The 57514-nt window shown below is 72.2% G+C and carries 49 protein-coding genes, 1 rRNA gene and 1 pseudogene (1 of these 51 cut by a window edge); 14 read left to right on the top strand and 37 right to left on the bottom strand.

Annotation, left to right across the window (positions count from 1 at the left end; translation table 11 throughout):
- Together AOQ53_RS11225 and AOQ53_RS11220 are read right to left on the bottom strand one after the other, a co-directional pair.
- Positions 1-268, bottom strand: the start of a protein-coding gene (locus tag AOQ53_RS11225) for a S1 family peptidase (protein WP_059416863.1). The gene continues 638 nt to the left of window position 1, outside the view; the window shows 268 of its 906 coding nt (coding positions 1-268); it begins with the start codon at positions 266-268; its stop codon lies beyond the left edge, outside the window.
- Positions 269-528: 260 nt separating this feature from the next.
- Entirely contained in the window at positions 529-1749 is a 1221-nt protein-coding gene (locus tag AOQ53_RS11220) for a DUF5685 family protein (protein WP_174523267.1), read from the bottom strand.
- Positions 1750-2039: 290 nt separating this feature from the next.
- Here AOQ53_RS11220 and AOQ53_RS11215 point away from each other — a divergent pair, with 290 nt between their 5' ends.
- Entirely contained in the window at positions 2040-2477 is a 438-nt protein-coding gene (locus tag AOQ53_RS11215) for a cell division protein SepF (RefSeq protein ID WP_059416861.1), read from the top strand.
- Between the two features lie 37 nt (positions 2478-2514).
- On the opposite strand, the gene AOQ53_RS11210 is transcribed toward AOQ53_RS11215, so the two are convergent.
- Together AOQ53_RS11210 and AOQ53_RS11205 are read right to left on the bottom strand one after the other, a co-directional pair.
- The gene (locus AOQ53_RS11210; protein ID WP_059416860.1) at positions 2515-3705 is read right to left on the bottom strand and encodes an acyl-CoA dehydrogenase family protein; all 1191 of its coding nucleotides are present in this window, start codon (positions 3703-3705) and stop codon (positions 2515-2517) included.
- 613 nt (positions 3706-4318) lie between these two features.
- Positions 4319-5920, bottom strand: a complete 1602-nt coding sequence (locus tag AOQ53_RS11205) for an MFS transporter (protein ID WP_059416859.1) — start codon at positions 5918-5920, stop codon at positions 4319-4321.
- A gap of 296 nt (positions 5921-6216) precedes the next feature.
- On the opposite strand from AOQ53_RS11205, the gene AOQ53_RS11200 reads away from it, so the two are divergent.
- A complete protein-coding gene (locus AOQ53_RS11200) occupies positions 6217-7386 on the top strand; it encodes a glycosyltransferase family protein (protein WP_059416858.1) in 1170 nt (389 codons plus the stop codon).
- 227 nt (positions 7387-7613) lie between these two features.
- Positions 7614-8618: a phosphatase PAP2 family protein gene (locus AOQ53_RS11195; protein WP_059416857.1), complete on the top strand. Its 1005-nt coding sequence runs from the start codon at positions 7614-7616 to the stop codon at positions 8616-8618.
- 88 nt (positions 8619-8706) lie between these two features.
- Here the strand turns inward: AOQ53_RS11195 and AOQ53_RS11190 are convergent, their stop codons facing one another.
- Complete coding sequence (locus tag AOQ53_RS11190; protein WP_059416856.1) at positions 8707-8922, bottom strand: I78 family peptidase inhibitor; 216 nt, start codon at positions 8920-8922, stop codon at positions 8707-8709.
- A gap of 426 nt (positions 8923-9348) precedes the next feature.
- On the opposite strand from AOQ53_RS11190, the pseudogene ctaD reads away from it, so the two are divergent.
- A pseudogene (gene ctaD, locus AOQ53_RS11185) lies at positions 9349-10920 on the top strand (aa3-type cytochrome oxidase subunit I); the annotation flags it as partial.
- Here the strand turns inward: ctaD and AOQ53_RS40770 are convergent.
- The 3 genes from AOQ53_RS40770 to AOQ53_RS11175 are packed head-to-tail and all read right to left on the bottom strand — an operon-like array spanning position 10919 to position 13859.
- A complete protein-coding gene (locus tag AOQ53_RS40770; RefSeq protein WP_107084014.1) occupies positions 10919-11995 on the bottom strand; it encodes a helix-turn-helix transcriptional regulator in 1077 nt (358 codons plus the stop codon). The pseudogene ctaD and the gene AOQ53_RS40770 sit on opposite strands and share 2 nt — an antisense overlap.
- 39 nt (positions 11996-12034) lie before the next feature.
- Complete coding sequence (locus tag AOQ53_RS11180) at positions 12035-13321, bottom strand: ABC transporter substrate-binding protein (protein WP_059416854.1); 1287 nt, start codon at positions 13319-13321, stop codon at positions 12035-12037.
- Entirely contained in the window at positions 13296-13859 is a 564-nt protein-coding gene (locus tag AOQ53_RS11175; protein WP_059416876.1) for a hypothetical protein, read from the bottom strand. Before AOQ53_RS11175 ends, AOQ53_RS11180 begins: the two co-directional genes overlap by 26 nt.
- A 143-nt stretch (positions 13860-14002) precedes the next feature.
- Here AOQ53_RS11175 and AOQ53_RS11170 point away from each other — a divergent pair, with 143 nt between their 5' ends.
- Genes AOQ53_RS11170 through AOQ53_RS11160 form a run of 3 tightly spaced genes read left to right on the top strand, consistent with a single transcriptional unit; the run spans position 14003 to position 18042 of the window.
- Entirely contained in the window at positions 14003-14479 is a 477-nt protein-coding gene (locus tag AOQ53_RS11170) for a hypothetical protein (RefSeq protein ID WP_059416853.1), read from the top strand.
- Between the two features lie 9 nt (positions 14480-14488).
- Positions 14489-17404: an ABC transporter permease subunit gene (locus AOQ53_RS11165; protein ID WP_059416852.1), complete on the top strand. Its 2916-nt coding sequence runs from the start codon at positions 14489-14491 to the stop codon at positions 17402-17404.
- Positions 17401-18042, top strand: coding sequence for an ATP-binding cassette domain-containing protein (locus AOQ53_RS11160; protein WP_059416851.1), 642 nt, complete (start codon positions 17401-17403; stop codon positions 18040-18042). Before AOQ53_RS11165 ends, AOQ53_RS11160 begins: the two co-directional genes overlap by 4 nt.
- Before the next feature lie 70 nt (positions 18043-18112).
- On the opposite strand, the gene AOQ53_RS11155 is transcribed toward AOQ53_RS11160, so the two are convergent.
- Positions 18113-18754, bottom strand: coding sequence for a LysM peptidoglycan-binding domain-containing protein (locus tag AOQ53_RS11155; RefSeq protein ID WP_059416850.1), 642 nt, complete (start codon positions 18752-18754; stop codon positions 18113-18115).
- A 545-nt stretch (positions 18755-19299) separates the two neighbouring features.
- Between AOQ53_RS11155 and AOQ53_RS11150 the strand changes: the two genes are divergently transcribed.
- The gene (locus AOQ53_RS11150; protein ID WP_059416849.1) at positions 19300-20082 is read left to right on the top strand and encodes a hypothetical protein; all 783 of its coding nucleotides are present in this window, start codon (positions 19300-19302) and stop codon (positions 20080-20082) included.
- Positions 20083-20167: 85 nt separating this feature from the next.
- Positions 20168-20557, top strand: coding sequence for a hypothetical protein (locus AOQ53_RS11145; protein ID WP_059416848.1), 390 nt, complete (start codon positions 20168-20170; stop codon positions 20555-20557).
- A gap of 61 nt (positions 20558-20618) precedes the next feature.
- Here AOQ53_RS11145 and der read toward each other — a convergent pair whose 3' ends face one another.
- The 5 genes from der to aroH form a co-directional block, all read right to left on the bottom strand.
- Positions 20619-22115, bottom strand: a complete 1497-nt coding sequence (der, locus tag AOQ53_RS11140) for a ribosome biogenesis GTPase Der (protein WP_059416847.1) — start codon at positions 22113-22115, stop codon at positions 20619-20621.
- 80 nt (positions 22116-22195) lie between these two features.
- On the bottom strand, positions 22196-22846 hold the full coding sequence (locus AOQ53_RS11135) for a lysophospholipid acyltransferase family protein (protein WP_059416846.1): 651 nt from the start codon (positions 22844-22846) through the stop codon (positions 22196-22198).
- A complete protein-coding gene (cmk, locus tag AOQ53_RS11130) occupies positions 22843-23523 on the bottom strand; it encodes a (d)CMP kinase (protein ID WP_059416845.1) in 681 nt (226 codons plus the stop codon). Before cmk ends, AOQ53_RS11135 begins: the two co-directional genes overlap by 4 nt.
- A gap of 116 nt (positions 23524-23639) precedes the next feature.
- Complete coding sequence (locus AOQ53_RS11125; RefSeq protein WP_059416844.1) at positions 23640-24725, bottom strand: prephenate dehydrogenase; 1086 nt, start codon at positions 24723-24725, stop codon at positions 23640-23642.
- Positions 24722-25084, bottom strand: coding sequence for a chorismate mutase (gene aroH, locus AOQ53_RS11120; RefSeq protein WP_059416843.1), 363 nt, complete (start codon positions 25082-25084; stop codon positions 24722-24724). The genes AOQ53_RS11125 and aroH overlap by 4 nt, the downstream gene beginning before the upstream one ends.
- Before the next feature lie 188 nt (positions 25085-25272).
- On the opposite strand from aroH, the gene AOQ53_RS11115 reads away from it, so the two are divergent.
- The gene (locus AOQ53_RS11115) at positions 25273-25716 is read left to right on the top strand and encodes a Rieske (2Fe-2S) protein (protein ID WP_059416842.1); all 444 of its coding nucleotides are present in this window, start codon (positions 25273-25275) and stop codon (positions 25714-25716) included.
- Between the two features lie 71 nt (positions 25717-25787).
- Here the strand turns inward: AOQ53_RS11115 and AOQ53_RS11110 are convergent, their stop codons facing one another.
- The 10 genes from AOQ53_RS11110 to AOQ53_RS11065 form a co-directional block, all read right to left on the bottom strand.
- Entirely contained in the window at positions 25788-26807 is a 1020-nt protein-coding gene (locus AOQ53_RS11110) for an ADP-ribosylglycohydrolase family protein (RefSeq protein ID WP_059416841.1), read from the bottom strand.
- Positions 26808-26879: 72 nt separating this feature from the next.
- On the bottom strand, positions 26880-27941 hold the full coding sequence (locus tag AOQ53_RS11105) for a pseudouridine synthase (protein ID WP_059416840.1): 1062 nt from the start codon (positions 27939-27941) through the stop codon (positions 26880-26882).
- Positions 27941-28630, bottom strand: a complete 690-nt coding sequence (scpB, locus tag AOQ53_RS11100; protein ID WP_059416839.1) for an SMC-Scp complex subunit ScpB — start codon at positions 28628-28630, stop codon at positions 27941-27943. Before scpB ends, AOQ53_RS11105 begins: the two co-directional genes overlap by 1 nt.
- Positions 28627-29676, bottom strand: coding sequence for a segregation and condensation protein A (locus AOQ53_RS11095; protein ID WP_059416838.1), 1050 nt, complete (start codon positions 29674-29676; stop codon positions 28627-28629). The genes scpB and AOQ53_RS11095 overlap by 4 nt, the downstream gene beginning before the upstream one ends.
- A 651-nt stretch (positions 29677-30327) precedes the next feature.
- Positions 30328-30909 carry a hypothetical protein gene (locus tag AOQ53_RS11090; RefSeq protein WP_078945260.1) on the bottom strand — a complete coding sequence of 194 codons (582 nt, stop codon included), beginning with the start codon at positions 30907-30909 and terminating at the stop codon, positions 30328-30330.
- Positions 30894-32021 (bottom strand): ParA family protein, encoded by a 1128-nt coding sequence (locus AOQ53_RS11085; protein WP_063888884.1) that lies wholly within the window; start codon positions 32019-32021, stop codon positions 30894-30896. Before AOQ53_RS11085 ends, AOQ53_RS11090 begins: the two co-directional genes overlap by 16 nt.
- Before the next feature lie 413 nt (positions 32022-32434).
- Positions 32435-33550, bottom strand: a complete 1116-nt coding sequence (ald, locus tag AOQ53_RS11080) for an alanine dehydrogenase (RefSeq protein WP_167745708.1) — start codon at positions 33548-33550, stop codon at positions 32435-32437.
- Positions 33551-33696: 146 nt separating this feature from the next.
- The gene (locus tag AOQ53_RS11075) at positions 33697-35781 is read right to left on the bottom strand and encodes a tetratricopeptide repeat protein (RefSeq protein WP_059416834.1); all 2085 of its coding nucleotides are present in this window, start codon (positions 35779-35781) and stop codon (positions 33697-33699) included.
- A 737-nt stretch (positions 35782-36518) separates the two neighbouring features.
- Positions 36519-37145 (bottom strand): NUDIX domain-containing protein, encoded by a 627-nt coding sequence (locus AOQ53_RS11070; protein WP_020275045.1) that lies wholly within the window; start codon positions 37143-37145, stop codon positions 36519-36521.
- A gap of 115 nt (positions 37146-37260) precedes the next feature.
- A complete protein-coding gene (locus tag AOQ53_RS11065) occupies positions 37261-38919 on the bottom strand; it encodes a CTP synthase (RefSeq protein ID WP_059416833.1) in 1659 nt (552 codons plus the stop codon).
- 519 nt (positions 38920-39438) lie between these two features.
- On the opposite strand from AOQ53_RS11065, the gene AOQ53_RS11060 reads away from it, so the two are divergent.
- Positions 39439-41241, top strand: coding sequence for a glycoside hydrolase family 15 protein (locus AOQ53_RS11060; RefSeq protein ID WP_059416832.1), 1803 nt, complete (start codon positions 39439-39441; stop codon positions 41239-41241).
- 20 nt (positions 41242-41261) lie between these two features.
- On the opposite strand, the gene AOQ53_RS11055 is transcribed toward AOQ53_RS11060, so the two are convergent.
- Positions 41262-42218: an LLM class F420-dependent oxidoreductase gene (locus AOQ53_RS11055; protein ID WP_059416831.1), complete on the bottom strand. Its 957-nt coding sequence runs from the start codon at positions 42216-42218 to the stop codon at positions 41262-41264.
- 147 nt (positions 42219-42365) lie between these two features.
- On the opposite strand from AOQ53_RS11055, the gene AOQ53_RS11050 reads away from it, so the two are divergent.
- Complete coding sequence (locus AOQ53_RS11050; RefSeq protein WP_059416830.1) at positions 42366-44009, top strand: PucR family transcriptional regulator; 1644 nt, start codon at positions 42366-42368, stop codon at positions 44007-44009.
- Positions 44010-44125: 116 nt separating this feature from the next.
- Here the strand turns inward: AOQ53_RS11050 and AOQ53_RS11045 are convergent, their stop codons facing one another.
- From AOQ53_RS11045 to AOQ53_RS11025, 5 genes are all read right to left on the bottom strand, one after another.
- Complete coding sequence (locus AOQ53_RS11045; protein ID WP_059416829.1) at positions 44126-45271, bottom strand: glycosyltransferase family 4 protein; 1146 nt, start codon at positions 45269-45271, stop codon at positions 44126-44128.
- 209 nt (positions 45272-45480) lie between these two features.
- A complete protein-coding gene (recN, locus tag AOQ53_RS11040) occupies positions 45481-47199 on the bottom strand; it encodes a DNA repair protein RecN (RefSeq protein ID WP_059416828.1) in 1719 nt (572 codons plus the stop codon).
- 166 nt (positions 47200-47365) lie between these two features.
- A complete protein-coding gene (locus AOQ53_RS11035) occupies positions 47366-48271 on the bottom strand; it encodes an NAD kinase (RefSeq protein WP_059416827.1) in 906 nt (301 codons plus the stop codon).
- The gene (locus tag AOQ53_RS11030) at positions 48268-49083 is read right to left on the bottom strand and encodes a TlyA family RNA methyltransferase (protein ID WP_059416826.1); all 816 of its coding nucleotides are present in this window, start codon (positions 49081-49083) and stop codon (positions 48268-48270) included. Before AOQ53_RS11030 ends, AOQ53_RS11035 begins: the two co-directional genes overlap by 4 nt.
- A gap of 7 nt (positions 49084-49090) precedes the next feature.
- Entirely contained in the window at positions 49091-49378 is a 288-nt protein-coding gene (locus tag AOQ53_RS11025; RefSeq protein ID WP_059416825.1) for a hypothetical protein, read from the bottom strand.
- A gap of 42 nt (positions 49379-49420) precedes the next feature.
- On the opposite strand from AOQ53_RS11025, the gene AOQ53_RS11020 reads away from it, so the two are divergent.
- Positions 49421-49768: an SCP2 sterol-binding domain-containing protein gene (locus AOQ53_RS11020; protein WP_059416824.1), complete on the top strand. Its 348-nt coding sequence runs from the start codon at positions 49421-49423 to the stop codon at positions 49766-49768.
- On the opposite strand, the gene AOQ53_RS11015 is transcribed toward AOQ53_RS11020, so the two are convergent.
- The 4 genes from AOQ53_RS11015 to AOQ53_RS11000 all read right to left on the bottom strand — a co-directional run bounded on the left by AOQ53_RS11015 (position 49752) and on the right by AOQ53_RS11000 (position 53828).
- Complete coding sequence (locus AOQ53_RS11015; RefSeq protein WP_099054575.1) at positions 49752-50612, bottom strand: ABC transporter ATP-binding protein; 861 nt, start codon at positions 50610-50612, stop codon at positions 49752-49754. The genes AOQ53_RS11020 and AOQ53_RS11015 overlap by 17 nt on opposite strands.
- Positions 50609-51649, bottom strand: coding sequence for a FecCD family ABC transporter permease (locus AOQ53_RS11010; protein ID WP_059416822.1), 1041 nt, complete (start codon positions 51647-51649; stop codon positions 50609-50611). Before AOQ53_RS11010 ends, AOQ53_RS11015 begins: the two co-directional genes overlap by 4 nt.
- Entirely contained in the window at positions 51646-52689 is a 1044-nt protein-coding gene (locus AOQ53_RS11005) for a FecCD family ABC transporter permease (protein WP_059416821.1), read from the bottom strand. Before AOQ53_RS11005 ends, AOQ53_RS11010 begins: the two co-directional genes overlap by 4 nt.
- Before the next feature lie 107 nt (positions 52690-52796).
- On the bottom strand, positions 52797-53828 hold the full coding sequence (locus tag AOQ53_RS11000) for an HAD hydrolase-like protein (RefSeq protein WP_059416820.1): 1032 nt from the start codon (positions 53826-53828) through the stop codon (positions 52797-52799).
- Between the two features lie 72 nt (positions 53829-53900).
- On the opposite strand from AOQ53_RS11000, the gene AOQ53_RS10995 reads away from it, so the two are divergent.
- Complete coding sequence (locus tag AOQ53_RS10995; RefSeq protein WP_059416819.1) at positions 53901-55193, top strand: DUF1015 family protein; 1293 nt, start codon at positions 53901-53903, stop codon at positions 55191-55193.
- 71 nt (positions 55194-55264) lie between these two features.
- On the opposite strand, the gene AOQ53_RS45465 is transcribed toward AOQ53_RS10995, so the two are convergent.
- The 3 genes from AOQ53_RS45465 to rrf form a co-directional block, all read right to left on the bottom strand.
- Positions 55265-55990: a tetratricopeptide repeat protein gene (locus tag AOQ53_RS45465; protein ID WP_201785069.1), complete on the bottom strand. Its 726-nt coding sequence runs from the start codon at positions 55988-55990 to the stop codon at positions 55265-55267.
- Entirely contained in the window at positions 55882-56973 is a 1092-nt protein-coding gene (locus AOQ53_RS45460) for a hypothetical protein (protein WP_201785070.1), read from the bottom strand. Before AOQ53_RS45460 ends, AOQ53_RS45465 begins: the two co-directional genes overlap by 109 nt.
- 273 nt (positions 56974-57246) lie before the next feature.
- Positions 57247-57363, bottom strand: a 5S ribosomal RNA gene (gene rrf / locus AOQ53_RS10980).
- Between the last annotated feature and the right edge of the window lie 151 nt (positions 57364-57514).

The following is a 57514-nucleotide window of genomic DNA, read 5'->3' as shown; positions in this document are numbered from 1 at the left end:
CTATCTCGGCCTGGGTGACCGTGCTGTCGACGGTCACGAGCACGCGGTTGGTCTTGCTGTCGACGGCCCAGGCGGTGCCCGGGATGTCGGCCTTCAGGATCGAGCCGCTGGCGCTCTTGAGCTCGGTGGCGCTGAAGGTGGCGGGAGTGTCGGACGCGTTCGCGCTGGGGATCGCGATCGCGGCGGCGGCGACGAGGCCGGTGGAAACGGCGATCAGCCGTGTCCGTCTCGAAATGCCGCTGCGGGGGGTGGTGCGCTTGATCCTCACTTTTCGTTCCTCCACAAAGGAAGTCGGGGGCCCTCGTGGGGTTCGGGCCCGTGAGGCGCAGTCCGGGACCGGCTTGTTCGGATTCCGAACCCGCCGTGCCCCTGACAAGCGCTGGTGGGAGTATTCGGCCGAACGGCCGGTAGGCGCAAGAGGGCCTTTCGGCCGTGGCCTTTTGAAGGGCCGTCACAATGCCGCGAAATGGCGGGCGAACGCACCCCGGCGACGGCAGCGCGCGAGGATGTGGGACGGGGGCAGCCGCCTCAGGGGCAGCAGCAGTCGCACCCGTCGCAGTCGCAATCCCGGCAGCAGCCTTCACGCTTCTTGCGGGACCACGGCCCCTCGTACTCCTTGGCGCAGCACAGCTTGCAGGTGCAGCACAGCAGCCAGAACATCCCGCAGCCGGCCCAGAAGCCGCGCCGGCCCCGGGGCGGCTGGGGCACCGGCGCGCCATCGCCGAAACCACCGCCGCCGTACCCTCCTCCCCCACCGGTGTACGGGTTTCCGCCACCGCCCGCGTACGGGTTCCGCGGAGCACCGTGCGGCCCCTGGGCGTACGGACCCTGAGGCGGCTGCTGCCCGTACGGCCCGCCCTGGTGTGACGCGCACACCGGCACCGTGCCGAACGCCCGGTCCACCGAGCGCCGCAGTTCGTGCACGAGCAGCAGATGCACGAGCTTCGCGTCGGTGAACTCGGCCTCGCGCAGCGCGAGCCGCACCCCGTGCACCGCGTCGTCGGCGAGCCGCCGGGCCTCCGCGAGGGAGGTGCCGGTCGCGGCGATCGGGTTCCAGGCGCCTGACGTGGCGTCAGCACTCAGATCCTCCACGGCGTCCAGCAGGTGGGCCAGCCGCCCGAAGAGCCGTCCGGCCTCGGCGAGGGGCCCGGCGTTGTGCGGCCGGCCGGCGAGGACCGCCGTGTGCGCGAAGGCGGCGGCGGTCGCGGTCTCGGTCGGTTCGGTGACCGTCAGGATCGGCGTGCCGGGCCCGGCGAGCGCCTCGATGCCGCCCTGCCGGTCCACGGCGTCGACCAGGACGGCCGTGTCGAACCCGACGGCGGAGCCGGTGCGCGCCCCGGCGCGGTCCCAGCCCGCGGCGACTCGGCGTGCGGCGCGTGCGACCGGCGCGCGGGCCAGCAGTCCGTCGCCGTCGGCGACGTGGTCGCGCACCTTGGCGGAGGCGAGCACCAGCGACACGGCCGCCGCGAGCCGCGCTCCCTCACCGTGCGCGACGGACGCGGTGCGCATCCCGCGCAGCGGACACGGCCCCGCCGTACGTCGCCCCACACCACTCGACGTGCCGGGGGTCCGCTCCGCCTGAGCCTCCGTCAACACGGAGACGAGAAGCCCGTCATAGTTCGTGACGATGCGCGCGAGCTGCCCGTGGTCCCCACGCAACGCGAGACACAGCCCACACAAATGCGCCATCCACTGGGCCGTGAGGCTCTCACCGAGCCGGTGCCGACAAGGCCTGACCATTCCGAACACGACGTCCCCCCGGTGCTCCGTACGACGTTTGGCGCCGCATGGTATCGGCCATCGCGTTCACCCGTACGCACCGCTCATCACCCGTACGCCGCGAAGAATCATATTTCACTCACAGTCAGCAGCCGTTTACCGCAAGACCCTTGGGAAACACGGACTCTCGACGGATTCGCTGTGCACCAGTACCGTCACAAACCCCCCGTGCGGCGTCTATCCACTTGGCGCGCCATCCGCATCATGGACGACCATAGGGATGCGGAAAGCAAGAAAGACCGCTGTGAGAGGAGGCGTCCATGGGATCGGTACGCAAGGCAAGTGCCTGGCTTGGCCTCGTCGACGACAACGAAGACGAGCGTTACTACGACGACGACTACTCCGACGGGACCGAGCCCGGGGATGCCTGGGTCACCGATCCGCGCGTCAAGGTGGCCTCGGACGTCGCCGAGGAGAAGGGGCGCCGCATCGGCACGGTGACTCCGGACAGCTTCCGGGACGCGCGCGCCATCGGCGAGCTGTTCCGCGAGGGCGTGCCGGTCATCATGAACCTCACGGCCATGGACGCCGCCGACGCCAAGCGCCTGGTCGACTTCGCGGCCGGGCTGATCTTCGGTCTGCGCGGTTCGATCGAGCGCGTGTCGACGCGCGTGTTCCTGCTGACCCCCGCCAACACGGAGATCGTGAACGGCGACCCGGCCGCGCACCGCGCGGACGGCTTCTTCAACCAGAGCTGAGGCAGGGCCGCTCACCGGCCCTGCCCCCGCGCAGGGTTCACCGGAAGGCGTCGAGTCCGGTGAGCGCCTTGCCCAGCACGAGCTGGTGCATCTCGACGGTGCCCTCGTAGGTGAGCACCGACTCGAGGTTGGTCGCGTGCCGCATCACGGGGTACTCGAGCGAGATCCCGTTGGCCCCGAGAATGGTGCGGGCCGTGCGGCAGATCTCGATCGCTTCTCGTACGTTGTTGAGCTTGCCGAAGCTGACCTGCTCGGGACGCAGGCGGCCGGCGTCCATACGCCGCCCCAGATGATGGGCGAGCAGAATTCCCTTGTGCAGTTCGACCGCCATGTCGGCGAGTTTGGCCTGTGTGAGCTGGAAGCCGCCGATGGGCCGCCCGAACTGCTCCCGCGACTTCGCGTAGTCGACCGCGGCCTCGAAACAGCTGCGGGCCGCGCCCATGGCGCCCCAGACGATTCCGTACCGGGCGTGCGACAGACAGCTGAGCGGCCCGCGCAGGCCGGTGACCTCCGGCAGTACGGCGTCGGCGGGCAGCCGTACCTCGTCGAGGACGAGTTCGCTGGTGACGGAGGCCCTGAGGGACCACTTGTGCTTGATCTCGGGGGCGGAGAACCCGGCGCTGTCCGTCGGCACGGCGAACCCGCGGATCCCGTCCTCGGTCTGCGCCCACACGACGGCGACGCCGGCGACCGACCCGTTGGTGATCCACATCTTGCGGCCGTTGAGGACCCAGTCGGTGCCGTCGCGCTTGGCGTACGTCCGCATGGCGGCCGGGTCCGATCCGTGGTCGGGCTCGGTCAGCCCGAAGCACCCGATGACCTCGCCGGAGGCCATCCGGGGCAGCCATTGCCGCTTCTGCGCTTCGCTGCCGAACCGGTGGATGGCGTACATGGCGAGCGAGCCCTGCACGGAGACGAGGGACCGGATCCCGGAGTCGGCGGCCTCCAGCTCCAGACAGGCGAGCCCGTACTGCACGGCGGACGCCCCGGCGCACCCGTACCCCTCCAGGGACATCCCGAGGGCACCGATGCTCCCCAGTTCCCGGGCCAGCTCCCGGATCCCCGGCAGCTCCCCCTGCTCGTACCACTCGGCGACATACGGCAACACCCGGTCCGCGGCCCAGGCCCGCACGGTATCCCTGATCCCGAGGTCCTCCGGCTCCAGGAGGTCGTCGAGGCCGAGGGGATCGGCGGGGGCGAAGGGAGGAAGCTTGGACGACTCGGACATGCGGACACCCTCCGGAACTCTTTAACTAGCACCGCTAACCAAGACGCTACGGCCTTCGCCCACCCGCGCACCACCCGTAGCTCTCAACTGACGGGCCGAGGTCGCCAGTGGCAGCACCGCACCGTCGGCGGCCTCGGGCTTCGCTGCGGTCCTTCCCTGTGGTGTGGGTGGCGGCAGCGCGCTGTGTAGGCGGCAGCGTGCTGTGTAGGGGGTGCCGGATGGGGGAGCGTTTGCGTCGGGTCAGGGTCGTTGCGGCCTTTGCCTGGCTTGTCGACTGCGGCGCCGCGCCGTGTCCGGGATGGTGCCGCGAACCCCGCCCAGGTTGTCGGTGAGGGCCTCGGCCGGATGTGGTTGCTTGCCGTCGGCTAGTGGAGCCGTGGCGGCAGGTTCGCCTGCGGTGGCGCGAGGAAGAGTTCCTTCGTCATGGACGCGCACGTCCTGCGTCGGCGCCGCCGCGTGCCGGGCGGCGAAGCGGCCGGATGGACTGTGGGGGTGGGACGCCGGTGGCGGCTTGCGGGGGTCGGGGGTCTGAAGCCCGGGGGTCCGGGGGGGGTGGGGCGACTTCCACCCCTCAGTCGGCAGATACGGGTGGCGCATGGTGGGCAAAAGCACGTCACACCGAGACGCGCGACTCCGTAGCGTCCCTGGGTGCGGGCAACTCCACCGCACCAGCACCCTCGCACTGCATGGCACGCGGCAACCGCAACGCCATCACCGCCCCGAGCAGCAACAACCCCGCACTCACCAGCAGTGTCACATGCAACCCGTGCACGAACGCGTCCCGCGCGGCATGCCGCAGAGCGACCCCCGCAACCCCGCCCAGCTGCGCAGCGACCTCGTACGCCTCCCCCAGCGAATGCCCCGCAGCAGAGGACGCCGACTCCGGCACACCCGGCACATCCGACAATCCGGGCGCGTACGCCGCGTTCATCACCGTGCCGAGCAGGGCGATCCCGATCCCCGCTCCCAGCTGATACGACGTCTCCCCGATCGCCGCCGCCCCACCGGCCTGCTCCTGCGGCGCCTCGCTCAGCATCGACTCGTACGCCCCGAACAGCGTCGTCTCCAGCCCGAAGCCGAGCAGGACGAATCCGGTCAGCATCAGCGCGCAGTCGTCCGTCCGGCCCAGCGCCGTCAGCAGCACCACCGCGAACGCCGTCAGACAGAACCCGGAGCACACCATCCGCCGCGGCCCGAACCGCCGCAGCATTCGCGCCCCGGCCAGCCCGGCCGCCATCGCGGCGAACGTCAGCGGCAGCAGCCGCAGCCCCGTCTCCAGCGGCGACAGCCCGAGCACGAGCTGGAGGTACTGCGCGGCGATCAGTTCGAGACCGACCAGCGCGAGCATCGCCAGCACGATGCACCCGACGGACGTGCTGAACGCCGGCCGCGCGAACATCTTGAGGTCGACCAGCGGCTGCGCCCGGCGCCGCTGCCGCCGGACGAAGGCGACCAGCAGCGCCGCGCCCACGACCAGCGGCAGCACGGTGAGCAGGCCCCCCACCGACTCCCCGCCGCCGAGCCGCTTGACGCCCAGCACCACCCCGAACAGCCCGATGGCAGCCATCAGCGCGCCGACCACGTCCCAGGGCCCTTCGCCGTCGCCCTTCGACTCGGGCAGCAGCAGCCGCCCGACCGGGAGGCTGACCAGCATCAACGGGATGTTGACGAGGAACACCGAGCCCCACCAGAAGTGCTCCAGCAGGAAGCCGCCGAGCAGTGGCCCGACCGCCGCGCCCACCGCGGCCACGGCGCTCCAGATGCCGATCGCGAGCGCCCGCTCGCGCCGGTCCGGGAAGACCTGCCGGAGGATCGACAGGGTCGCCGGCATGATCATCGCGCCGCCGACGCCGAGCAGCGCCCGCGCCAGGATCAGCACCTGGGCGTTGTCCGCCAGGGCCGCCAGGCCGGAGGCGACGCCGAACAGCGCGTACCCGAGGAGCAGGACCCTTCTGCGGCCGACGCGGTCGCCCAGCGTGCCGAACAGGATGAGCAGCGAGGCGCAGACGAGCGGGTAGATGTCGACGATCCAGAGCAGCTCTATCCCGCCGGGCTTCAGGTCCTCGGTGACGGCGGGGACCGCCACGTGCAGCACGGTGGCGTCGACGGCGACCAGCAGCAGGCTGACGCAGAGGACGACGAGAACCACCCAGCGGTTGGCACCGGCCCCGGCCGCCCGACGGCGCAGTGCGGCGGCCGTGGTCGTCCCGGACATGTACGTACCTCCCAGATGTTCCCTCGCGATCGGCGGGCTCACGGGGTGGGGGACGCCCCCGCGACTCGGCCGGAGAGGAGCGGTGGTCTCCGGCCCGCGCAAACGAAAAGCGAGTGACACGTCAGAGTACGCGAGTCCGCGCCGGAGCCGAGTGGCGGACCTCTCACACGTCCGGCGGAACGATGTGGCGTACGCCACTCCCCCTCCGTCGTCCGCTCCCCCGCCTCGACCGCTCCCCGCCGTCGTCCACGCCCCGGGCGGCCGGCCGGTTCCGGCCCGGGTCGATAATCGGGCCCGTGACCGATCTTGAGACGCGCGCGGCCCCCTCCCGCACCGGGGTGCTGCGCCGGGCGGCCCCGGCGCTCCTCGGGTACGCGGCCGTCCGTGGCCTGGGCCTCATCGCCCTGGCCCTGTGGAGCGCGGCACGCGACAAGAGCGCGTACACGCTGCTGACCGCCCGCTGGGACGCGCTCTGGTACACCAGGGTCGCCGAACTCGGCTACGGCTACGAGGTGCGTCTGGCGAACGGGGACGTGCACTCGAACCTCGCGTTCTTCCCGCTGCTGCCCTGGCTGGAGCGGCTGGTGGCGGCGGTGTCCCCGCTGTCGTACGCGGACGGCGGTTTCCTCGTCAGCCTGGTCGCCTCCCTCGCCGCGGCGTGGGGGATCTTCGCGGTCGCGGACCACGTGTACGGGCGCCGGGCCGGGGTGTGCGCGGTGCTGCTGTGGGCCGTTCTCCCGGTCGGGATCGTGCAGTCGATGGCGTACAGCGAGTCGGTGTTCACGGCGCTCGCCGCGTGGTCTCTGTACGCGGTTCTGACCGGCCGCTGGGCGGCCGCGGGCACGCTGGCCCTGCTGGCGGGGCTGACCCGCCCGGTCGGAGTGGCGGTGGTGGCCGCGGTGTGGGTGGCGGGCATCGCCTCCTTCGCACGGGAGCGGCCCGCGGGCGACGCCGACGGCCCCGGCCCGCGTCCCCGCCGTGTCCTCGGCATGCTGCTGGCCCCCCTCGGCACCGCCGGATACGTGCTGTGGGTCGGCCACCGCACCGGCAAGGGTCCGCTCGGCTATCTCGACGTGCAGGCGGGATGGCGCAACGGGTTCGACGGGGGTTACGCCTTCGCCCGGTTCGTCGCCGAAAAGTTCACGTCGTTTCCCTCGGCCCTGGCCGGTGCCGGGCTGATCGCCGGGGTCGCGTCAGTCGTATGGCTGTATGTGGTCGGCGTACGTCAGCGCCAGCCCCTCCCGCTGCTGGTCTACAGCGGAGTCGTGACCGCGCTCGCCCTGTGCGCGTCGAGCTACTTCGGCTCGAAGCCGCGCCTGCTGATGCCCGCCTTCCCACTGCTGCTGCCCCTCGCACTGGCCCTGGCCCGGCTGCGTCTGCGCAGGTCGGTGCTGGTGCTCGGGCCGGTGGCGGTCGCCTCGGCGGTGTACGGGGCGTTCTGGCTGAACGGCTCGGGTCCGCCCTGACCCGCTGTGAGCGCCGGGAGAATTGCGCACGATGCTCCGGTGAACGAATTCAAAAGCGCAATAAAACCGCCGTCCGGAATGATCAAAGGAATTGAAGGCCGCAGGGGCCGGCGATTACGGATTCGCTGGAAATAAACCTCCTCCTGAGAGGAATCCCACATCACATCGTCATCACAAAGCCGTTGATTCGACAGGGATCCGAGCTCACTCGCTGTAACGTCGATTGGGTGCGTACCGAACCGAAGCTCACCCGTCTGGACCGGGTGTTCGCCCGGCTGGACCGTGAGCCGGAACGACCGGCCCACCTCGATGTGCCGAAGATGAGCAGGCACCGCATCGTGCTCCTCGCGGCGACCCTGGCCTTCTACGGCGCGATCGTGTGGGCCGTGATCATCACGTCCTGGCTTGTCCGGCTCGACTGGCAGGTCATGTTCTTCCGGCCGTACCAGCAGTGGTCGGAGATCCACTGGTTCGTCGACTACTACGTGGTGCTCGGCCAGCGCGGTCCGACCGCGGTGATGGTCGCGGCCTGGCTGGGCTGGCGCTCCTGGCGGCAGCACACCCTGCGTCCGCTGCTCGCCCTCGGCGTCTCGCTGCTGCTGCTGAACATCACGGTCGGCGCCGCCAAGTACGGCATGGGCCGGCTGGGACCGCACTACGCGACCGTGATCGGCTCGAACGAGATGTGGCGCGGCGGCGATATATTTCCGAGCGGTCACACCGCCAACGCCGTGGTGACCTGGGGAATCCTGGCCTACATGGCCTCCACCCCGAGAGCGCGCCGCTGGCTGTCCGCCGTGTCCGCGGTGACCTCGCTCGGCGTCGGGATGGCCACCGTGTACCTCGGTACGCACTGGCTGAGCGATGTGCTGCTGGGCTGGGCCGCGGGGCTGCTGATCCTGCTCGCCCTGCCGTGGTTCGAGCCGCTGATCGCCCGTTCCGAGGCCAGGATCTTCGACCTGCGCGACCGGCTGCGGGCCCGCCGGAGCCGTCGTACGGCGCCGGCCGCCGTGCCGGTCGGCGCACCGCACGTGGTGGTCACGCCGCTGCCCGCCGACCGGGACGACGTCGCGGCCGGCTCCCCCCGGGCCCCCGTCTACCTGGCGCCGGGACCGCACACGGCCCGCTCGGAGCGCACGCCGATCTCCCCCACGGGCAGCCGCCGCCCGCCGCACGCGGAGCGGCACCCCCGCGGCTCGGCCTCCTCGACCCGGCCTCTGACGGGCGGCTGACCAGGACGGACGGCGGGACAGGTGCGCACATCGTCCCGGCACGGCGAAGGCCCCGGTTCCGGAGCGGAACCGGTGCCTTCGCGGTGTCTCAGCCCTTCCAGGCCCGCGCCACCCGGCCGCCCTTCACCTCGAAGTTCAGCCGGCCCACGCGGTACTCCATGGTGATGATCGCTCCCGGCGGCAGCGAGCGCACCGTCGACCAGCCGCGCTCACGCGCGAGGTGTTCGGCCCGGCCGGCCTCCAGGCCGACATAGGTGTCCGGGGTGTCGTCGGGTTCCGCGGAAGGTGTCGGAATCGGTGCCATGCCGCCACGCTATGCCGTGCCCGGCGACCATGGAAGTCCGGGCCGGTAACCCCTGTCCCCGTCCCTCCCCTGTCACGCTTCTGTCACAAGATCACGACAGGTGTTTCGGGCGCTGTCCGTCACACGGACGAGCGGTTTCGTAGGCCTTCCGCAGGCATTCGATCGGAATTTCCGCGTGTCACATGAGCCCATGGAAAAGCCAGGCGGAAAGTTCCGGGAGAAGTGACCTCGGGGCCCCATTCCATTCCGGCGCCACACCGGGCGGCGGAGCCACCGCCGCACAGGAAATGCACGGCTTCGGCACAGCGAGGCCGGTACGCCCCCTGTCGGTGCGCTCGGTGACGCGAGCATCATGGCGTGAGCTCGCGGCGTGCGGCGCGGGCTTCGGCGGGCCCGGCACGCGATGAGCGAAGGGGCGAGCGAGCGATGGGGACGCAGACCGTACAGGCGACGGCGCCGCCCGTGCCGAGGAAGAAGCACGGGCGGGTGGTGGTCGACTGGCTCACCACGACGGACCACAAGAAGATCGGTCACCTGTACCTGATCACGTCCTTCGTGTTCTTCCTGATCGCCGGAGTGATGGCGCTGCTGATGCGCGCCGAGCTGGCCCGTCCCGGACTTCAGATCATCACCAACGAGCAGTTCAACCAAGCCTTCACGCTGCACGGCACGATCATGCTGCTGCTGTTCGCGACACCGACCTTCGCGGGCTTCGCGAACGAGCTGATGCCGTTGCAGATCGGCGCGCCCGACGTCGCCTTCCCGCGGCTGAACATGCTCTCGTACTGGCTGTTCCTGTTCGGCGGGCTGATCGTGCTGGGCTCGCTGCTGGTGCCCTCGGGCCCGGCGGACTTCGGCTGGTTCGCCTACGCCCCGCTGAACAGCGCCGAACGCTCACCGGGCATCGGCGCCGACCTGTGGATCATGGGGCTGGCGCTGTCCGGCTTCGGCACGATCCTCGGAGCGGTCAACTTCATCACCACCATCATCGGGATGCGCGCGCCCGGCATGACGATGTTCCGGATGCCGATCTTCGTCTGGAACACGCTGTTCACGTCGATCCTGATCCTGATGGCGTTCCCGGTGCTCGCGGCGGCGCTGCTGGTGCTGGAGGCGGACCGGCGGTTCGGCTCGCAGGTCTTCGACGCGACCAACGGCGGGGCGATCCTGTGGCAGCACCTGTTCTGGTTCTTCGGCCATCCCGAGGTGTACATCATCGCGCTGCCGTTCTTCGGCATCGTCACGGAGATCATCCCGGTCTTCAGCCGCAAGCCGATGTTCGGCTATCTGACGCTGGTCGGCGCGACGATGGCGATCACCGGCCTGTCGGTAGTGGTGTGGGCGCACCACATGTTCGCCACGGGCGCCGTACTGCTGCCGTTCTTCTCCTTCATGACCTTCCTGATCGCGGTGCCGACCGGTGTGAAGTTCTTCAACTGGATCGGCACCATGATCAAGGGCTCACTGTCCTTCGAGACGCCGATGCTGTGGGCGACGGGCTTCCTGGTGACGTTCCTGCTCGGCGGGCTGACCGGGGTGATCCTCGCGTCGCCGCCGCTGGACTTCCACGTCACGGACACGTACTTCGTGGTGGCGCACTTCCACTACGTCGTCTTCGGCACCGTCGTCTTCGCGATCTTCGCCGGCTTCTTCTTCTGGTGGCCGAAGTTCACCGGGAAGATGCTCGACGAGCGGCTCGGCAAGATCCAGTTCTGGACGCTCTTCGTCGGCTTCCACACCACGTTCCTGGTGCAGCACTGGCTGGGCGCCGAGGGCATGCCGCGCCGGTACGCGGACTACCTCGCCGCGGACGGGTTCACCGTGCTCAACACCGTCTCGACGATCGGCGCTTTCCTGCTCGGCATGTCGACGCTGCCGTTCCTCTACAACGTGTGGAAGACCGCCAAGTACGGCGCGAAGGTCGAGGTCGACGACCCCTGGGGCTACGGCCGGTCCCTGGAGTGGGCGACCTCCTGCCCGCCGCCCCGGCACAACTTCACGGCGCTGCCCCGGATCCGGTCGGAGTCGCCGGCGTTCGACCTGCACCATCCGCAGTACGCGGCGGTGACTGCGCAGCCCGAGCCAGAGCGCCATCAAGCCGGTCCCGAGTCCTCCTGATCGCCTCGATCAGCCCGTCGGGTTCGAGCACCTCGAACTCGAAACCCAGCATCATCACGTGGATCACCATCACGTCGAGGCTGCCGGCGCCGCAGCGCAGCAGGCAGCTGTCCGGGCCCTCCGCCTCCAGCACCCCGGCGCTGGGGGAGATGTGCGCGGCGGCCTCCTCCAGGGGCGCCATGAGCCGCACGACGGCGTGGGTGGCGTACACGCGGGTGGAGACGCCCTGGGAGACGTAGGCGGCGAGGTCGTCTGCGGGCGCCTCGCGCGGCTCGAAGCGCGGGCCGTGCGGGGGCCTGGGCGTGATGCGGTCCGCGCGGAACGTGCGCCAGTCCTCCCGGTCGAGGTCCCAGGCGACGAGGTACCAGCGTCGCTCGGTGCACACCAGGCGGTGCGGTTCGACACTGCGGCGGCTGGTGGTGCCGATGGGGGTCCCCCCGCTCGAGGCTGTTCGAGAGTGGGGGAGGCCGCGGTACTCGAAGCGCAGGCGCTCGGCATCCCGGCAGAGGTGGGCGAGCTCGGTCAGTACGGCCGGGTCGACGGCGTCGGGCACAGGGCCGCGCAGCATCGGCACGGTGAAGGCGTTGAGGGCGCCCACGCGGCGACGCAGCCGGTTCGGCAGCACCTGTTCCAGTTTGGCGAGGGCCCGTACCGAGGTCTCGCCGATGCCCTCGATGCCCTGCCCGGCCGCCGTGCGCAGCCCGATCGCCACGGCGACGGCCTCGTCGTCGTCCAGGAGCAGCGGGGGCAACTCGGCGCCCGCGCCCAGTTGGTAGCCGCCGCCCGTGCCGGGGCTGGCGTTGACCGGGTAGCCGAGTTCGCGCAGCCGGTCCACGTCCCGGCGCAGGGTGCGGGCGCTGACGTCGAGCCGCTGCGCCAGGTCGGGGCCGGACCACTCGCGGTGGGCCTGGAGCAGGGACAGCAGGCGCAGCAGGCGTGCCGAGGTCTCCAACATGGGGGCGAGTCTGCCAGCCCTTGCGGACAGCCGCTGTCCTCAAGGCTCGTAGGCCAGTTGGGGGACGTCGAAGCAGGTGCGGTTCATGTCCCCCTGGGTGACCCAGCCCTTGTCGTCCTGCCAGCGTGCCACCGACAGGCAGGTCCGGCTGGTCCTTGGCGGCTCTGGGCGCCGCTCGAACTCCACGGGCAGGAGCAGTCCGCCCGCGGTGTATGCCTCGCCGCGGTTCATGTAGGCGTCGACGCAGGCGCGCGTGATGCCCGTCCTCGCGCAGGACTCGGCGGCGTCCGTGAACCACCGCGCGGCCGCCCAGCCCTCCAGCTGCCACTGCGAGTGCGTCTTCAGGCCCTTCGTCGCCTCGCGGAACTCCCGTACGGCCGGATGGCCGGTGTCGTCGAAGTTGCGGCTGGAGCCGGTCGCCCAGAGGGCGTTGCGGCAGCGCGGGGCGTCCTTGTAGGCGTCGGCGACGGTGGACGCCCAGTTCTGCACGTTGGTCACCTTGGCGGTGACGTCGGCGCCGGCCTCGTCCATGGCCTGGCACAGCCGGGCGTTGCCGTGGCTGTCGATGGCGTCGAAGACGAGGTCGGCGCCCTGCTCCTTCAGGTCTGCCGCGACGGCGCGGAAGTTGGGCAGGGCGAAGTCGACCTGCTCGGTGACGACCTCGTAGCCCTCGGTGCGCAGGCCCCGTTCGACGAGCCGGGCGTAGGCGGCGGACGCGGACTGGTTGTAGGAGACGACAGCGGCGGTCCGGGCTCCGTGCTCGCGCTTGAAGTAGCGGTAGACCTCGGTGCCGCCGTACAGCTTGCCGTCCCAGCCGGTGGCGCCGTCGCGCGGCGCGAGGCTGCCGTAGATGCCGTAGAGGTGCGGGTAGGTGTCATAGGCGCTGCCGATGGGCTGGCCGCCGATGTCGGGCACGCGCGCGCGTGAGACACGGGAGGCGCCCGCGTAGTCGAAGGCGGTGGTGGCGACCAGGGCGACCACCTCGTCCTCCTCGACCAGCCGGTGCACGCACTCGTTGTTGCCGACGCCGCTGCCGCCGTCGTCGCACAGGCGCACCTCCACGCGGCGGCCGTCGATGCCCCCGCGCGCGTTGAGCCGGTCGAACCACGCCTTGGCGCCGTCGCGCGGGCCTGTGAAGGCGGCGCCGCCGACCGGGCTGGTGGCGCTGGTGATGATGCCGACTCGAAGGGGCGCGGCGTCGCGGGGCGCCGAGGTGTGGTCGTCGTGCTCGAAGTCGCTCTCCGGGAGCCGGCTGCCGCAGGCCGCGCTCAGGGCGAGCAGCAGCACCGCGGCGAGTGCCTCAGCAGCCCGGGACCGGTGACGCATTGCCGCTCAGTTGCACCAGCGCGCAGAGCGTCTTGGCGGACACCTTCCAGGTGCCGTCCTGTTCGACGGCCGTCCCGGAGGCGTCCGGCAGGGCGGTGGCGCCCTTCAGGGTGAGCGTGTACGTCACGTCCGCCTCGGTCGCCGAGGTGAACTCGATCCTGGTGACCTTCGCCTGGACCTGCCCGCCGCGCTCGTCGCCGCTGAAGGCCTTCAGGACGGGGCCCATCCGGTCGCCGTTCTCCAGGACGGCCTGCTTGTCCTCGGTCGAGGTCTTGGGGTCGAAGAACTTCTGCCAGTTCTGCCTGATCTCCGTCTCGGCCGCGGCCCGGTCCGCCGGCGCGCTGGCCGGTGCGCTCGTGGTCCGGTCAACGGTCGGTTGGGGCGGCGTGGCCGCGCTGCCGCCGCCGTCGTCGTCGCCGCATGCCGCGAGGGCCGGGGCGAGGGCCAGGACAAGGGCGGCCGTGATCGCCGTGCCCCGTCCCGCGGCTCGTGGGCCCCGTGTCGCGTTCCCCCGCCTGAGGTCGCTGCCGAGAACCATCTGGCTCACCACCGGGTGTCGGTCCGGGCCATGTGCGCCCGGTGCTTTCAGGGTCAGCTTCCAAGAGGCATAGTGCAAGCGATCGGCGGACTTGAACAGGCGGCCAGGCGCGTGCCCGGACAACCGACGTGTGGGAGCCAGCGATGCGGACAAGCCGACTGCGGACCGTGCATCCCGTCCTGTGGGCCGGCTGGGTGGCGCTGGCCGCCGGTGCGGTGCTCTGCGTCGTCGGCTGGTACGGCGTCTCCGGGGAGCGCTTCGCCGAACGGCAGCTGCCCTACCTCGCCTCCTGCACGATCCCCGGCGCGGCCCTGATCGTCTCCGGGGCGGTGCTGCTGGCCCACGGCCGGAACTCGGTCGCCGCCGCGCGCGTGGAGGAGCTGTACGGCCTGCTGGTGGCGGCCGAGCCGGCCGATGCGGAGGAGACCGGGCAGGCCGCCCTCGCGCCCCTCGCGGTCAGCGGCGAGCTGCTGATGGTGCCGGGCGGCACGCTGTGGCACCGCGCGGACTGCCCGCTGGTCGCGGGGAAGGCGGAGGCGGTTCCGGTGGACTCCAAGCTGGCGGCGAGCGGCGAGCTGGGCCCGTGCCCGATCTGCGAGCCCGCCGAAGAGACCGACTGAGCACGGCCGATGTCCTCGCTGACGTACGACCTCACCCTGGCCGGCCTGGCGGTCGGCAGCGCGGCGGCGCTGACCGGGATCGGCCTGATCGTGACGTACCGCGCGACCGGCGTGCTGAACTTCGCGCACGGCGCGATCGCGATGGTGTGCGCCTACGCGCTGCGGCAGTGCGTGGTCGAGTGGGGCTGGCCGCTGTGGCTCGGGGCGACGGTGACGCTGCTGGTGCTGGCGCCGGGGCTGGGTGTCGTACTGGAGCGGTTCGTATTCCGTTCCCTGGCGGTGCTCGGTGGTGACCCGGCACAGACGCTGGTGGCGTCCATCGGGGTGTTCGTGCTGCTGGTGGGCGGGGCGGCGCTGCTGTGGGGGCAGGGGGCGCGGGACGACGCGCCCGAGCTGGTGCCGGACGAGCCGTGGGGGCAGCTGGCGGTGGTGCTGGTGCTGGCCGCGGGGGTCGCGGCGGTGGTCCGCCGGACGCGGTTCGGGCGGGAGCTGCGGGCCGTGGTCGACGACCGGCAGCTCGCCGTGCTGGGCGGCATCGACGCGGACCGGGTCGCGGCGGCGGGCTGGGCGTTCGGCTCCTTCACGGCGGGCCTGACCGGCGTACTGCTGGCGCCGTTCGTGCGTCTCGACCCGTACGGGCTGCCGCTGCTCGTGATGGAGGTCGTGGCGGTCGCGGTGGCCGCGCGGATGCGGAGCCTGCCGGTCGCGGTGGTGGTGGCGCTGGGCGTCGGGGTGGCGCAGAGCCAGCTCACGCGGCTGCACCCGTCCGGGTGGGGCGCGCCGCTGCTCCAGGCGGCCGGCACGAACCTGTTCGTCGTCGCCCTGCTGGTCGCGGCCCTGGTCCTGCCGGGTGTGGGCACGCGTGACGCGTTGCCGCGCACGGCCACCGCCCGGGTTCCGACACCGCCCGGCGCGTGGATCGTGGCGGCCGTGCTGTTCCTGCTGCCGCTGGGCCTGGCCGGCCGGGACCTGCACACGTCGATCCAGGTGCCGGCGCTGGCCGTCGTCCTGCTGTCCCTGGTGGTGGTCACCGGCCGCGGCGGCCAGATCTCGCTGGGGCAGGCGGCGTACGCGGGTCTGGGCGCCCTGTTCACCGCGCTGCTGGCGGCGGGCCGCTTCCCGGGCCTGCCGGCCGTGCCGGAGCTCGCGGCCCTCGCGGTGGCGGTCGTCCTGGTGGCACCGCTCGGCCTGCTCACGGGCTGGCCGGCGATCGGCCGCCGGGGCCTGGCGCTGGCGCTGGCGACGTTCGCGGTCGGCGTGGGGGTGAGCCGCTTCGTCTTCGCCCAGCCGTACGCCACGTCGGGCCTGTCGCTGGGCCGCCCGGCGGGTTTCGAAGGGGACCGCGCCTACTACGTCCTGGAGCTGCTCCTGCTGGCGGTGGCGCTGCTGGCGGCGCACGCGCTGCGCCGGGGGCGGACGGGCCGGGCCCTCGCGGCCATGCGGGACCACGAGGCGGGGGCGCAGGCGGCGGGCGTCCGGGTGCCGTCCCTGAAGCTGCTCGCCTTCGTCGCGGGCGCCGCGCTCGCCGCGCTGGGCGGCGGCATGCTCGGCATGGGCCTGCGCGCCTTCGACCCCGCCGCCTACGACCCGGTGCGCGGTCTGCTGTGGTTCGCGGCGGTCGTGGTGCTGGGCGCCGACAGCACCCTCGGCGCCCTCGCCGCCGCGGCCCTCCTGGTCGGCCTGGACGCGGGCACGCGCGGCGGCGTGGCCGCGGCCGTGATCGGCGTCCTGGCGGTCCTCGTGGGCCGCTTCCCCGGCGGCCCGTACGAGGCCCTGCGGACAGCGGTGGAACGCCTGCGCCTGAGCCGCGGACCCGCCCTAACCCGGGCGGGAGTCCGGGCCCGCGGGCTGTTGCGCCCGGCGGAGCCGCGGGCGGCCCGGAGGGCGCCCGGCCCGACGGGGGCGACCGGCGTGGTTCGGGGAGCGGAGGGCACGGGGGCGGCCGGACGACGCGAGCCCCGAAGCGGCGAGAGGGGCACGGAGCGCGGCCCCTCGGGCCCGGCCTCCCACCGCCCGCCGGTCGCCTCGGCGGACGGGACGCGCGCGCCCGCCCCGGCGCACCGCCACGGCTCACCCGACGCGGCACGCCCCGGCGGCAGCCGCCCGGCGGCCCCCCAAGCCGCCACGGCAGCGCGCGAGGCCGCCGCCGAGCCCGTCCCGGGCTCCCCGCCACGTGCCGCAGCGCCGCCGGGGGCGCCCCGGCCGCCCGCCGGCCCGACCACCACAGCCTCCCCCGTCCTCACCGCCCGTCATCTCCACGCCCGTTACGGCGGCTTCACCGCCCTCCACGGGGTCGACCTGGACGTCTCCCCCGGGCGGATCACCGCGGTCGTGGGCCCCAACGGGGCCGGAAAGAGCACTCTGTTCCACTGTCTGGCCGGAACGCTACGGCCCGCGCGCGGCGAGGTGAGGTTGGGCGGGCGGGACATCACCGCACTGCCCGCGCATGCCCGCACCCGGCTCGGTGTCGCGCGGACCTTCCAGCAACTGGCCGTCTTCCCGTCGCTGACCGTGGCCGAGAACGTCCGAGTGCGCGCCGAACAGGGCCGGGTGACCGACCCGGGCGCCGTGGAGCGGACGCTGAGGTTGCTCGGTCTGGACGGGCCGGTGCGGGCGCTGCCCGCCGCCGGGCTGCCCACGGGGACGCTGCGCCGCGTCGAACTGGCCCGGGCCCTCGCGGGTGCCCCGCGCGTCCTGCTGCTCGACGAGCCCGCCGCCGGCCTCGACACCGCCGAAGTGGCTGCTCTCGCCCGGGTCCTGAAGGCCCTGGCCGCCGACGGCACGGCCCTGCTCGTCGTCGAGCACGACCTGGACCTGGTCGCCGGCCTCGCCGACGTCGTGCACGTGATGACGGCGGGCCGGATCGTCACCTCCGGCCCGCCCGAGCGCGTCCTGGACGCCATGGGACCGGCGGCCGGGCGATGACCACCGTCTCCCTGCGCCACGCGCGCGTGCGCTACGGCCCGCTGGAGGCCCTGCACGGCGTCACCCTCGCCGCCCCCGGCCCGGGCCTGACCGTGCTGCTGGGCCGCAACGGCTCCGGCCGCAGCACCGCCCTGCGCGCCCTGGCCGGAACGGTGCCCCTGTCGGGTGGCGCCGTGGTGTGGGACGGCGCCGACGTGACCCGCGTACCGGCGTACGAGCGGGCCCGGCGCGGGCTGTGCCTGGTGCCGGAGCGGCAGGCCGTGTTCGGCTCGCTCACCGTGCGCGAGAACCTCGAACTCGCCGCCCCGGACCACGGCCCGGCCCTCGACGCCTACCCGCAGCTGCGGCTCCTGCTGGAGCGGCGCGCCGGCACCCTCTCCGGCGGGGAGCAGCGCATGCTCGCCCTGTCCCGGGCACTGCTGGCACGCGCGCGCGTGGTGCTCGTCGACGAGCCCGCCCAGGGCATGTCACCCTCGGTCGCCGCCCGCACCTACGGGCTGCTGAGCGCGCTCGACGCGTGCGTGGTGGTCGCCGAGCAGCGCCTGCCGCCCGCCCTGCGCGACCGGCCGGTCCTGGTGTACGAACTGCGCCGTGGGGTCGTCGTGTTCGCCGGGGAGGCGAGCGAGCTCGGAACGTGAGCCGGAGACACGCCGAGGCCCTGTCCGGCCGGCCGGACAGGGCCCGCGTCTCCCGGCGGGCGGGAGCGGCTCAGAGTTCGAGGCGCAGGCCGGGCACGATCACATCGGGATCGCCGCCGATGGCGGCCTTGTTGGCGGCGTAGAGGTGCTGCCAGGTGGTCCCGTGCCGGGCGGCGACGCCGCTCAGCGTGTCGCCGTCGCGGACGGTGTAGTCGCCGCGGGAGGAGCCGCGGTCCGGGTGTGCCGTGGAACGCGCCGGCGTCTTCGAGGGCTTCGCCGGAGCGGGCTCGGTGGAGGTGACCGGGTCGGCCGCGGACGCCGCGGGTGCGCTGCCGCTCGCCCCGGCGCGTGCCGAGCAGGTCGGCCAGGCGCCCCATCCCTGGGCGCGCTGGACCTTGGTGGCGACGGCGATCTGCTGGGACTTGCTCGCCTGGTCGGCGGTGGGCGCGTAGGCCGTGCCGCCGTAGGCGCGCCAGGTGGAGGCGGCGAACTGGAGTCCGCCGTAGTAGCCGTTGCCGGTGTTGATGTGCCAGTTGCCGCCGCTCTCGCACTGGGCGATGCGGTCCCACACTCCGCTGTCAGCCGCCGCGGCGTTTCCGGTCGCGGCGAGCAGTCCGAGGGGCGCGAGCAGTGCCGCGCCGGCGAGGACCGCCGTCGTACGAACCTGGTTCTTCCGAGCGTTGTCTCGCGTGGTGACGGCACATTCGGACATGTAGTTCCCTCTCGAAACACCCGGGGTCCCCCAAGGCGGAACGCCACTGCCCGCGCCATGGGGCGCGTGGGTCGCGCTCGCCCCGTCCGCCGGTGTGGTGCTGCGCGTGGTTCCGGAGAATCACGCGGCCGGCGGACGTACCCGAGCGGTGCTCGCTGCACACGGCCGAGGAATCTAAGGAGGTTGACGGGCCGTCATCAACCGATTGCCCGTCGTGGCAGGCCAGTTCCCCGATACCTCGGGTAACGGCTATTTCCGGACACCCATTTCATTCCTGGATTTCCTGATATATCGACCAACCGGCCCGACAGGCTGTGACCCACCTCACCCCCTCAACGTCCTTTGCAGACCGCAGACTTGACGGTGAGTACGCGATTCCGCGCCGAGCGTGACCCTGTGCGCTGGATGGTTCGATTCCGTTCGCTCTGGGGCGTGACTCCCGCCACAGAGCGCCCGTTGTCTTCTTCATGAGCCGGGTCCCACCCGGACCACGGGCCGGGAGCCACCCGGTCCTGCCACGCACCGCATCCCCGAGGGAGTCACCCGTGCCGCGCATGCTCGACGTCAGCGACGAGGTACGCGCCGAGATCGGCGACGAAGAAGCCGACCGCCTGCTCGCCGGGGAGACCGCCCCGGGCAGTTACGACTGCACGTCCTGCCGCACTCCGGGCGACGCCGCACAGGAGCGCACCAGCACCGTCCTGTTCATCGGGGACGAGACCGCCGTCCTCGCCTTCGCCCACGCCGGCTGTCTGCCCTCGCAGGTCGTCCAGGTCACCGAGGAACAGCTCCGGGGCGCCGTGAAGTCCATCACCGGCGACACCGTCGACCTGGAGCCCGACAAGGTGGTGCCCGAGCAGGCGGTGCTCGGGGTGACCAGCGGACTCGTGCTGATCGCCGGGGAGCTGCACCCGGCCCTGGTGGTGGAACCGACCGCGCCCATCGCCAGGCCCGGCACCACGGGCTCCGGCGACGACTTCCTGCCGCTGCTCATCGAGCAGGGCTTCATGCCGCTGGCCGAGCTGTCCGCCGTACCGCCCGTCCTGCACGGCTGGTCGGTGCTGCTCGCCGTGGGCCGGCTGCACGCGGTGCTCCAGCCCGGCAGCAACGGCGGCCAGCCGGTGGCCTGGTGGCAGGCGCACCAGCCGCTCCAGGTCACCGAGGGCTGGCGCGCGGCCGCCAACAAGCACCAGCAGGTACTGATGTTCGCCGCGCCGGTCGGCTCGATCGGCCGCCAGCCGCGCGAGGACCTGCTGCGGGACGCGCTGGACAAGGCGGCGGCGACCGGAAAGCTGGTCGCCGCCGCGCTGCCGCTGGCCGGCACCTGAGCGGCGCGTCACCCGGGCAGCCCGCACCCCTGCGAAAGCCGTACCCGGGCCGCATCCCTTGACCCGCGGGGTCGTTTGGACATACGTGCACGCATACGACGTTCCCCGCCGCCAGTCCTACTCGTCGATCCCCTCCGCACGCTCGGCTCAGGACTCCCAGGGCGGCCCATCGGCCACGCCGATCTACGACGCGCTCTACGCCGAGTACGTCAAGTCCTTCCGCGCACTTCCCGGCGACCGCAGCGGCGAGGAGAAACTCGGCTTCACCGCCTTCGGGAACATCCCGCACAGTACGGGCTCGTACGTCAGTTCGCACAGCAGCTCGTACAGTGCCTACAGCGCGGGTGCCCAGAGCGCCCGCCATGCCGCCGGACAGCAGCCGCAGTGGCAGCGCGTCGGGGCCGTCGGCTCGCACGGCACGGGGATGCACCACGTGCCGGCCGCACTGCCGCCGGGTCGGCGGAGCGGCGTCTGAAGCGAACACCGTACAGCGGAAGGGCGGCCCCGGCTGGGGGCCGCCCTTCCGCTGCTTGCTGCTACTTCCTCTTCGCGCCGCGCTTCTCGCGCACCCGCACCGAGATGTGGATCGGCGTCCCGTCGAAGCCGAACTCCTCGCGCAGGCGGCGCTCGATGAAGCGCCGGTAGCCCGCCTCGATGAAGCCGGAGGCGAACAGCACGAACCGCGGCGGCTTGGTGCCCGCTTGCGTGCCGAACAGGATGCGCGGCTGCTTGCCGCCCCGGACCGGGTGCGGATGGGCGGCGACCAGCTCGCCGAGGAACGCGTTCAGCCTGCCGGTCGGTACCCGTGTCTCCCAGCCCGCCAGGGCCGTCTCGATCGCCGGGACCAGCTTCTCCATGTGGCGGCCGGTGCGCGCCGAGACGTTGACGCGCGGGGCCCACGCCACCTGGCCCAGCTCGGTCTCGATCTCCCGCTCCAGGTAGTAGCGGCGCTCCTCGTCGAGGGTGTCCCACTTGTTGAAGGCGAGGACGATCGCACGGCCCGCCTCGACGGCCATGGTGACGATCCGCTGGTCCTGGACCGAGATGGACTCGGAGGCGTCGATGAGGATGACCGCGACCTCCGCCTTCTCGACGGCGGCGGCGGTGCGCAGCGAGGCGTAGTAGTCGGCGCCCTGCTGGAGGTGGACGCGCTTGCGGATGCCCGCCGTGTCGACGAACTTCCAGGTGACGCCGCCGAGTTCGATCAGCTCGTCGACCGGGTCACGAGTGGTACCCGCCTGCTCGTTGACGACGACGCGCTCCTCGCCCGCCACCTTGTTCAGCAGCGAGGACTTGCCCACGTTCGGGCGGCCGATCAGGGCGATGCGGCGCGGGCCGCCGATGCCGCCCCCGCCGAACGTCTCGCGCGGCGCCTCCGGCAGCACCTCCAGGACCTGGTCGAGCATGTCGCCGGTGCCCCGGCCGTGCAGCGCCGAGACCGGGTAGGGCTCTCCCAGGCCCAGCGACCACAGGTAGGCCGCGTCGGCCTCGCCGCTCGGGCCGTCCACCTTGTTGGCGCACAGCACGACCGGCTTGCCGGCCTTGCGCAGCAGCCGGACGACGGCCTCGTCGGTGTCGGTGGCGCCGACCTTGGCGTCGACGACGAAGACCACCGCGTCGGCCGCGTCGATCGCGTACTCGGCCTGGGCGGCCACGGAGGCGTCGATGCCGAGGACGTCCTGCTCCCAGCCGCCGGTGTCCACGACCTTGAAGCGGCGGCCCGCCCACTCGGCCTCGTAGGTCACACGGTCGCGGGTGACACCGGGCTTGTCCTCGACGACGGCCTCGCGGCGGCCGATGATGCGGTTCACCAGGGTCGACTTGCCGACATTGGGGCGGCCGACCACGGCGAGGACGGGCAGCGGGCCGTGCCCGGCCGCCTCGATCGCGCCCTCGACGTCCTCGAGGTCGAAGCCCTCCTCCACGGCGAGCTCCATGAACTCCGCGTACTCGGCGTCGCCGAGCGCCCCGTGGTCGTGCTCGGGCGCGCCTTCGTACGCGTCCGAGCCGTCGGGCTGGGTCTGGTCGTTCATGAAGTCCGTACCTCGTCGTTCATCGTGGTGGTCGGTGGAGTACCCGCTGTCTCACGGGCTGATCCACTACTCAGTGTTGTCTAGCGCCCGGTGAAGCGCCTGGCGTTTTCCAGGTGGGCGGCGAGCTGCTTCTGGATGCGCCCGGTCGCCGCGTCCAGCGCCGTGCGCGTGCGGCGCCCGCTGCCGTCGCCCGCCTCGAAGGGCTCCCCGAAGACGACGTCGACACGGGACCGCAGCGGAGGCAGCTCCTTTATCAACCGTCCCCGCTTGTCGGAACTTCCCAGCACGGCGACCGGCACGATCGGGGCGCCGCTGCGCACCGCGAAGTACGCGAGCCCGGCGCGCAGCGAGGCGAAGTCGCCCTCGCCCCGGGTGCCCTCCGGGAAGATGCCGAGCACGCCGCCGTTCTCCAGCACGCCGAGCGCCCGGGTGATCGCCGTGCGGTCGGTGGTGTCGCGGTCCACCTTCACCTGGCCGATGCCGGTGAGGAACGGGTCGAGCGGTCCGACGAACGCCTCCTTCTTGATCAGGAAGTGCGTCGGCCGGGGCGCCACGCCCATGACCATCGGGCCGTCGATGACGTGGGAGTGGTTGACGGCGAGGATCACCGGTCCGGTCGTGGGCACCCGCCAGGCGCCGAGCACGCGCGGCTTCCACAGCCCGTACATCAGGCCGACGCCGATGCGCCGCCCGACGTCGGCGCCCCGCAGGGAAGGCAGCTGGTCGGTCACTTCCCGGCCCGCTTCTCCTCGACGAGGGTGACGACGCACTCGATGACCTGGGCCAGCGTGAGCTCGGTGGTGTCCACCTCGACCGCGTCGTCGGCCTTGGCGAGCGGCGAGGTCTTGCGGCTGGAGTCGGCCGCGTCCCGCTTGATCAGGGCCTCGCGGGTGGAGTGCACGTCGGCGCCCTTCAGCTCACCGCTGCGGCGGGCGGCACGCGCCTCCGGCGAGGCGGTGAGGAAGATCTTCAGGTGGGCGTCCGGCAGCACGGTCGTGCCGATGTCGCGGCCCTCGACCACGATGCCGTTCGCCGCGGAGGCCGCGATCGAGCGCTGGAGCTCGGTGATCCGGGCGCGTACCTCGGGCACCGCGCTGACGGCGCTGACCTTGGAGGAGACCTCCTGGGTGCGGATCGGGCCGGCCACGTCGACGCCGTCGACGGTGATGGTGGGGCCCTGCGGGTCGGTGCCGGAGACGATCTCCGGCTTGCCGGCCGCTGCGGCGATGGCGGCGGGGTCGTCGATGTCGATGCCGTTGGTCACCATCCACCAGGTGATCGCCCGGTACTGGGCGCCGGTGTCCAGGTAGCTCAGCCCGAGCTGTGCCGCCACGGCCTTCGAGGTGCTCGACTTGCCCGTGCCGGCGGGGCCGTCGATGGCGACAATCACTGGCGTGGCGCTTTCCACTGTGGGGACCTTCCTGAACCGGGCTGGCGGGGGTGAGGGCGCGACTGCCCCGCACAAGGTTACTGGGTGCGGGTCACTCGTCCGGCCGCGCGTCGCTCAGCCACATCCAGCATGCACTACTGCCGGATCGCCCAGCCACGGTCCCGCAGCGCGGCACTCAGCACGGGTGCCGCCTTCGGCTCCACCATCAGCTGCACCAGACCGGCCTGCTGCCCGGTCGCGTGCTCGATGCGCACGTCCTCGATGTTGACGCCGGCCCTGCCCGCGTCCGCGAAGATCCGGGCGAGCTGTCCCGGCTGGTCGTCGATGAGCACGGCCACGACCTCGTAGGCCCGCGGGGCGGACCCGTGCTTGCCGGGGACGCGGATCTGCCCGGCGTTGCCGCGCCGCAGGATGTCCTCGATGCCGGTGGTGCCGTCACGGCGCTTGTCGTCGTCGGCGGACTGGAGGGCGCGCAGGGCCCGCACGGTCTCCTCCAGGTCGGCGGCGACGTCCGTGAGCAGGTCGGCGACCGGCCCGGGGTTCGCGGAGAGGATGTCGATCCACATCCCGGGATCGGAGGCGGCGATCCGGGTCACGTCCCGGATGCCCTGCCCGCACAGCCGTACGGCGGCCTCCTCGGCGTGCTCCAGGCGCGCGGCGACCAGGCTGGAGACCAGGTGGGGCATGTGGGAGACGAGGGCGACGGCACGGTCGTGGGCGTCGGCGTCCATCACGACCGGCACGGCACGGCAGTGCGAGACCAGCTCCAGGGCGAGGTTCAGCACCTCGGTGTCGGTGTCCCGGGTCGGGGTCAGCACCCAGGGGCGGCCCTCGAAGAGGTCGCCGGTGGCGGCGAGCGGGCCGGACTTCTCCCGGCCGGACATGGGGTGCGTGCCGAGGTACGCCGTCAGGTCGAGGCCGCGTGCCTCCAGCTCCCGGCGCGGCCCGCCCTTGACGCTGGCGACGTCGAGGTAGCCGCGCGCCGCACCGCGGCGCATGGCGTCGGCGAGTACGTCGGCCACGTGTGCGGGCGGGGCCGCGACGATCGCGAGGTCGACGGGCCCGCCCGGCGCCTCGTCCGTGCCGGCGCCGAGCGCGGCCGCCGTACGGGCCTGCTCGGGGTCGTGGTCGGCGAGGTGCACGGTGACGCCCCGCTGGGACAGTGCCAGGGCGGCGGACGTGCCGATCAGCCCGGTTCCGATGACGAGTGCGGTCCTCACTGGGCGATGTCCTTGCGCAGGGCGCCCGCGGCGCCGAGGTAGACGTGGGCGATCTCGGCGCGGGGCCGGTCCGACTCGATGTGTGCGAGGACACGGACGACGCGCGGCATGGCGCCCTCGATGTCCAGTTCCTGGGCGCAGATCAGCGGGACGTCGACGATGCCGAGCTTGCGGGCGGCGGCCGCCGGGAAGTCGCTGTGCAGGTCGGGCGTGGCCGTGAACCAGATGCTGATCAGGTCCTCGGCGGTGAGGTCGTTGCGCTCCAGGATGGCCGTGAGCAGGGCTCCGACCTGCTCGTCCATGTGCCCGGCCTCGTCCCGTTCGAGTTGGACGGCGCCCCGGACCGCTCGTACCGCCACGGCGTTGCTCCTTGCTGACGTGCGTATCGCTGCGTGTCGCTCTGCGTGTCAAGCCTAGTCAGCCCGCGCGGCCGGGGTGCGCGGCGCCCATCCGATGAGACACCGGCATTGCGGCCCCTTGGGTATTTTCGGTGCCAAGATGCAGAGACTTCCGATTTATCCCTCTTTGGCATCTTCGGAGTGACGACATGACCTACGAGACCACACGCCGCGCGGTTCTCCTCGCGACGGGCGCGGCGGGCGCGGTGGCGTTCGTCGCGGCCTGCGGCGGGGGCGGCGACGACAACGGCTCCGCGCCGACGAGCTCACCCACCGGCGAGGAGACGGCCGGTCGGAGGACGGCCGGTCAGGAGCTGGCCTCCACGGACGAGATCCCCGTCGGCGGCGGAAAGATCTTCAAGGACGAAGAAGTCGTGGTGACCCAGCCGGAGCAGGGCCGGTTCAAGGCCTTCTCGGCGATCTGCACCCACCAGCGCTGCACGGTGGCGTCCGTCGCCGACGGCACCATCAACTGCGTCTGTCACGGCAGCAGGTTCCGCATCGCCGACGGCTCGGTGGCCCACGGCCCGGCGACGCGGCCGTTGCCCGCCGAGAAGATCACCGTGGAGGGAAACTCGGTTCGCCTGACGTGAGCGACACCGAATGGCGCTTCGACAAGCCGCCGGCGCACGTCGAGGGCCCGGCCCTCGGTCCGAGTGCCTGGTCAGGCGTCCCAGAGCGCCCCGAGGGTCAGCAGGTCGCTGCGGTACTCGATGCGGTCGGCCCACTCGCCCGGCCAGACCTCGGCGCCCAGGTACGCACCGGCGAAGGCGCCGGCCAGGCAGGCGATGGAGTCCGAGTCGCCGACGGTGCAGGCGGCGCGGCGCAGGGCCGTGAGCGGCTCCTCGGCGAAGAGCAGGAAGCACAGCAGCCCGGTCGCCAGGGCCTCCTCGGCGATCCAGCCCTGGCCGGTGGCCAGGCACGGGTCGTCCTCGGGCGAGACGGTGCCCACGGCGTGCTGGAGCCGGTCGAGGATCGCCAGGCACTCGTCCCAGCCGCGCGCGATGAACTGCTCGGGCGTCGGGTCCTGGGCCCGGCGCCACAGGTCGCCGAGCCAGCGCTCGTGGTAGTGGCCGCGGTTCTCCAACGCGTACGAGCGGAGCAGACCGACCAGCCCGGCCGGCTCGGCGCCCTGCGCGAGCAGCCGTACGGCGTGCGCGGTGAGGTCGGACGCGGCGAGCGCGGTGGGGTGTCCGTGGGTGAGGGCGGACTGCAACTGGGCGGCACCCGCGCGCTGTTCGTCGCTCAGGCCGGGGACCAACCCCAGGGGCGCGACCCGCATGTTGGCGCCACAGCCCTTGGAGTGGATCTGACTGGCGTCCTGCCAGGGATGGTCCGCGTGCTCCAGCAGGGCACAGGCCCGCAGACACGTGTTGCCGGGAGCGCGGTTGTTCTCCGGAGAGCGGTTCCAGGCGATGAACTCCCGCCGTACGGCGGCGGCCATCCCCTCGGGCTCGAGTACGCCCCGGTCCATCGCCGTCCGGATGCCCCGCCCGAGCGCCAGCGTCATCTGGGTGTCGTCGGTGACGAGCGCCGGTGTCGGCAGGTCCAGCCCCCGCCACGGGCCGAACCTGGCGACGATCGTCGGCACGTCGCTGAACTCGGTCCGATACCCCAGCGCGTCCCCCAGGGCGAGGCCGGTCAGTGCTCCGGTGGCGGCTTGCTTGTCGACGAGCGTGGTCATGTCAGAAGTCCTTCCGTCCCCGCGCCCGGAAGGACACGGGGAACTCACGGCATCCGGGCTGTCCGCTCAAGCCTAGAGATCGACTTCCTGCATCAGCATGCCGACCTCCGTGTTGGACAGCCGCCGCAGCCAGCCGGACTTCTGGTCGCCGAGGTTGATCGGGCCGAAGGCGGTGCGCACCAGCTTGTCGACCGGGTAACCGGCCTCCGCGAGCATCCGGCGCACGATGTGCTTGCGGCCCTCGTGCAGGGTGACCTCGACGAGGTAGTTCTTGCCGGTCTGCTGGACGACCCGGAAGTGGTCCGCGCGGGCGTAGCCGTCCTCCAGCTGGATGCCGTCCTTGAGCTGCTTGCCCAAGTCGCGCGGGATCGGGCCGACGATGTGCGCGAGGTAGGTCTTCTTCACGCCGTACCGGGGGTGGGTCAGCCGGTGGGCCAGCTCGCCGTGGTTGGTGAGCAGGATGACACCCTCGGTCTCGGTGTCGAGCCGGCCGACGTGGAAGAGCCGGGTCTCGCGGTTGGTGACGTAGTCACCGAGGCACTGCCGCCCCTCCGGGTCCTCCATGGTGGAGACGACCCCGGCGGGCTTGTTCAGCGCGAAGAACTGGTAGCTCTGCGTGGCGACGGTCAGGCCGTCGACCTTGATCTCGTCCTTCTCCGGGTCGACCCGCCGCCCCTGCTCCAGCACGATCTCGCCGTTGACCTCGACGCGGGCCTCGTCGATCAGCTCCTCGCAGGCGCGCCGGGAGCCGAAGCCCGCGCGGGCGAGCACCTTCTGGATGCGCTCGCCCTCCTGCTCAGCGCCCGGGAAGGTCTTCGGGAGCTTGACGTCCTTCTTCTCGGCGTACCGGTCGCGGTTGCGCTCCTCGATCTTCGCCTCGTACTCACGGGGGCGTGCCGGGGCCGTACGACCGCCCTTCTGGGGCTGCTTGGGCCCGCCCTTGGCTCCGCCGCGCGCGGCGCCGCCGCGCCCGGCCTTGGGGCCGTCCTTGGTCGCTCCGGGGCCCACGTCGTAGCGGCGCTCCTCCGGGCGGGGCTTGCGGGGGCGGCCCTGCCCCTGCTTCTGGTCCCTGTCGTTGCCGGCGCCGCGGTGGTTACCGCGCCCGCCGCTCTTGCCGCTGCCGCTGCTTCGCATCAAAGTTCCGTCTGGTCGTCTTCGTCGTCGGTACCCGGGGTGACCGGGCGGCGACCCGGCACGTCGTCATCAGGCGCGTCCGGGTCGAACGACGGTACGCCTTCCTGGGTCTCGGCCTCGATCGCCTCCGCCTCCGGGAGGAAGGGCGCGAGTTCCGGGAGCTCGTCCAGACCGCGCAGGCCCATCCGCTCCAGAAAGTAGTTCGTCGTCGTGTACAGGATCGCACCTGTTTCGGGTTCCGTGCCCGCCTCCTCGATCAGACCGCGCTGGAGGAGGGTGCGCATGACGCCGTCGCAGTTGACTCCGCGTACGGCGGAGACCCGGCTGCGGCTGACCGGCTGCCGGTAGGCGACGACGGCCAGGGTCTCCAGGGCGGCCTGGGTGAGGCGGGCCTGCTGGCCGTCCAGCACGAAACGCTCGACGGCGGGCGCGTACGCGGCGCGGGTGTAGAAGCGCCAGCCGTTCGCCACGAACCGCAGTTCGAAGCCGCGGCCCTGGACGGTGTACTCGTCGGCCAGCTCGCGCAGCGCGTCCGCGATCTGTCGCTTCGGCCGCTCCAGTATCTTCGCGAGGTGCTCCTCGGTCGCGGGCTCGTCCACGACCATGAGGACGGCCTCCAGGGCGGGCTTGAGATCGAGGCCGGCGACGGCACGCAGCCCGGACGGGACCTCGGTGGCTTGATGGCTCATGCCTTCTTCTCCTCCTTCGGCGGCTCGGGCGGCCGGTCGAACTCGTCGGTGACGGTCGGTGTCTCGTCCCCGTCCCCGCCGGTCCACCGCACGAGCAGTTCACCGAGCGCGGTCTCCTGCTCCAGCGCGACGGCCTTCTCGCGGTACAGCTCCAGCAGCGCCAGGAACCGGGCCACGACGGTCAGTGTGTCGTCGGTGTCCGCCACGAGCTCCCGGAAGCCGGCCTCGCCGAGTTCCCGGAGCCGCGCGACGACGATCCCGGCCTGCTCCTGCACGCTGACCAGCGGGGCGTGGATGTGGTCGACGTACACCTGCGGCTTGGGCTTGGGCTGCATCGCCTTCACGGCGAGCTTGGCGAACCCTTCCGCCCCGATGCTGATGACCACCTCGGGCAGCAGCTCGGCATGGTGGGGTTCGAGCCCGACGGTACGCGGATAGCGCCGGGCCTCGTCGTCGAGCCGCCCGCTGAAGATGTCGGCGATCTGCTTGTACGCGCGGTACTGGAGCAGCCGGGCGAACAGCAGGTCCCGGGCTTCGAGCAGCGCGAGGTCGGCCTCGTCCTCCACCTCGGCGGCGGGCAGCAGCCGTGCCGCCTTCAGATCGAGCAGCGTGGCCGCGACGACGAGGAACTCGGTCGTCTCGTCCAGGTCCCAGTCCGGCCCCATCGCCCGGATGTACGCCATGAACTCGTCGGTCACCTTCGACAGCGCGACCTCGGTGACGTCCAGCTTGTGCCGGGAGATCAGCTGGAGCAGCAGATCGAAGGGCCCCTCGAAGTTGGCGAGCCGGACCTTGAAGACCCCGTCGTCGCCGCCGGCACCTCCGGCCGAGGCGGTGCCCCCCGACTCGCTCCGGCCCTGCGGGGCCAGCGCTCCGGGGACCGCCCCGGCCTCGGCCAGGGGCTGCGGAGGAACAGCCCCGGCTTCCGGCTCCGGAACGGCGACCTCGGCGTCGGCAGCGGCCCCAGGGGCGGAAGCGAGCGCCTCGCGCCGGGACCCGGTCTCGACGGACTCGGCGGCCGGGGCGGCGGTCTTGGCCGCAACCACCGGCCCGGGGGCGGGATGCTCACGCCCCGCCGCCGGATGACCGGCCTCCGGCCCGGGCCCGGACGCGTCGTCCCCCTCTGGGGAAACGCCCTCACGGCCCGCCCCGGGACCAGCAGGCCCGGCCGCACGCTCCGGTCGGGGCCTTACGCCCGCCGCCCGCGGCTCGACAGGGACCTGTCGCTGACCACCGCCGGGCAGCTCCTCGACAACGACCGCATGCCCGCTGGCTGCCCCGGCAACCCCGGTCTCCCCGGGCCCGACCACGTCCGTCGGCTCAACCGGCGGAGCCACCCGCTCGACAGGGACCTGTCGCTCCACACCGCCGGGCGGCTCCTCGACAACGACCGCATGCCCGCCGACCGCCGCCTCCGCGGACCTGACGCCCGCCCCGGCAGCCCCGGTCTCCTCGGAACAGCCGCCCGACCCGGCAACCTCGGTCTCCCTGGAGGTCACGTCAGACCCAGCAGTCTCGGGCGCGCCCGGCTCGGCGGTATCCGCAGGCGGCTCACCGGGCTCGACCACGTCCGTCGGCTCAACCGGCGGAGCCACCCGCGGAGCCCCCGGCCCACGCCCCAACGCGCGCCGGCGGCCGGACGGGCCGCCGACGGGCGGTGGGGAAGCGTTCGAGGTCATGGCCCCCGCAGGCTACCGCTACCGCCCGCGCAGCCGTCGTACGAGGATGCTGGCGTCCCCGCGGGTCTCCAGGTCGGCGAGGACCACGGCGACCGCCTCGCGGACGATACGGCCGCGGTCGACGGCCAGGCCGTGCTCGCCGCGGAGCACGAGGCGGGCGTGCTCCAGGTCCATGAGCTCCTCGGCCGACACGTACACCGTGATCTTCTCGTCGTGCCGCTCACGGCCGCTGGGACGGCGTGCGGCGGCCCGCCCGCGCTTGCGCGGTGCCGCCGCGGCGGCACCGGCCGCGCCCGCGGCAGAACCTTCCTGCGCCGCCTGCCGCCGGGCGGAGCCGGAGCGGCTGCGGGACTCCCCGGCCTCGGCCGACTCCGAGTCCGCCGCGACATGCTCCGCGCCCTCGCCGTCACCGCCCTGCGCGGGCACCGACTGCGGCACGTCCTCCGTGCCGCCTGCCGCCGCCGCGTCTCCCTCCCCCGCCGGAGCGGGCACCCGGGCTTCGCCGTTGGCCTGGCGCCTGGGTGTGGACGACTGAAGCGCCATCCCCCCTGTCGTACGGAAGAGTTCGTCGGCCCCCGGCAGACTCACTCGGCGTGACACCGGGCGAGCACCTCCCTGGCGAGCTGGCGGTAGGCGGCGGCACCGACGGAGTTGGAGGCGTACGTGGTGATCGGCTCACCGGCGACCGTGGTCTCCGGGAAACGGACCGTGCGCCCGATGACCGTGTGGTAGACGTGGTCGTCGAACGCCTCGACGACACGCGCGAGCACCTCACGGCTGTGCACCGTGCGCGAGTCGTACATCGTGGCGAGGATCCCGTCGAGCTCCAGGTCGGGGTTGAGCCGCTCCTGGACCTTCTCGATGGTCTCGGTCAGCAGGGCCACACCGCGCAGCGCGAAGAACTCGCACTCCAGCGGCACGATCACCTTGTGCGCGGCCGTCAGCGCGTTGACCGTGAGCAGGCCGAGCGAGGGCTGGCAGTCGATGACGATGAAGTCGTAGTCGTCCAGCAGCGGCTTCAGGGCGCGTTGCAGGGTCGACTCGCGGGCGACCTCGGAGACCAGCTGGACCTCGGCCGCCGACAGGTCGATGTTGCTGGGCAGCAGGTCCATGTTGGGGACCGCCGTCTTCAGCAGCACCTCGTCGGCCGCCATCCCCCGCTCCATGAGCAGGTTGTAGACGGTGAGGTCGAGTTCCATCGGGTTGACGCCGAGTCCGACCGACAGCGCGCCCTGCGGGTCGAAGTCCACGAGCAGGACACGGCGTCCGTACTCCGCGAGCGCGGCACCCAGGTTGATGGTCGACGTGGTCTTGCCTACGCCGCCCTTCTGGTTGCACATCGCGATGATCTTCGCGGGTCCGTGGTCGGTCAGCGGGCCCGGGATCGGGAAGTACGGCAGCGGGCGTCCGGTCGGGCCGATGCGCTCCCGGCGCTGTCTGGCCGCGTCGGGCGCGAGAGTGGCCGCGTACTCGGGGTCGGGCTCGTACTCCGCGTCGGGGTCGTAGAAGTGCCCCTCGGGCAGTTCGTCGTAGTCGGCGAAGTGGTTGTGGGGCGCGCCACTTCCGTCGCCGGCCATGGCGTTCACGTGATGGCCATCCATCTTCTGGTGTGCTGTGTGAGTCGCCTGCTGACTCTGGTGGGCTGCGAAGGTGCGCACGGCGACGGAGCCGACAGCCGCGAACCCCGCGGGCTCCTGGTCCCGTGCAGGCATTCCTGGTTGACCACCCCCGGGAGTAAATGTCGACTCATTCACAAGTCGTCTTACCTCCTTGGTGACCAGGAAACTTCTAGACAGGTCAGCGTGGCACCATGCCGACGGTTGGCGACTCTATGGCGTGTCGGGCGTCCGCAGCAACACAATCCGCCGGACCCGGCCCGATGTGTCGGCAATGAAACATCCCGCTGTCAAGGGCGTACGGCCGTCGCACGGCAGGTTTCACCGGTGTGCGAATCGGTTGAAGGGTTACGTTCGAGGCGAGTTGCCCGAGAATCGCGAAGTGACCATACACACATCCGGCCGGACCTTGTCGGGCAAGGTCCGGCCGGGTGCGCGGCATTGACGACCTGTGTTGACGTATCGCCTTTGCCTGTTGGTGACTTAGCCGACTTACCGGCGTCGCGGGCTCAGCCGAGCAGCGAGGACAGCTCCACGTGCTCCACGTCGTGCGCCTCGGCGACCTCCCTGTAAACGACCTTGCCGTCATGGGTGTTGAGACCCTTGGCCAGCGCCGGGTCGCGGCGCAGCGCGTCCGCCCAGCCGTGGTCGGCGAGTTCCACGATGTAGGGCAGCGTGGCGTTGGTCAGCGCGTAGGTGGAGGTGTTCGGCACCGCGCCGGGCATGTTGGCGACGCAGTAGAAGACCGAGTTGTGGACCTGGAAGGTCGGCTCGGCGTGGGTGGTCGGACGGGAGTCCTCGAAGCAGCCGCCCTGGTCGATCGCGATGTCGACAAGGACACTTCCGGGCTTCATCCGCGAGACGAGCTCGTTGGTGACCAGCTTCGGGGCCTTGGCGCCGGGGACCAGGACGGCGCCGATGACGAGGTCGGCCTCCAGGCAGGCCTTCTCCAGCTCCAGGGCGTTGGAGACGACGGTCTGGATCTTCGTGCCGAAGATCTTGTCCGCCTCGCGGAGCTTGTTGACGTCCTTGTCGAGCAGGGTCACGTGGAAGCCCAGGCCGATGGCGATCTGCGCCGCCTGCCAGCCGGATACGCCGCCACCGATGACGACGGCCCGCCCGGCCGGCACGCCGGGGACGCCGCCGGGCAGCACGCCGCGGCCGCCGTTGGCGCGCATCAGGTGGTAGGCGCCGACCTGCGGGGCCAGCCGGCCCGCGACCTCGGACATCGGGGCGAGCAGCGGCAGCGCGCGGCTGGGCAGCTCGACCGTCTCGTAGGCGATCGCCGTGGTGCCGGACTCCAGCAGGGCGTCCGTGCACTCCTTGGAGGCGGCCAGGTGCAGGTAGGTGAAGAGCGTCTGGTCCTTGCGGAGACGGTGGTACTCCTCGGCGATGGGCTCCTTGACCTTCAGCAGCAGGTCGGCGGCGGCCCACACCTCGTCGGCGGTCTCCAGGATCCGCGCACCGGCGGCCACGTACTCCTCGTCCGTGATCGAGGAGCCGACGCCGGCGCCGCGCTCGACGACGACCTGGTGGCCATGACGCACCAGCTCGTGCACGCCGGCGGGGGTGATGGCCACCCGGAACTCGTTGTTCTTGACCTCGCGGGGGATGCCGACCTTCACGTCGATCACGGTCCTTGGCTCAGAGGGTATGGGGGGCATTGTTAGACATACCCGGGCACGCACGGGCACACCGGGAGAGACCGCAGGAGAACGTGCGGCAGAGCCAGTCTAATGAAGGTGTTCCCGCTGTCTAGCCTTTCATTGCATCAATCTTCAGCGGATGCGCTACGGATTTCGCAGGCGTCAGGTTCCGGTTTCAGGTGTGAGTCGCCGCTGGAGGCCGCTACGGGCTCCTCCTGTTCCTCCTGGTCCTCCCCGAGGATCCGCTCGGCGGCGCCCCGGTGCAGCCGGGCCGACGCGGGGTCCCCGAGGTGCTCGAGGGTGTCGGCGACCCGCAGATGCAGCGCGGCCTGCAACCGCGGGTCCTCGGCCCGCCGCGCCCACTCCACGGCCTCCCGGCAGGTGCGCAGCGACTCTTCGGACCGGCCCGCGTACTCCTGGACCCGCGCCAGCTCGCTCAGAGCACGCGCCTGGGCGGCCACGTCGCCGTTCTTGCGATGCCCGGCGATCGCCGCGCGCCAGTTCCGCAGGGCCTCGCCGTAGCGGCCCGCGTAGGTGTGGGCGGCGGCGATCCGCCCGTACAGCCGGGCGGCGTCGGCGCGCTCGTCCCGGGCGAGCCGCTCGACCAGGGCCCGGCCGAACCAGTCGGCGGCCCGGTCGAAGTCTCCGAGCTCCAGATGCGCACCGCCTACGGATTCCATCGCGCGGCCGGTCGCATAGGGATCGTTCACCTCGCGTCCGGCATCCAGCGCGGCCCGGTAGCGGGCCAGCGCGTCGGCCGTGCGGCCGGCCCGGGCGTCGAGGTCGCCGAGGTTGAGCAGGGCGGCGGCCCGCTCGCGGGGCAGGTTCCGGCGCTCGGCCACGTCGAGGACCAGGCTGTGGATGCCGTACAGGTCGGGCGCCGCCGCCTGGGTGCCGACATGCGCCACCATGGCCCGCACCAGCTGGGACATCAGCCGCCGGGCCAGGGTGTCCAGCTGCCCGTCGGCGACCGCGAGCCGGGCCGAGGCCAGCAGGGCGGGCCGGGTCACGCGAAGCCAGTCGGCAGCCGCCCGGGGCGTGGGAAAGCGCAGGGCAAGCGGCAGGTCGAGGAGCTTCTGGCGGGCCTGGGGACTGTCGGTCTCGGTGATCGCACGGCAGGCCTGGAGCAGTCGTACGGTCCGCTCCAGCATGCGGGCGCGGGCCAGCTGGAGCTCGGCCGGGCGCTCGTGGCGCTCGGCGAGGACGCGGAGCTCGGCATGCAGACAACCCGGCACCTCGTACTGCGGCAGCGGCGAGTCCACCGCGTGCAGGAAGCCGAGGGCGACGAATTCGTCCAGGGTGGTGCGGGCGCCGGCGACCGAGCAGCCGGCGAGCGCGGAGGCGGTCTGCGGGTCGACGAGTCCGGCCGGGGCGAGGGCGAGCAGACGCAGCATGCGGGCGGCGGTGGCGGGCAGGGCGGCGTAGGCGAGCCGGAAGACCCGGTTCAGCGCGTTCCCCTCGGCGTCTTCGGCACGCAGTTGCTTGGCGAGGTCGGAGACGGCCGCCTGGGGACGGGCGGCGAGCCAGCCACCCGCCAGCATCAGCGCGGCGGGCTGACCCTGGCACTCCTCGGCGAGGCCCTCGGCGGCCCGGGGGTCGACGGTGACACGGACCGAGCCGGTGTGCCGGGACAGCAGTTCCACCCCGGACTTGGCGTCCAGGCCGCCCAGGGTGCACGGGCGGACGTCCGAGATGCCGGTCAGCGGCCCCTCGGAGACCGCGACGACCAGGCAGTCCGGGGTGTCGGGCAGCAGGGCGTCGACCTGCTCGGCGTCGGCCGCGTCGTCCAGCAGGAGCAGCGCGCGGCGGTCGACCAGGGCGGTGCGCAGGGCATCGGTGAGGTCGTCTTCACAGGCGCCGGCCGGGGCCTCCTCGTCCAGGGCGGCCAGCAGGTCCCGGGCGGTGCGCTCGACCGGTACGGGGGTGCCGTCGGGGTCGCTCAGCCGGGCGCGCAGCACCCCGTCCGGGTAACGGTCCGCGACCTGCCGTGCGAGCTCCTCGGCGAGTGCGGTGCGCCCCGAGCCGGGCCGGCCGGCGATGAGCAGCACGCGCGCGTGTGGGGGCTTGCGGCCGGCGAGGGTGTCGAGCCCGGCGCGCTCGATGTCGGCGCGCAGTTCCTTCAACTCGCGTGTGCGGCCCAGGAATCGGCTCTCCCCGGAAGCGTGTCCGGTCAGCCGCACGTCGCCTGTCTCCACGACCTGATCCGTCACGGGCCACACTCCCGTCCCACACACGCACAAGCCCACCGGGACTCCGGTCCGGGCGTGAACAGAGCCTAGTTCACGCTCTGCAACGCCCCGGCCGAAGCACGACGGGCACGGCGGGCACATCCCCCGATCGGATCAGCCGATCTTCACACCACTGCCGGAGTTGCTCGCAGCAACCGTCGGCGGGCCCTCGGGCCGCTGGGGGAACCGGGCCTGCGCGCTAGCGAGGCGGTCAGCTTGGGGCGGGCGAGCGCAGCGAGGCCCCGTCGCACCGGGCGGCGCAACGCCCCCGCCCGCCGCAGGCGCCAGAGGCGGCGAGTCACGCGGGCAGCGTGTCCGGCGGCCGGGTCCACCGCCCGGTCAGGACCAGCCATCCGGCCATGGACCACCGTCCGGTCCCGGACCACCCCTGATCCTGGATCACCGCCGGCCCAGGAGCACCGTCGGGCCAAGCACCACCACCGGACCCCTCACCACCGCCGGCCCTGGACCATCGTCAGACCCTGGACCACCGTCAGGCCAAGGAGCACCACCGGGCCAAAGACCACCGTGAGGCCGAGAACCACCACTGGCCAAGGCCCCCCGGCCAAGAAGCACCACGGGCCAAAGACCACCGTGAGGCCAAGGACCACCACTGGCCAAGGCCCCCCGGCCAAGGCCCCCGGCCAAGGTTGACCGCCGGGCCCTGGACCACCGTCAGGCCAAGGGCCGCCGCCCGGATCCGGCCCGCCCCAGAGGGTTCACGCCTCGAACGGACGCGCCGGCCACGGCGCCTGGGCCGGGCGCAGTGCGTCCAGGCCGTCGCCGGCGCGCGCGGCGACCAGGGAGAGGACGCCCACGACGAGGCAGTTGTTGTGCAGTTCCCCGGCCAGCACGCCCCGGACGAGGTCCTCGACGGGCACCCGGTCGAGCTCCATGTCGGCCTCTTCCTCCTCGACCGCGAAGCGCTCGCCCTCGGCCTCGGACAGACCGCGGGCGAGGAAGATCCGGACGGCCTCGTCGCAGCCGCCGGGGGTCGTGTAGACGTCGGTCAGCACCCGCCAGTCCTCGGCCTTGACGTGCGCCTCCTCGTACAGCTCGCGCTGCGCGGCGTGCAGCGGGTTCTCGCCGGGGACGTCGAGCAGACCGGCCGGGATCTCCCACAGCTTGTGGCGCACGGGGTGGCGGTACTGGCGCAGGACCAGGACGCGGTCTGCCTCGTCGAGGGCGAGGACGGCCACGGAACCGGGGTGGACCTGGTAGTCGCGGCCGACCACGGTGCCGTCGGGCATGACCACGTCGTCGGTGCGGACGGAGGTCTTGTTCCCCACGAAGGGGGTGTCCGTCGCCCGGATCTCCCATTCCTCCGGGGTGTCCTTGATCGTCATGCCTGTCCTCCCACGTGCCCGGCGCGACTCCGCGTGCCGGGCCCGACGTGCCGAAAAGAAACCGGGGTGCACACCCTTTGAAGGGATGCACCCCGGCCACCGTACAACTGGTGTGTTACTTCGAAGTCTTCCGCTCGACCGCGGCCTTGACGAGCCCGGCGAACAGCGGGTGCGGGCGCGTCGGGCGCGAGCGCAGCTCCGGGTGTGCCTGGGTGGCGACCAGGTACGGGTGGACCTCGCGCGGGTACTCGACGTACTCGACGAGCTTGCCGTCCGGGGACGTGCCGGAGAACAGGATGCCCGCCCGCTTCTCCAGCTCGGCGCGGTAGGCGTTGTTCACCTCGTAGCGGTGCCGGTGGCGCTCCTCGACGTACTCCTTGCCGTCGTACACCTCGCGCACGATCGAGCCCTCGGCCAGCTTCGCCGGGTACATGCCGAGCCGCATGGTGCCGCCCATGTCGCCCTCACCGGCGACGATGTCCAGCTGCTCGGCCATCGTGGAGATGACCGGGTGCGCCGTGGCCGGGTCGAACTCGGTGGAGTTGGCGTCGCCGATGTCGGCCAGGCTCCGCGCGGCCTCGATCACGATGCACTGGAGGCCGAGGCAGAGGCCGAGCAGCGGGATCTTGTTCTCGCGGGCGTACTTGATCGCACCGACCTTGCCGAGCACACCACGGTCCCCGAAGCCGCCTGGGATGCAGATGCCGTCGACGTCGCCGAGCTGCTGGGCCGCCCCCGCCGGGGTCTTGCAGTCGTCGGAGGTGACCCACTTGATCTTGACGCGGGCGCGGTTGGCGAAGCCGCCGGCGCGCAGCGCCTCGGTGACCGACAGGTAGGCGTCGGGCAGGTCGATGTACTTGCCGACCAGCGCGAGGGTGATCTCGTGGTCGGGGTTGTGGACGCGGTCGAGCAGGTCGTCCCAGGTCGTCCAGTCCACGTCACGGAACGGCAGGTCCAGCTTGCGGACCACGTAGGCGTCCAGGCCCTCGCCGTGCACGGTCTTCGGGATGTCGTAGATCGAGCGGGCGTCGGGGCAGGCGACGACGGCGGCCTCGTCGACGTCGCACATCAGCGAGATCTTCCGCTTGATCGCGGTCGGGACCTCGCGGTCGCAGCGCAGCACGATCGCGTCCGGCTGGATACCGATGTTGCGCAGGGCCGCAACCGAGTGCTGGGTGGGCTTCGTCTTCAGCTCACCCGAGGGGCCGATGTACGGCAGGAGCGAGATGTGGACGACGAAGACGTTGTCACGGCCGACCTCGTGCCGGACCTGGCGGACGGTCTCCAGGAACGGCAGCGACTCGATGTCGCCGACCGTGCCGCCGACCTCCGTGATCACGACGTCGACCTCGTCCGTCGCCATGCGGCGGATACGGTGCTTGATCTCGTTCGTGATGTGCGGGATGACCTGCACGGTGTCGCCCAGGTACTCGCCGCGCCGCTCCTTGGCGATCACGGTGGAGTACACCTGGCCGGTGGTGACGTTCGCGGAACCGTCCAGGTCGCGGTCGAGGAAGCGCTCGTAGTGGCCGATGTCCAGGTCGGTCTCGGCGCCGTCGTTGGTGACGAACACCTCACCGTGCTGGAAGGGGTTCATCGTGCCCGGGTCGACGTTGAGGTACGGGTCGAGCTTCTGCATCACGACGCGCAGACCGCGGGCCTTGAGCAGCATGCCGAGGCTGGAGGCCGTCAGGCCCTTGCCGAGCGAGGAGGCGACACCCCCGGTGACGAAGATGTGCTTGGTCGTCGAATTACGAAATGCGGCGGGCGGCATGGCCAAGACGGGGCTCCCGTGGTCGCGGTCTGGGGGGTGCGGTGCGGCTGCCTGCCGGAGGTTTCCGGGGGGTTGCCGTCGCTGCGGTTCGGGGGTTTGCTGCCCACCGGTCCACGGGCTACCAGCGTATCAGCGCCGCGGGGCGATGGCTTCCGGCCACGCTCCGCGCACGCGCCGACACGGAGACGGCCGCCCTCACCGGTCTCTCACCCGTTGCTCACTCGTTCGGCGTACTCGCCTTGCCTGGACGGGCACCCGGAACATCGGCGTGCGTCGTATCCTGCTCGGACACTCACTGCCGAGCCCGCCGGCCCAACGGCACCACCCACCGCCCGTAAGCACCGGAACAACGTGAGCTCGTCAGTTCGTTGAGCAACAATTGGCGCTTTGCATCACGGCTGAGTGACCTGTTTTGCTTCACCGCTCAACGACGCATTGCAAGACTTGCTGAAAATCCCCTTGACCGCACTAGCGACAGCCCCCTTGCGGGGTGACGTGGCCGTTCGACTGGAGTTGCACGTGGCCGGGCGCATCGAAGACTACGCACTCATCGGAGACATGCAGACCGCTGCCCTGGTCTGCCGGGACGGCACGGTGGACTGGCTGTGCCTGCCCCGCTTCGACTCGCATGCCATCTTCGCCGGCCTGCTGGGCAACGAGGAGCACGGCTTCTGGCGGCTCGGGCCCGCGTACGCCTCCGACCAGCAGCCGCCCACCGCGGCCCGGCGCAGCTACCGCGGTGACTCGCTGATCCTGGAGTCCGAGTGGGACACCCAGCGGGGCACGGTCCGGGTGACCGATTTCATGCCGCCGCGTGACGGCGCCCCGCAGCTGATCCGGATCGTCGAGGGCGTCTCGGGCCGCGTGCCGATGCGCTCGGCGCTGCGGATGCGGTTCTCCTACGGGCGGGTGGTGCCGTGGGTGCACAAGCACGAGGGGCGCACGGTGGCCGTGGCGGGCCCCGACTCCGTGTGGTTCGACACATCCGCCGAGACGTACGGCAAGTCGCTCACGACGTACGCGGATTTCACGGTCGCGCCGGGTGACCGGATCGCGTTCACGATCTCCTGGCAGCCCTCGCACAAGGAGCCGCCGCCGCTGCCCGAGCCGGAGCAGTCGCTGGAGGCGACGGAGGACTTCTGGCGCGAGTGGGTCGACCACTGCACGTATCACGGCCCCTACCGGGAGGCCGTCGTCCGCTCGCTGATCACGCTGAAGGCCCTGACGTACGCCCCGACCGGCGGCATCGTCGCCGCGCCGACCACCTCCCTGCCGGAGGACATCGGCGGCGTCCGCAACTGGGACTACCGCTACACGTGGCTGCGCGACGCGGCGATCACGCTGTCCTCACTGCTGCGCACCGGCTACCGCGAGGAGGCCCGCGCCTGGCGCGAGTGGCTGCTGCGGGCCGTGGCGGGCGACCCGGAGAACCTGCAGATCATGTACGGCATCGCCGGCGAGCGCGAGCTCGGCGAGGCGGAGCTGGACTGGCTGCCGGGCTACGAGAACTCCGGCCCCGTCCGGGTCGGCAACGGCGCCGCCCACCAGCTCCAGCTGGACGTCTACGGCGAGGTCACCGAGGCCCTGCACCTGGCCCACATGACGGGCCTCGCGCGCAACGACTACGCCTCGCTGCTCCAGCTGAAGCTGATCCGCTACCTGGAGGACCACTGGCAGGACCCGGACGAGGGCATCTGGGAGGTGCGCGGACCGCGGCGCCACTTCGTGCACTCCAAGGTGATGGCCTGGGTCGCCGTCGACCGCACGATCAAGCTGATCGAGTCCGGCGACGCCGACGGCCCGCTGGAGCGCTGGAAGGAGCTCCGCGACGACATCCACCGGGACGTGTGCGAGAAGGGCTACGACAAGGAGCGCAACACGTTCACGCAGTCGTACGGCTCGAAGGAGCTGGACGCGTCGCTGCTGCTGATCCCGCAGATGGGCTTCCTGCCGCCGGACGACAAGCGCGTCATCGGCACCATCGAGGCGATCCAGCGGGAGCTGTCCACGCCGGACGGCTTCATCCTGCGCTACCCGACGCAGGGCGACAACGAGGGCGTCGACGGCCTGCCCGGCGACGAGGGCGCGTTCCTCGCCTGCTCGTTCTGGATGGCCGACGACCTGGCGATGATCGGCCGCGTGGACGAAGCCCGCAAGCTGTTCGAGAAGCTGCTGTCGCTCCGCAACGACCTCGGCCTGCTGGCGGAGGAGTGGGACCCGCACCTCCAGCGCCAGGTGGGCAACTTCCCCCAGGCGTTCAGCCACGTGCCGCTCATCGACACGGCGCTGCGTCTGACGGCTTCGGGAGCGTACGGGGGCTGAGCGGGGCGGCGCTCGGGGTGTCACTCCGGCCTGAGGGCCGTGAGGGTCCGCTCCCCCGCCGGGTCGCCCGCCGTGGCCGGGACCAGGGCGATCTCGTCGAGACCGGCTTCGGCGTAGGCCTCCATGCGGGCGCGGACGGTGCCGGCATCGCCGACGAGTGCGACCGTGTTCGCGGCCTCGGGCGGCAGGGCCCGCAGCAGGGTGGCCGGGTCGGCTCCCTTGGCGGCCAGTTCGACGACCGCGGCGAGCCCCGCCTCGATGAACATGTCGCTGTAGCCCGGCACGGTGAGATAGCCGACGACGCTGCGCAGGACCTGCGTGAGCGTCTCCGGCTCCGGGTCCACGGCGGCGGGCAGCCAGGCGGCCAGCCGCGGCGGCGTACGCCCGGCCCGCTCGGCGGCGGCGAGCATCCGGGCCCGCAGAATCCGGACCTGCTCGGGGGAGACGATGTCGAGCAGCATCCGGTCGGCGTGCTCCACCGCGGTGGCGATCGCGCGCTCGCCGAACGCCGCGACGGTGACCTCGCCTCCGGGCGGAGGCAGCCGGCGCGGGAAGCCGCTGCCGGGGACGATCGGCTCGCCCGGCGCGCCGTGCATCAACGCGCGCACGGCCGCCGCCGACTCCGCGAGGGCGGCGGCGGGCCGGGTCCGCGGCCGGCCGTGCACGCCCTCGACGACCCGCTTGCTGGACGTGCCCAGGGCCACGCCGACCGGCCGGCCGGTGACGGCCGCGGTGGACGCGGCGCCCCGGACGATGGTGAGCGGGTCGCGCACCGACACCGGCACGGGCCCGGCCGTCAGCGTCGCCTGCCCGGTGGCCGCGCCGATCGCCGTCGCCAGGACGAACGAGTCCCACGTCGGCCCCTCGCCCGCCCACACCTCCCGGTACCCGAGCCGGTCGGCGAGCACCGCCACCCGCAACGGCTCCTCCACCGGACTGTCGTCCTCCCGCCCTACCGCGACCACGCTGATGTCCATGACCGCGCCCGTACCCGGTCATCTCCGCCGTAACCCCGTCCTTGATCGACCGTGGTCCCGTGCTCCGCCGCCGGTGATCCCGCGTTTGATCGCACCCGTGCCTTGCGGAGATGTCCGGGAGGCACCCACGCGGGTAGCGTCCGGCACATGGACAGCGGGACGGACAGCGGCTACGGCACCCAGGGCGCCGGGATCACCGTGCAGCGGGCACTGGAGCTGCCGGGTCTGCGCAGCGGGCTGCCCGAGGTGCTGGCGGGCGCCGACCGGCTCGGGCGGACCGTGCGCTGGGTGCACGCCGGGGAGGTGCCGCACATCGCCTCGCTGCTCAAGGGCGGCGAGCTGCTGCTGACCACGGGCTACGGCCTCGGCACCCGCCCGGCCGAACAGCGGGCGTTCGTGCGCACACTGGCCGAGCGCGGCATCGCCGCCCTGGTCGTGGAGCTCGGCCCACGCTTCACACGGCTGCCCGCCGCCCTCGTCGACACGGCCCGTTCCGCCGGGCTGCCGCTCGTCCAGCTGCACCGCGAAGTGCCGTTCGTCACGGTCACGGAGGAGATCCACACCGAGATCGTCAACGGCCACTACGCGCTGCTCCAGCGGGCCGAGGAGGTGCACCGGCGGTGTACGCAGGCCCTGCTGGGCGGTGGCGGGGTGCCCCAACTCCTAGGCATTCTGGCCGACTTCGGCGGCAACCCGGTCTTCCTGGAGACGGCGGACGGGCAGTTGCTGTACGCAGCCGGGGCCGGTCCCGAGGGTGCGGATCCGCTCCAGGTGTGGGAGGGGCTGCGCGGCCAGCACAAGTACGAGCCGCCGCTCACGGGCTCGGTCCTTGTGGACGTGCCGGGCAGCGGGCCCGGCAGCGGGGGCGTCCGCGCGCGTCTCGTCATGCTTCCGGTGCGGGCTTCCCTGGCGCCGGTGCACCGGATGGCGGCGGAACGGGCCGCGGGCATCCTGGCCGTGGTGCTGATGCAGGCACGGCAGGAGGAGGAGCTCGCGGCGCGCGGACGTGGCGACTTCCTCACGGACCTCGCCGAGGGCCGGGTCACGGCGGAGGACGCCCCGGCGCAGGCGCGCGTGCTCGGCTTCCGGCCGGGCGACGGCCCGCTGCTGCCGGTCGTCATGCGGCTCGGGGACGGCCTGTCGCCGGGGGGAGGCTGGGCGGTGCTGGCCCGGGCGGTGTCCGAGGAACTGGCCTCGGTGGGCGTGCCGGCGCTGCTCGGGGTACGGCCGGTGGAGGGCCGGGTGCTGGTCCTGCTGGGGCTGCGCTCGGAGCCGGAGCGGGCGACGGTCGCGGACCGGGTCGCGACGGCGCTGCGGGCCGGTGTGGAGCGAGCCGGGATGCTGCGGCCGGGCGGGCAGCCGCCCGTGGTGGTCGTGGGGGTGGCCGGCGGCTGGACGGCTGCGGCGTCGGGCCTGCGGCACGCGGCCGAGACGGCGACTGCGGCCCAGGGCCTGCCGGACCGGCCCTGGTACGACGCCCGGCGCCTGGACATCGATCTGCTGCTGTGGCGGCTGCGCGACCATCCGGACCTGGCCGCCTTCGTCGACCGGGCCCTCGGCCCGCTCCTGGAGCACGACCGGCGCTCCCGGCCGCCGCTGCTGCCCACCCTGTCGACCTACCTCGCCCACGCGGGACGCAAGGCGGAGACGGCCCGGGAGCTCCACCTCAACCGGCAGACCCTCTACAACCGCTTGGCGCGCATCGGGGAGTTGCTGGGCACGGACCTCGACGACCCACAGACGGTACTGGCCCTGAGCCTGGCCCTGCGGGCCCGCAGGCACGTTCTCTAGAGCCCCGAGGTGCTCTAGTGCCCCGGCAGAACGTTCGCCCCGTCGCGACGCCCGGCACGCCCTCTCGCCGCACCGGACGCCGCTCCTTGACGGGCAAAACGTTGCCTGCCGGGGCACTAGGCGAGGGGCCGGAGCTGGGTCAACTCGTCGTACACACTGAGGACTTGGGTGACCGTCTCGTCCTCGCTCGGCCAGGTGGCCGCCTGCCGGGCGCCCTTGACCTTCAGCAGCTCCCGGCGCTCGGGGTCGCCGAGCAGGCGTACGACGGTGCCGGAGAGCGCCTCGGCGTCCCCGGGCGGGACGAGTTCGGCCGCGTCACCGACGAGTTCGGGGATGCCGCCGACGTCGGTCGCGACGAGCGGCACGCGCGCATGGAGGGCCTCCTGGGCGAGGACGGAGCGCGCCTCCTCCCACCGGCTCGGCAGCAGGGCGAGGTCGGCGGCGGAGAGCAGGTCCGTGATGTCGTCGCGCCGCCCGATGAGCCGGACGGGCAGCCCCTCGCCCTCGATCCGCTCCTGGAGTTCGCCCCGCAGCGGCCCCTCGCCCGCGATCACGACCAGGGGGACGGGATCGAGCCGCCGCCACGCGCGCGCGGCGTCCAGCAGCACGTCGTACCCGCGGTGCCGCTCCAGGGAGCCGACGGCCATCAGCAACGGCCTTCCGATGGCGCCGAGTTCGGCGCGTACCTTGGGCCGCAGCCGGTCGGGGTCGTCGGGCTCCGCGGGCCTGCGGGGGCCGGGCAGGGCGACGGCCGCGAGCCGTGCGTCACGCGCCCCGGTCCGCCGCGCCCGGTCCACGAGCGTCGAGGTCGTCCCCAGCACCACGGTGGCCGCCTTCACGACGCGCCGCTCCAGGACGCGCAGCAGATGGGCGCGGGCCCCGTCGGCATGCGCCCGGTCGTGCCACGTCACGACGAGCGGAGTCTGCACGCGCCGCCCGCTCAGCGCGAGCACGGTACGGAACGAGGCGTGAAGCCCGTGCGCGTGTACCAGATCGGCGCCGGCACAGGCCGCCCGCAGGGCCGCCACCGACACCGGGTCACTGCTGCGCGGCACATGCAGATGCTCGGCCCCGACGCCGCTGAAGTCATAAGCGCGATCCGCCTCACAGGGGGCGCACACCGTGACTTTCACGCCCCTCGCGACGAGCCCCGCGGCCAGGGAGCGCACATGCGCGCTGCTGGCCGCGTTGCCTCCGCCCAGCACCTGCACGGTGCGCAACGGCGACTGGCCATGCGGTGAGTGGCTGCTCACGGGGGTCACGTGGCCGGGCTCCTGGTTCGGGTCGGGCGGTCACCGCGCAGGATTTCCACGCGTACTCCGCCAAGGATGCCAGGACATATGCGGGTTCCGGGAACGCCCGAAGCCCGACGGCGCGACAGTGGGGCGCGACATCGGGGGGATGCGCCGGGCCGGGTCACTCACACGAGTGAAGATCGGCACTTCCTCCGACAGACGCGACCGCTCCTCCGCTACAGATCCGCCCGAGCCGTGGCCAGCAGCTCCTCCGCGTGCGCCCGGGCCGTCTCCGAGTCCTCCTGGCCGGCGAGCATCCGGGACAGCTCCCGGACCCGCTCCTCCCCTTCCAGCACCTTCACACCGGAACGGGTGACCGACCCGTCGTTCGTCTTCTCGACCAGCAACTGCCGGTCGGCGAAGGCGGCGACCTGCGGGAGATGGGTCACGACCACGACCTGCGCGGTCTTCGCCAGGCGTGCGAGCCGTCGGCCGATCTCGACCGCCGCCTTGCCGCCGACACCGGCGTCGACCTCGTCGAAGAGATACGTCGGCACGGGGTCCGTCCCCGCGAACACGACCTCCACGGCCAGCATCACGCGGGACAGCTCACCGCCGGACGCCCCCTTGGCGATCGGCCGTGCCGGCGCCCCCGGATGCGGGGCCAGCAGCAGCTCGACCTCGTCGGCGCCCGCGGGCCCGTACGCGACCGGACGGCCGCCGACCTCGACGCCGTCGGGGTCCTCGGTCTGCCGGATGTCGAAGGACACCCGCGCGTGCGGCATGGCCAGCGAGGCCAGCTCGGCGGTCACGGCCGCGGCGAACCGCTCGGCGGCCTCCGTCCGCGCGTCCGTCAACGCCTGTGCGAGCCCGCCCAGTTCGGACCGCAGCGCGTCCCGCTCGGCGGTCAGCTCCCCGATCCGCTCGTCGTCGCCGTCGAGTTCGGTCAGCCGCGCGGCACTGCGCTCGGCCCAGGCCAGCACGGCGGCGACGTCCTCGCCGTACTTCCGCGTCAGCCCGGTCAGCGCGGCCCGCCGCTCCTCGACGGCCGCCAGCCGCAGCGGATCGGCGTCCAGGTCGTCGGCGTACCCGGCCAGGTCCCCGGCCGCGTCGCGCAGCAGGATCCCGATCTCCCCGATCCGGTCCGCGAGCGCGGCCAGCGCCGGGTCGTGCGACCGTACGGCGTCCAGGGCCCGCTGCGCGCCCGCGACGAGCGTCCCCGCGTCGACGCCCTCGGGGTCCTCCGGATTGCCCGCGAGCGCGGCGTGCGCGACCGCTGCGGCGGACGCCAGCGCCTCGGCGTGCCCGAGCCGCTCGGCCTCCTCGGCCAGCTCCACGTCCTCACCGGCCCGGGGCTCGACGGCGGCGATCTCGTCGAGCCCGTAGCGCAGCATGTCGGCCTCCTGGGCCCGTTCACGCGCGCGTGTGGTGATCTCGTCGAGCTCGGCGGAGACGGCCCGCAGCCTCTTGTACGCCTCGCCGTATTTCTCCAGCGGCACGGCGACCGCGTCGCCCGCGTACCGGTCGAGCGCCTGCCGCTGCCGGGACAGCTTGAGCAGGCCCTGCTGGTCGGTCTGCCCGTGCACGGCGACCAGCTCGTCGGCGAGCTCGGCGAGCACCCCCACGGGCACACTGCGCCCGCCCAGGTGCGCCCGCGAGCGCCCCTCGGCGGAAACGGTACGGCTGATCAGCAGCGCCCCGTCGTCGAGCTCGGCCCCGGCCTCCTCGGCGCGTACGGCGGCCGTGGCGTCCTCGGGCACGGTGATCCGCCCTTCGACGACGGCCTTCCCGGCCCCGATCCGCACGAGCGCCGGGTCCGCGCGCCCGCCCAGCAGCAACCCGAGGCTGGTGACCACCATGGTCTTGCCCGCACCCGTCTCACCGGTGACCGCGGTGAACCCGGGCGACAGCTCGACAACAGCGTCGTCGATCACACCGAGCGACCGTATCCGCATCTCCTCCAACACGGACACGACCTTACGAGGTCCGAGCCGAGGATTGCGACTGGCCCACTCTTGTCACCCGCGCGAGTGGACCGGCCCGAAGGGCCGCGGGGAACTGCGCGAACAGCCACAAACCACCCGCACCCGCCGACGACGACAAACCACCCCCCACAAACCGCTAGTGAGGAGCCCCCCGCCACCCGGAAACGGGCAGAGCGAACTTCGCCACCAGCCGATCCGTGAACGACGCATGATGCAGCCGAGCCAGCCGCACCGGCACTGCCCCCCGCCGCACCTCCACCCGCGCCCCCGGCGGCAACTCCACAGTCCGCCGCCCGTCACACCACAGAACCCCTGGCGGAATATGTGGCAGAACCTCCACAGCCAACACAGAATCCGGCGATGTCACCAACGGCTTCGCGAACAAGGCATGCGCCGAGATCGGCACCATCAACAGCGCTTCGACCTCCGGCCACACCACCGGTCCACCCGCGGAGAAGGCGTACGCGGTCGACCCCGTGGGCGTCGCGCACACGATCCCGTCACAGCCGAACCCCGTCACCGGCCGCCCGTCGATCTCGAGGACGACCTCCAGCATCCGCTCGGCCGACACCTTCTGCACGGCGGCCTCGTTCAGCGCCCAGTCCGTGTGCACGATGTCCCCGTTGCGGTGCACCACGACGTCGACGGTCATCCGCTCCTCGACCTCGTACGCCCTGGACACCACCCGGTCGACGACCTTGTCGAGGTCGTCCCGCTCGGCCTCCGCGAGGAACCCGACCCGCCCGAGGTTGACGCCGAGCATCGGAACCCCCGACGCCCGCGCGAACTCGGCACCGCGCAGCAGCGTGCCGTCACCGCCCAGCACGATGAGCAGCTCACACCCGTCGAGGCACTGCGGAGTGGCCTCCCCGACCAGCTCCACCTCGTCCGGCAGCGGGAGGTCACGCGCCTCCGCCTCCAGGACGCGCACGCCCAGCCCGGAGCGCAGCAGCCCCTTCACCACGAGCTCGGCACTGCGCACGGCCGCGGGCCGGCCTGTGTGGGCGAGCAGGAAAACAGTACGAGCTCGGTTCTCGGTCAACGCGGCCCCTCCGCAACTGCACGGTCGACATCGGCCGGGTCCAGTTCCGGTGCCCCGGCCCGCAGCCACAGAAAGTATTCGACATTCCCCGACGGCCCGGGCAGCGGACTGGCCGTCACGCCCTTCACCCCGAGCCCCAGCCCCCAGGCCTTCTGAGCCACCCCCGTCACCGCTTCGGCCCGCAGCTGGGGGCTGCGTACGACTCCCCCGCTGCCCAGCCGCTCCTTCCCCACCTCGAACTGCGGCTTGACCATCATCACCAGGTCCGCGTCCGGCTTCACGCACCGCACCAGGGCTGGCAGGACCAACCCGAGCGGGATGAAGGACAGATCCCCCACGACAAGATCCACAGGCTCCCCATCGATCTCTTCAAGTGTCAATTCGCGTACGTTCGTACGGTCCTTGACGGTGACGCGTTCATCCTTCTGAAGAGACCATGCGAGTTGTCCGTATCCGACGTCCACGGCGACGACGTGGGCGGCCCCCGCCCGCAGCAGGACATCGGTGAACCCGCCGGTGGACGCGCCGGCGTCGAGCGCCCTGCGCCCCTCGACGACCAGGCCCTGCGGCAGGAACGCCGTCAGCGCGCCGGCGAGCTTGTGGCCGCCGCGCGACACGTAGTCGGGGTCGTTCTCGTCGGCCGCCACGACGATCGCGGCCGCGGTCTCCACCTGCGTGGCGGGTTTGGTCGCGACGGTCTTGCCGACGGAGACCCGCCCGGCGGCGATCAGCTGGCCGGCATGCTCACGCGAGCGCGCGAGCTTCCGGCGGACCAGCTCCGCGTCGAGACGGCGGCGTGCGACTCCTGCCACGTTCGGTTCAGCTCCTAGGTCCGTGCTGCGACGGGGGCACCGGAGGTCCCGGGCGGGCGTCGAGCGCGGTGAGCGCGTCGCGCAGCCCCCGGTGTACATCCTCGTACACCTCGACGTGTCCGTCCGTGGCGAGGTGGTCCGCGTCGCCGAGCCGGTCCAGGGCCGCGTCCACGCCGGCGTCACCGGTGGGCGTGCGGGGCACGTTCAGCGGGGCGGGAGAGGCGGGGTCGTACCCGGGATCGGGAGCGGGCTCGTCCTCCGCCACCGCCGGGGTCTCGGGAACTGCGTCGTCCATGCCCCGACGCTACCGCGAACCGCTGCGGTACCGTCGACCGCGATGGCCACGATAGAGGAGTGCCGCAGCGCACTCGACAAGCTCTCCGACAACATGCAGCACGCCGAGGGGAACGTCCGCGAGGCCGCGGCCCTGGACCGTTCCGTGAGCTGCCACATCACGGACCTGGACGTCACCTTCCTCGGCCGTATGCAGGGCGGGCGGATCGTCGTGCGCGACACGGTCCAGGGGCCGCCGCCCGACAAGGCCGAGATCAGACTGGCCATGACCGGTGACGACCTGGTCGCCCTGGTCGACGGCGAACTGAACTTCGCCAAGGCCTGGGGCTCGGGCCGGGTGAAACTGAACGCGGGCGTGCGGGACCTGCTCCAGCTCAGGAAGCTTCTGTAGCGGCCACCTTCTCGGCCCCGCTCCCCGCCCCGACGCGTGCCTTCCGCGCCGCCGGCACGACCAGCGGCGTGCCCGTCTCCGGGTCGTCGATGACCTGGCAGCGCAGTCCGAAGACCTCCTCGACCAGCTCGGCCGTGACGATGTCCTTCGGCGCGCCCTCGGCGACGACCCGGCCCCCGCGCAGGGCGATGAGGTGCGTGGCGTAGCGGGCGGCGTGGTTCAGGTCGTGCAGCACGGCTACGAGCGTGCGCCCCTGCTCCTCGTGCAGCTCCGCGCACAGGTCCAGGACGTCGATCTGGTGCTGGATGTCCAGGAACGTCGTCGGCTCGTCGAGCAGCAGCAGCGGTGTCTGCTGGGCGAGTGCCATGGCGATCCACACGCGCTGGCGCTGACCGCCCGACAGCTCGTCGACGTACCGGTCGGCCAGCTCGACGACGCCGGTCTGGCGCATCGACTCCTGGACGACCCGCTCGTCCTCGGTCGACCACTGGCGCAGGATGCCCTGGTGCGGGTAGCGGCCCCGGCCCACCAGATCGCCGACGGTGATGCCGTCGGGCGCGATAGACGACTGGGGCAGCAGACCGAGAGTCCGCGCGACCTTCTTCGCGGGCATCGACTGGATGGTCTGACCGTCGAGCAGCACCCGGCCCTGGCTGGGCTTGAGCATCCGCGACAGCGCCCTCAGGAGCGTCGACTTGCCGCACGCGTTGGGGCCGACGATCACGGTGAAGGAGTTGTCGGGTATCTCCACCGACAGTTGCTCGGCGATCACCCGCTGGTCGTAGGCGAGGGTGACGTTCTCGGCGGACAGACGGTTCACGGTGCTCCTTCGGTTCTTGCTCATATCCGGCCCGCCTTGCGTTCGGTGACCAGCAGCCACAGCAGGTAGACGCCGCCGAGCACGCCGGTGACCACGCCCACGGGCAACTGCTCGGCGCCGAACGCCCGCTGCGAGAGCCAGTCGGCGATGACCAGCAGGGCGGCCCCCATGCACAGGGACGCCAGCAGGTTCGGGCCGGGCGCGCGGGTCAGGCGCCGGGCCAGCTGCGGAGCGGTGAGCGCGACGAAGCTGACGGGACCGGCAGCGGCCGTCGCGGACGCGGTCAGCAGCACGGCCGCCACCATCAGCAGCAGCCGTACGCGCTCCACTCGCACCCCGAGGGCGTACGACACGTCGTCGCCCATCTCCATCATCCGCAGCCCGCGCGCGTTGCTGAGGACCAACGGCACGAGCACGGCGCACAACCCGAGCAGCGGCCAGACCTGCGCCCAGTCACGGCCGTCGAGGGATCCCGTCATCCACACGACCGCGCGGGCCGCGTCCACGATGTCGGACTTGGTGAGCAGATAGCCGTTGACCGCCGTGACGATCGCGGAGACGCCGATGCCGACCAGCACCAGCCGGTATCCGTGCACGCCCCGTTTCCAGGCGAGCACGTAGATGGCGAAGCCGGTCACCAGGCCGCCCACCAGCGCGCCGGCGGTGACCTGGTTCGCGCTCCCCGAGAACAGCACGATCACCGTGAGCGCGCCGGCCGTCGCCCCCTGCCCGAGGCCCAGCACGTCCGGACTGCCCAGCGGATTGCGGGAGATGGACTGGAACAGCGCACCGCCGAGTCCGAGCGAGGCGCCGACCAGCAGCCCGACCAGGACGCGCGGGAGCCGCAGTTCGTTGACGATGAACTCCTGGCCCGCGTTGCCCTCGCCGAACAGCGTCCGCAACACGTCGGCGGCCGGGATCGGGAAGTCGCCGGTGCCGATGAGCACGACGCTCGCCGTGAGCGCCGCGACCAGCAGCAGGAGCACGACGGTGAAGGCCCGCACGTCCAGGCGTACGGAGAGCCCGCCCGGGGTCCTCACAGCACGGTTGGTGGTCTTCACAGCTGCGCCGTCCTCCGCCGTCGTACGAGATAGATGAACACCGGTCCGCCGAGGATCGCGGTGACGATGCCCACCTGGAGTTCCGCGGGCCGGGCCACGATCCGGCCGATGACGTCGGCGCCGAGCAGCAGCACGGGCGACAGGATCGCCGCGTACGGCAGGATCCAGCGCAGGTCGGGCCCGGTGAAGGAACGCACGACGTGCGGAACCATCAGCCCGACGAACACGATCGGCCCGCAGGCCGCGGTCGCCGCCCCGCACAGCACGGTCGCGGCCAGCATGGACAGCGCCCGCGTCCGGTTCAGGTTGGCGCCGAGCGCCTTGGCGGTGTCGTCGCCCATGGCCATGGCGTTGAGCGGCCGGGACAGCGCCAGCGCCAGGACCATGCCGGCCAGCAGGAACGGCAGGACCTGCCGGATGGTCGAGTCGTTCGCCGCGGACAGCGAACCGACCGTCCAGAAGCGCATCTTGCCGAGCGCCGCGTCGTCCATGATCATCACGGCCTGGAGGTAGCCGTAGAGCGCGGCGCTGATCGCCGTACCGGCGAGCGCGAGCCGCACCGGCGTCGCGCCCCGGCTGCCGCCGAGGAACCACACCAGCGCCCCGACCGCGGCCGCGCCGAAGAACGCGAACCAGACGTAGCCGCTGAGCGAGGTGATCCCGAGGAACGTGACGGCCGTGACGACCGCGGCGGAGGCGCCCGCGTTGATGCCGAGCAGTCCGGGGTCGGCCAGCGGGTTGCGCGTGAGCGCCTGGAGAACCGCTCCGGCCAGACCGAGGGCGGCGCCGGCGAGCAGCCCGAGCACGGTCCGCGACAGCCGCTCCGCGACGACGACGTCGCCGTACGTCCCCGAATCCTCGAACAAGCCGTGCCAGACCTGCCCGAGGGACAGCTCTTTCGCTCCGACCGCGATACTCGCCAGCGCGACGAGCACCAGGATCGCGACGGCCAGGAGGAGCCCAAAGGCCCGTATCGCCCGTCGGGTCGGGGGCGCGGGGGCGGTCTCCGCGCGCTGTTCGGGGGGACTGTCGACCAACACGCAGGTTAGGTTAGCCTACCCTGCCATTCGATCTCGATTCCGGACGACGACCGCCGCCACCAACGCCCGGCCGGAGCGTGCGCACGCGCCGCGGATCCAACCGACGCTCAAAGACCCAGCCTTGCCAGCGACTTCCCCCCGTCCAGCTCGCACACACCCGCACCGGCGGCCGTCCATGCCGCGGCGCACAACGCACGCAGCCCGTCCAGCGCCTCGCCGTCCCCGTCGAGCTCCAGCCGGTCCGCACCGGCCGTCGCCGTCCAGCCACCGCACCGGAACCCACCGTCGTCGGCCGCGTCGACGTCCGGCTGACCGCTGAGCATCCCCCGCAGATCGGCGTCCACATACGTCGGCCGGTGCTGCGGCGGCGCGGCCAGCAGCTGCGCGCCGTCGCTCACGCCGGTCAGCACGAGCAGCGAGTCGACGTCCCCGTTGAACGCCCCCTCGATGTCCGTGTCCAACCGGTCCCCCACCACCAGCGGCCGCTTCGCCCCGGTCCGCAGGATGGTCTCCCGGTGCATCGGCGGCAGCGGCTTGCCCGCGACCTGCGGCTCGGCACCCGTGGCGATCCGCACGACCGCCACCGCCGCGCCGTTGCCCGGCGCGATCCCCCGCCCGCTCGGAATCGTCAGGTCGGTGTTCGAGGCGAACCAGGGCACACCCCGCGCGACGGCGTAACTGGCCTCCGCGAAACGGCCCCACGGCAGCTCCGGACCGCCGTACCCCTGCACCACCGCCGCCGGATCGTCGTCCGCCGACTCCACGGGCACGAGCCCGCGCTCGCGCAACGCCACCCGCAGCCCCTCACCGCCGATCACCAGCACACGGGCGCCCTGCGGCACCTGCTCACTGATCAGCCGCGCGACCGCCTGCGCCGAGGTGATGACATCGTCCGCGCCCGTCGGTATGCCCAGCTCGGTCAGATGCTCGGCCACCGTGTCCGGAGTCCGCAGCGCGTTGTTCGTGACGTACGCCAGACGCATCCCGCCCTTCCGGGCCGTGGCCAGCGACTCGACCGCGTGCGCGATCGCGCTCCCGCCCGCGTACACGACGCCGTCCAGGTCGAGCAGCGCCGTGTCGTACGCCTCGCTCAGGGCCTGCCCACTGCCCCCGAGCCTCGTCCTGACGCTTCGGCTCATCCCGCATCGCTCCTCGTTCGACGGCTTTCCCCCGATCATCCCCCATGCCACTGACACCCGTACGATGCCGGGATGAACACAGCAGGTCACTCGGAAGCAACGGAGCGCCGAGGCCTGGAACTCACCCCGTTCCGAGGCCTTCGATACGACCCCGACCGGGTCGGCAGCCTGGCCGCAGTGACGTCCCCGCCGTACGACGTCGTCGTCCGCCCCGACGGAGTGCACCATCTCGAGTCCGCCGACCCGCACAACATCGTCCGTCTGATCCTCCCCCAGGCCGCCACCCCCAGCGCCCGCAACGACCAGGCCGCCAAGACCCTGCGCCGCTGGCTGTCCGAGGGCGTCCTGACCCCCGACCCGGATCCCGGCCTGTACGTCTACGAGCAGCGGGACAGCAACGGCATGCTGCAACGCGGCGTCATCGGCACCCTGCGGGTGTCGGACCCGGCCGAGCAGGTGGTGCTGCCGCACGAGGACGTCATGCCGCACATCGTCGCCGACCGCGCGGCCCTGATGCGCGCCACCTCCGCGAACCTCGAACCTCTCCTGCTGACCTACCGCGGCGACGACTCGACGACCGCCACGGCAGACCTGATCGAGCGCACCGCCGAACAGCCACCGCTCCTCGCGACCACCACCGAGGACGGCTTCAGCCACCGCCTGTGGTCGGTCACCGCCCCCGCCGACCTGGCCACGATCCAGGGCGACCTGGCCCGTCACCAGGCCCTCATCGCCGACGGCCACCACCGCTGGGCGACCTACCACCGCCTCCGCACGGAGCACCCCTCCCCCAGCCCGTGGGACCACGGGCTGGTCCTCCTGGTCGACACGGCCCGCTACCCCCTCCGCGTCCGCGCCATCCACCGCCTTCTCCACGACCTGCCGGTCGGCGAGGCCGTGGCCGCCCTGGACGGCCATTTCCGCGTGCGCCGCCTCGAAGTCCCGCTGTCCGAGGCCCTGGAGGCACTGGCGGACGCGGCCTGCGCGGGCAACGCGTTCCTGCTCGCCGGCGACGGTGCCTTCCACCTCGTCGACCACCCGGACCCGGATCTCCTGGCCCGCACGGTCCCCGCCGAACGCCCCACCGCCTGGCGCACTCTCGACGCGACGGTCCTGCACGCCACACTCCTCGACCACGTCTGGCACATCCCCGAGGACTCACCCGCGCACATCTCCTACATCCACGACGCGGCCGCCACGGTGGCGAAGGCGGAACGCGACGGCGGCACGGCCGTTCTGATGCACCCGGTCCGCGAGGAGGTCGTCCGCGACCTGGCCCGGCAGGGCGTCACCATGCCACGCAAGTCGACGTCGTTCGGCCCGAAGCCCGCCTCCGGCCTGGTGCTGCGCGTGCTGGACCTCTGACGCCGCTGGTTTTGACACGCGAAAGGGGGCGGATTCCGACCGGAATCCGCCCCCACTCCCTCTACGCGACGTCAGTCCTTCTCCTCCGCGGAGGCCTCGCCGCCTTCACCTTCGTCCTCGGCCAGGGCGTCCACGAACTCCACCCCGTCCAGCTCGGCGAGCCGGTCGGAAGCGTCCGTGCTGCCGTCCCGGTCGGCCTCCACGGCCTTCGCGAACCACTCCCGCGCCTCGCTTTCCCGCCCAGCCGCCAGCAGCGCGTCGGCGTAGGCGTACCGCAGCCGCGCGGTCCACGGCTGCACGGAGTTGGAGGCCAGCTCCGGGCTCTGAAGCGTCACGATGGCCGCGTCCAACTGCCCCATGTCCCGCCGCGCACCGGCCGCGACGAGCCGCATCTCGACCTGCCCGGCCTTGTCGAGCTTGTGCACCTCGGGTGCCCCGGCCATGTCCAGCGCTTTCTCCGGCCGCCCGAGCCCGCGCTCGCAGTCGGCCATGACAGGCCACAGATCGATGTTCCCGGTCATGCGCTTGGCGGCCCGGAACTCGGCCAGCGCCTCGCCGTACTTCTGGCTGGCGTACGACGCGAACCCGGCGGCCTCCCGCACGGCGGCGACACGCGACGCCAGCCGCAGCGCCACCCTGGAGTAGCCGTACGCGCCCTCGGGGTCCTCGTCGAGGAGCCGCGCGACCATCACGAGGTTCTTCGCGACATCGTCCGCGAGCGTCTTCGGCAGGCTCTGGAGCTCCTGCCGTACGTCCTTGTCGATCTCTTCACCCGTGACGTCCTCGGGGATCGGCAGCCGCTTGATCGGCTCCCTGTCCCGCTCGCGCTCGTCACGGAACCGGCCGCCGCCACGCCGGTCGTCACGACGGTCGTCGCGCCGGTCATCACGGCCCCGGAAGCCCCCGGGCCGCCCACCGCGATCGTCGCGGCGCGGCCCACGTCCGCCACGGTCGTCCCGGCCGCGGAAGCCGCCACGGTCGCCGCGGGTATCGCGAGTGTCGCGGTCGCCACGGGTGTCGTCCCGACGGAAACCCCCACGCCCGCCCCGAGGAGCATCGTCGCGCCGGAAACCACCACGGTCCCCACGGTCGTCCCCACGGCGGTCGTCACGGCGGTCGTCCCCACGGCGGTCATCCCGTCGGTCGTCACGCCCCCGGAAACCACCGCGGTCACCGTCGCGCCGGACGCCGCGGTCCCGGTCGTCGCCACGGAAGCCGCGGTCCCGGTCGTCCCGGCGCTCTCCGCGGTCGTCACGGCGGTGGAATCCGCCGCGGTCGCCCTCACGCCTGTCATCGCGACGGTCGTCGCGCCTGTCGTCCCGACGGTCATCCCGTCGGAATCCACCGCGCTGCCCACGGTCGTCGTCTCCGCGCCGGACATCGCCCCGGCGGTCGTCCCGCCGGCCATAACCGCCGCCACGGTTGTCGTCGCGCCGGAAACCGCCACGGTCTCCCCGGTCGTCCCGTCGCTCCCCACGGTCATCACGCCGGAACGAGGGCCGCTCCCCACGGTCATCACGCCGGAACGGAGGACGCTCCCCACGGTCATCACGCCGGAACGGAGGACGCTCCCCACGGTCATCACGCCGGAACGGAGGACGCTCCCCACGGTCATCACGCCGGAACGGGGGACGCTCCCCGCGGTCGTCACGCCGGACATCTCCCCGGTCGCGATCGTCCCTGTGCGGCCCTCGGTCACGGTCATCGCGCCGGCCGTGGCCACCACCACGGTTGTCGTCACGCCGGAAACCACCACGCTCCCCGCGGTCGCTTCGCTCACCTCGGTCGCTCCGACCGCCACGGTCGTCCCGGCCGCGGAAGCCGCCACGGTCGCCGCGGTCCCCGCGCTGACCGCCGCGGTCGCTCCGGTCCCCCTCCCGTCGCTGCTGGTCTCGCTCCGGTCGGTCGTCGGGAGAGTTGGTGGACATGGTGACTCCTGTCTTCGGTACCGCAAGTCATTCTCGCGCAGCCGGGTGCCCAGCGCGCAGTGCAAAAACAAAAAGGACCCCTGGTCCCAGCTGAACGCTGGTGACCAGGGGTCCTTCCAAAGATTGTTCGGCGGCGTCCTACTCTCCCACAGGGTCCCCCCTGCAGTACCATCGGCGCTGTAAGGCTTAGCTTCCGGGTTCGAAATGTAACCGGGCGTTTCCCCTACGCTATAACCACCGAAACCCTAATGGTTTCGAGCGAACAAGCACACTCTTCAATTGTGTGTTCTACTCAAAGCCGACAACTGTTCGTTGTCTCAGAACTAACACAGTGGACGCGAGCAACTGAGGACAAGCCCTCGGCCTATTAGTACCGGTCAACTCCACACGTTA

The sequence above is a fragment of the Streptomyces azureus genome, assembly GCF_001270025.1.
GTDB classification, from domain to species: Bacteria; Actinomycetota; Actinomycetes; order Streptomycetales; family Streptomycetaceae; genus Streptomyces; species Streptomyces azureus.
The sequence above is the reverse complement of the archived record's forward strand: the minus strand, read 5'-3'. Positions and strand labels throughout refer to the sequence as shown.

Excerpts from the sequence above, each read along its gene's own strand:
- AOQ53_RS11215 (WP_059416861.1), top strand. The coding sequence starts at position 2,040 with ATGGGATCGGTACGCAAGGCAAGTGCCTGGCTTGGCCTCGTCGACGAC.
- AOQ53_RS11210 (WP_059416860.1), bottom strand. The coding sequence starts at position 3,705 with ATGTCCGAGTCGTCCAAGCTTCCTCCCTTCGCCCCCGCCGATCCCCTC.
- AOQ53_RS11205 (WP_059416859.1), bottom strand. The coding sequence starts at position 5,920 with ATGTCCGGGACGACCACGGCCGCCGCACTGCGCCGTCGGGCGGCCGGG.
- AOQ53_RS11190 (WP_059416856.1), bottom strand. The coding sequence starts at position 8,922 with ATGGCACCGATTCCGACACCTTCCGCGGAACCCGACGACACCCCGGAC.
- AOQ53_RS40770 (WP_107084014.1), bottom strand. The coding sequence starts at position 11,995 with ATGTTGGAGACCTCGGCACGCCTGCTGCGCCTGCTGTCCCTGCTCCAG.
- AOQ53_RS11180 (WP_059416854.1), bottom strand. The coding sequence starts at position 13,321 with ATGCGTCACCGGTCCCGGGCTGCTGAGGCACTCGCCGCGGTGCTGCTG.
- AOQ53_RS11175 (WP_059416876.1), bottom strand. The coding sequence starts at position 13,859 with ATGGTTCTCGGCAGCGACCTCAGGCGGGGGAACGCGACACGGGGCCCA.
- AOQ53_RS11170 (WP_059416853.1), top strand. The coding sequence starts at position 14,003 with ATGCGGACAAGCCGACTGCGGACCGTGCATCCCGTCCTGTGGGCCGGC.
- AOQ53_RS11165 (WP_059416852.1), top strand. The coding sequence starts at position 14,489 with ATGTCCTCGCTGACGTACGACCTCACCCTGGCCGGCCTGGCGGTCGGC.
- AOQ53_RS11160 (WP_059416851.1), top strand. The coding sequence starts at position 17,401 with ATGACCACCGTCTCCCTGCGCCACGCGCGCGTGCGCTACGGCCCGCTG.
- AOQ53_RS11155 (WP_059416850.1), bottom strand. The coding sequence starts at position 18,754 with ATGTCCGAATGTGCCGTCACCACGCGAGACAACGCTCGGAAGAACCAG.
- der (WP_059416847.1), bottom strand. The coding sequence starts at position 22,115 with ATGAACGACCAGACCCAGCCCGACGGCTCGGACGCGTACGAAGGCGCG.
- AOQ53_RS11115 (WP_059416842.1), top strand. The coding sequence starts at position 25,273 with ATGACCTACGAGACCACACGCCGCGCGGTTCTCCTCGCGACGGGCGCG.
- AOQ53_RS11110 (WP_059416841.1), bottom strand. The coding sequence starts at position 26,807 with ATGACCACGCTCGTCGACAAGCAAGCCGCCACCGGAGCACTGACCGGC.
- AOQ53_RS11105 (WP_059416840.1), bottom strand. The coding sequence starts at position 27,941 with ATGCGAAGCAGCGGCAGCGGCAAGAGCGGCGGGCGCGGTAACCACCGC.
- scpB (WP_059416839.1), bottom strand. The coding sequence starts at position 28,630 with ATGAGCCATCAAGCCACCGAGGTCCCGTCCGGGCTGCGTGCCGTCGCC.
- AOQ53_RS11085 (WP_063888884.1), bottom strand. The coding sequence starts at position 32,021 with ATGCCTGCACGGGACCAGGAGCCCGCGGGGTTCGCGGCTGTCGGCTCC.
- AOQ53_RS11070 (WP_020275045.1), bottom strand. The coding sequence starts at position 37,145 with ATGACGATCAAGGACACCCCGGAGGAATGGGAGATCCGGGCGACGGAC.
- AOQ53_RS11065 (WP_059416833.1), bottom strand. The coding sequence starts at position 38,919 with ATGCCGCCCGCCGCATTTCGTAATTCGACGACCAAGCACATCTTCGTC.
- AOQ53_RS11055 (WP_059416831.1), bottom strand. The coding sequence starts at position 42,218 with ATGGACATCAGCGTGGTCGCGGTAGGGCGGGAGGACGACAGTCCGGTG.
- AOQ53_RS11050 (WP_059416830.1), top strand. The coding sequence starts at position 42,366 with ATGGACAGCGGGACGGACAGCGGCTACGGCACCCAGGGCGCCGGGATC.
- recN (WP_059416828.1), bottom strand. The coding sequence starts at position 47,199 with ATGCGGATACGGTCGCTCGGTGTGATCGACGACGCTGTTGTCGAGCTG.
- AOQ53_RS11025 (WP_059416825.1), bottom strand. The coding sequence starts at position 49,378 with ATGGACGACGCAGTTCCCGAGACCCCGGCGGTGGCGGAGGACGAGCCC.
- AOQ53_RS11020 (WP_059416824.1), top strand. The coding sequence starts at position 49,421 with ATGGCCACGATAGAGGAGTGCCGCAGCGCACTCGACAAGCTCTCCGAC.
- AOQ53_RS11015 (WP_099054575.1), bottom strand. The coding sequence starts at position 50,612 with ATGAGCAAGAACCGAAGGAGCACCGTGAACCGTCTGTCCGCCGAGAAC.
- AOQ53_RS11000 (WP_059416820.1), bottom strand. The coding sequence starts at position 53,828 with ATGAGCCGAAGCGTCAGGACGAGGCTCGGGGGCAGTGGGCAGGCCCTG.
- AOQ53_RS10995 (WP_059416819.1), top strand. The coding sequence starts at position 53,901 with ATGAACACAGCAGGTCACTCGGAAGCAACGGAGCGCCGAGGCCTGGAA.